Source organism: Kribbella sp. NPDC048928 (genome assembly GCF_043197975.1).
Lineage (GTDB): Bacteria > Actinomycetota > Actinomycetes > Propionibacteriales > Kribbellaceae > Kribbella.
The window spans coordinates 227,197-284,867 of the sequence record NZ_JBICUC010000008.1; the positions used below are offsets into that span (position 1 = coordinate 227,197).

The following is a 57,671-nucleotide window of genomic DNA, read 5'->3' on the forward strand; positions in this document are numbered from 1 at the left end:
CCGGCGATGTCCGGGTGGACGCCGACCTGCGTGATCCGTTCCTCGACGTCGTCCAGCGCGTTGAGCCCGGCCTGCAGTCCTCCTTCGTCGCGGACGACGCCGGCGCGGGCGGTCATCGTGTCGCGCAGCGCGCGCTGGAGGGCGCGGACGTTCTCCGGACCGTCGTTCGTCAGCAGGTGGTCGATCTCGGCGCGGGCCTCGGCGACCGCGTCCGCGGACCGCAGCTGGGCCTGTCGGCCGATCGAGTACTTTGCCGCCTCCTCGGCCACGATCCGCCCGAACACGAGCAGCTCGATCAGCGAGTTGCCCCCGAGCCGGTTCGCGCCGTGCAATCCGCTCGCGGCCTCGCCGATCGCCCAGAGCCCGTCGACGCCGGTGCCGTGGTCCTCGGGGCGTACCCACACGCCACCCATCGAGTAGTGCGCGGTCGGCGCGATCTCGATCGGCTGCTTGGTGATGTCGAGCATCTGCAGCTCGAGCAGCGTCTGGTACACCCGCGGCAGCCGTCGCATGATCGTTTCGCGGGGGAGATGCGACACGTCCAGCCAGACGCCGCCGTTCTGCGTCCCCCGGCCTTCCTTGATCTCGGTGTACTCCGCGAGCGCGACCCGGTCCCGGGTGGACAGCTCCATCCGCTCAGGGTCGTACCGGGTCATGAAGCGCTCGCCCAGGGCGTTCCGCAGCTGCCCGCCCTCACCACGCGCGGCCTCGGAGACGAGCGTCCCGGCCGCGTTCCCGGGCTCGAGAAGACCCGACGGGTGGAACTGCACAAGCTCCGGGTCGCGCAGCTTCCCGCCCGCGAGCACGGCCAGCCGGAACGCGTCGCCGGTGTTCTCGTCGCGGCGCGACGACGTACGGCGCCAGATCCGGGTGTGTCCGCCGGCCGCGAGGATGACGGCGTCGGCGTGGATGACGTACCGCCGGCCCGTGGTCAGGTCGAACCCGTACGCACCGAAGACGGTGTTGTCCTTCACCAGGATCCGCGTCACGTAGACGGTGTCCAGGATCGGTACGCCGAGCTGGACGGCCCGGTTGATCAACGTACGCTGGATCTCCAGGCCGGTGTAGTCGCCCGCGAACGCCGTCCGGCGGTACGTGTGCGCGCCGAAGAACCGCTGCGAGATCCGGCCGTCGGCCTCCCGCGCGAACGGCATGCCCCAGCGCTCCAGGTCCTCGATCCCGCGGGCCGCGCCCTGCGCGACGATCTGCACGGTGACCGGGTTCGCGAGCAGGTAGCTCTCCTGCAGGGTGTCGGCCGCATGCTGTTGCCAGCTGTCCTGCGGGTCCATCGTGGCCAGCGCCGCGTTGATGCCGCCGGCGGCCAGCGAGGTGTGCGCGTCCGACCGCGGACGTTTGCCGAGGGCAAGGACCTCGACGCCCTGCTCGGCCAGCTCGATCGCGGCGCGCAACCCGGCGCCTCCGGTCCCGATCACCAGGACGGACGTCGCGATCTGCTGTTCGGCGATGCTCATCTGCTCTCCTTCGCGGACGGTGACCTGCTACTCACTACGACAGCTCAGATCCCCGATCTGTGACTGTCTGTCCGGTCACAACCCGGCCGGCTGTCCGGTCTCATCAAGTAGTCCCCTGAGCTGAGGAGAACCCCATGAGTGAGAATCCGGTCGTCGTCCTGGTCCACGGCGCGTTCGCCGAGTCGGCCAGCTGGAACGGCGTCGTCGAGCGGCTGCAGGCGCAGTCGGTGCAGACGGTCGCCGTGGCGAACCCGTTGCGTAGCCTCGAAGGTGACGCGCAGTACGTCCGCGACGTGATCGCGGGTCTCGGCCGGCCGGTGGTGCTGGTCGGCCATTCATACGGCGGCATGGTGATCACGGAGGCCGCCGCGGACAACGACGCGGTCAAGGCGCTCGTCTACGTCTGTGCGTTCGCACCCGACCACGGTGAGACGGCGTTCCAGTTGTCCTCGCAGTTCCCGGGCAGCACGCTCGGTGACGCGCTGAACGCGTACCCGGTGGCCACCGGCGGGAACGAGCTGGCGATCCGCAACGACGTGTTCCAGCAGCAGTTCTGCGCCGACGTACCCGACGATCTGGCCGCGCTGATGGCGGCCACGCAGCGTCCGGTCACCGAGGCCGCACTGACCACCGGCCTGCCGACCGCGACGCCGGCCTGGAAGTCGATCCCGTCCTGGTTCGTGTTCAGCGATCTGGACCTGAACATCCCGGTCGCCCTGCACCGGTTCCTCGCCGAGCGAGCGGGCGCGAAGAACACCCGCGAGATCGCCGGCGCCTCGCACGCGCTCAGCGTCTCGCAGCCGGAGGCCGTGACCACGACGATCCTGGACGCTCTGGGCAGCTGACCACGGGACCGACCACGGGGTTTCCGGGGCGCGGGCTCCGTGGCCGCCGCCCGACGCTGGAGGTGTTCCCAGCGTCAGGAGGCCGAACGGTGAGTACGGCGGGATTGGACGAGTTCCTGCAGGCGCGCCCGCGATTGCTCCGGATCGCGGGCCGGATCGCCGGCAATCCGCACGAGGCCGAGGAACTGGTACAGGACGTGTGGCTGCGCTGGCAGCGAACCGACCGGACAGCGGTCGCGGACCCGCAGGCGTTCCTGGTGACGACGGTGTCGCGGCTCGCGATCAACCTCGTGCAGTCCGCGCGCCGGCGGCACGAGACCGCCGCCGGTTCGTGGCTCGCCGACGATCGGATCGCGACCAGCCCCGATCCCTGTACGGCGGCCGAGAGGCAGGAGGCGTACGCGGACGCCGTGCGGCTGCTGCACGAGCGGCTCTCACCGGCCGAGCGGGCGACGTTCGTACTACGGGAAGGCTTCGACTACCCGTACCGGCAGATCGCGCAGACGCTCAGGATCGCGACGCCGAACGCACGGCAGCTGGTGAAGCGGGCCCGTGACCGGCTCGCCCAGGCGGTCTGAAACCGACTTGCGGTACCCGAGGGTCCTATACCAGGAGTGCTGATCACCCGTAGCCTCTGACGAGGGGGTGACCGATGACCAGCACGGTGCCGGAGCTGCGGGGACGGCGGGCGGAATGCGCGCGCCTGGACCAAGTGGTGGCCGGGGTGCGCTCCGGCGACGGACAAGTGCTGATCGTCCGTGGCGAGGCCGGCATCGGGAAGTCGGCGCTGCTGGAGTACCTGGCCGGTCGGGCCGAGGGCTGCCGGGTCGCGCGGGCGTCCGGTGTCGAGTCCGAGATGGAGCTGCCGTTCGCGGGCCTGCACCAACTGTGTCTGCCGTTGCTCGGCCGCAGCGATCGGTTGCCGGCTCCGCAACGCGCGGCGCTGGAGGTCGCATTCGGGCTGAGCGCCGGCGGCCCACCGGACCGGTTCCTGATCGGCGCGGCGACGCTGAGCCTGCTGTCCGCAGCGTCCGATCGCGAGCCGCTGCTGTGTGTCATCGACGACGCACAGTGGCTGGATCATGCGTCGGTGCAGACGCTGACGTTCGTCGGCCGCCGGTTGTTCGCGGACCGGATCGGCCTGGTGTTCGCGGTCCGTGAACCGGTGACCGGACCCGAGTGGCGCGGGTTCCCGGAGCTGCCGATCGTTGGGCTCGCCGACGAGTACGCGGGTGCGCTGCTCGACTCGGTCGTGCCCGGACGCGTCGACGGGCATGTCCGCGACCGGATCGTCTCCGAGACCCGCGGCAACCCGCTCGCGCTACTTGAGCTGCCGCGCGGTCTGACGGCCGCGCAGTTGGCCGGCGGGTTCGAGCGGCCGGACGCGCGGCCGCTGGCGAGTCAGATCGAGCAGAACTTCGCACGCCGCGTCCAGGCGCTGCCGCCGGACACGCAGCGCCTGTTGCTGACCGCGGCGGCCGAGCCGGTCGGTGACGTTCCGCTGCTCGTCCGCGCCCTGACACAACTGGATGTGCCGATGAGTACGGCGGCGCCGGCGGAGGCCGCCGGGTTGATCGATATCGCAGCCCACGTCCGGTTCCGGCATCCGCTGGTGCGGTCGGCGACGTACCGGGCGGCGGATCCGGCCGAGCGGCGCGCGGTGCACCAGGCGATCGCCGAGGCGATCGACCCCAGGCTCGATCCCGACCGCCGTGCCTGGCACCGGGCGCAGGGCGCCGACGGGCCTGACGAGGACGTCGCCGCCGAGCTGGTCAGTTCGGCCGACCGCGCGCAACGCCGAGGTGGCGCGGCGGCCTCGTCCGCGTTCCTGCAGCGTGCCACCGAGCTGACACCGGATCCGGCCACCCGGTCGATCCGCGCACTCTCCGCCGCCCGGGCGAGCCTCGCGGCCGGTGCGTTCGAGACCGCGCTGCGGCTCCTGAACACTGCCGAGGAAGGGCCCCTCAACGGTCTGCACCAGGCGCGGGTGAACCTGCTGCGCGCGCAACTCACCTTCGCCTCCGGACACAGCCTCGAGGCGTCGCGGCTCCTGATCGAGGCGGCCCGGCGCCTCGAGCCGCTCGACCTCGCGCTGGCCCGCGACACCTACCTGGACGCCCTCGCTGCCGCCCAGTTCGCCGGTCGCTTCGGCGGAGACGCCGGCGTCGCGTACGTGGCTCGTACCGCGAAGGCCGTGCCGCGACTCGAGGAACCACGCAAGCGCGACCTGCTGTACGACGCGCTGACAGCACTGTTCGCCGACGGCTACGAGACCGCCGTGACTCCGACCCGGATCGCCGTCGAGGCCTTCGCGACCGGCCCCGACGAGGACATGCCCTGGATCTGGCTGGCGGCAGGACTGGCGGTGCATTTCTGGGACGACGAGAACTGGGACCGCCTGAGCGCACGGCACGAGCGGATCGCCCGCGAGGCCGGGAACCTCAACGAACTCCTGCTGGTGCTGCACCACCGCGTCGTGATGAACACCCTGGCCGGCGAGTTCGCGACGGCGGCGGCGATGCTCGCGGAGATCAGGACGATCAGCGACGCGACGGGTGTCGGCCTCGGCCCGTACGGCGACATCCTGCTGGCGGCGTTCCGCGGCCGGGAGGAAGAAGCGCTGCCGTTGATCACCGGCAGCCTGGAGGAGTCCACTGCCCGCGGGGAGGGCGGCGCGGTGTCGAACGCGCATCTGACCAGGGCGGTCCTGCTGAACGGCCTCGCGCAGTACCCGGCCGCCCTCGACGCCGCGCTGAGCGCGACGGCGTACCCGGACGAGCGTGGGGTGTCGAATCTTGCGCTGGCCGAGGTGATCGAGGCTGCTGCTCGTACGGGCCGACCAGAGGCCGCGGCGGAGGCGCACGAACGGCTCCGGGACTCGACCGAGCCGGGCGGTACGGACTGGGGCCTCGGGGTGCTGGCCCGCGCGACCGGGTTGCGGGCGAAGGGCCGCGCGGCGGAGGCGGCGTACCAGGAGGCGGTCGAGCGGTTGAGCCGGACGCGGATGCGGATGGACCTGGCCCGGACTCATCTGGTGTACGGCGAATGGCTGCGCCGCGAGGGCCGTCGCCAGGATGCGCGCGGGCAGTTGCGGACGGCTTACAAGCTGTTCACCGCAGCCGGTGCCGGGGCTTTCGCGGAGCGGGCGGCTCGGGAGCTGGCGGCGACCGGGGAGGTGCTCGACGAGCGCCGTACCGACAGTTCCAACAGGGACTCGTTGACGGCGCAGGAAGCGCATATCGCGGAGCTCGCCGGTACGGGGCTGACCAACGCCGAGATCGGTGCGCAGATGTTCCTCAGCCAGCACACTGTGGAGTGGCATCTGCGGAAGGTCTTCGCCAAGCTGGGCATCACGTCACGCAGACAACTGCGGCCCTGACCGGCACCTGTCACATCCGGGCGGGCTGAAGTGTCTTAGCTGACGAGAGACGACGGATGGAGAGCACTGTGCGCAGGATCCTGGTGGTGGGCGGCGGGTACGCCGGGTTCTACACGGCCTGGCGGCTGGAGAAGAAGTTGCGCCGCGGCGAGGCCGAGGTGGTCGTGGTGGACCCGCGGCCGTACATGACGTACCAGCCCTTCCTGCCGGAGGTGGTGGCCGGATCGGTGGAGGCCCGGCACGCGGCGGTGTCGCTGCGCCGGAACCTGCGGCACACGAAGCTCGTGGCCGGCATGGTGACCGGCATCTCGCACGCGGACCGGACGGTGACGATCCACCCGTCGCAGGGCGCCGACTACACGATGACGTACGACGTGATCGCCGTGACCGCGGGCGCCGTGACGCGGACGTTCGACGTCCCGGGGGTAGCCGAGCGCGCGATCGGGATGAAGCACGTCGAGGAAGCGGTGGCGATCCGGGACCGGATGTTCACTGCGTTCGACGAGGCGGCCGGGCTGGAGCCGGGACAGCGCCGGCGGAAGCTGCTGACGGTCACGTTCGTGGGCGGTGGGTTCTCCGGTGTCGAGGGATTCGCGGAGCTGCTGTCGCTGGCCCGGGCGTTGCTGAAGAAGTACCCGGAGCTGTCCGAGAGCGATCTCGCGTTCCACCTCGTCGAGGCGACCGGGCGGATCCTGCCCGAGGTGAGCGACAAGCCGGGCGAGTGGGTGGTGAAGATGCTCGAGAAGCGGGGCGCGGTCGTGCACCTGAACACCACGATGAAGTCCGCCGACGACGGGCACGTGGTGCTGTCCGACGGCAGCACGTTCGACTCGGAGCTGATCGTGTGGACGGCCGGCAACGCCGCCACCCGGCTGCTGCGCAACCACACCGACCTGCCGCACAACGAGCGGGGGCTGGTGCAGGTGCGGGCCGATCTGCGGATCGGCACCGACGCGGAGATCGTCCGGGACGCGTGGGCGGCCGGTGACGACGCGGCCGTCCCGGACCTCGCGGGCGCCGCGACGTACACGGTCCCGAACGCGCAGAACGCCGTCCGGCAAGGAAAGCTGCTGGCCAAGAACCTGCTGCGGTCGTTGCGCGGGCGGGAGCCGAAGAACTACGTCCACCACAGCCTCGGCGCGATCGCGACGCTCGGCCTCGGGACCGGCATCTTCCAGTACCGGGGGCTCGTGATCAAGGGGCTGCTCGCGTGGCTGATGCACCGCGGCTACCACGTGCTCGCAGTGCCGACCTGGGACCGGAAGATGCGCGTGCTGGCGATCTGGATCGCGTCGTTCTTCTACGGCCGCGACATCGTGTCGCTGGCCTCGGTCCAGACGCCACGGGAGGCGTTCCAGACCGCGGCCAAGACCTCGAAGCCGGCCGCAGCGGTCAGCGCGACGCGTCCGGGATGAGCAGGTCGGTCAGCTCGAACGCCTCGCCGGCGGAGGGCAGCGTCGGCCGCCAGTCCGGTTCGAGGCTGAGCTGGCCGGCCGGATCTGCGCGCAACAACCCGATCAGCACCTCGGTCACGATCCGCCCGCCGACCGGTCCGAGCCGAGTGCCGTCGGACTCCTTGAGGATGTAGAACCACAACGGCGTACCGCCGGGCCAGTTTCCCTCGGTCAGCGGCGGTACGCCGAGCAGTTCGGCGACCTGCTCGCCGCTCGGCAGCCCGGTCGTGTCACCACGCAGCAGGTCGCGGACCGCCAGGCTCTTGTACGCGGACTCGTCGACCGCGCCGGTGACCTGTTCAGGCAGCCCGATCAGGCTCGCGGGCAGGCTCCCGTCCAGCCGCTTCGCCCGTTGCGCGCGAGGCCGCCCCGGTACGTCGAACATCTGGGCGAGGTCGAGCCGCCGCTGCACCGGCCCGAACCCGACCAGATCCGGGAACAACGGGTACTCGGGACCACCTTCTTGGAGCCGGTACGTGTGCCGGATCTGACCGTGCCCGTAGCGGTACGCCGCATCCGCGAACTCCAGCGGGATGAAAGCCTCCAGCGTGGCCGGCGCGAACCACTTCCCGCCGTCCTTGAGCACCTCGTCCACCAACGCCTGGCCCACCAGCCGCGGCAGGAAGTCGTGCACGACGACCCACTGGTAGTGCCAGGTCAGGGTGATCCGCGCCCGGTCGAACACCTCCTCCTCGGGGATGCCGCCGGCCCGCAGCCAGTCCACGATCCGGTTGTGCGCCCGCAGCAGCGCCACATGCAGCGTCAGCGAGAACAGGTGCACGTCGTTGCGCGGGTCGCCGATCAGCGCGACGCCTTGCGGGTTGCGGGGGACGTCGTACCCGTTCCCGGCGAGCAGGAACTTCGCCGGGTCGTTCAGGTCGAACAGGTACGGCGAGCCGATCGGCCCGTCGGCGTACAGCATCTCGAGGTTGAGGCGCGGCGAGCGGGCGTTCCGCAGGTCGTCGGTCTGCACGCCACCGGTGATCGGCGAGCGGTCCGCCGTGGTGTCGTGCGCGAGCAGTTGCCCGAAGAACGGCCAGCCGGCCGCGTCGTCGCCGTCGTCCCCGCCCTCGCCGGGATCCAGCACCGCGGCAGCGTCACAGATGCCGCCGTCCGCGCCGGCCCGCATCAGTACGTGCGGGTCGGCCCCGAGCGGCTCGAGGCCGCGGAACATCCGCCCGTACCGCGCTCCGCCCGTCGGCCGGTCAACACTCCGCACCAGACTCAAGCAGTGGTCCCGCGTCGCAGGATGCGTACTCATTCCCGTCCTCCCAAAGACTCGATCCACAGAGAAGACAGGGCAGCGGCGCGGGATGTGACCGGCAGCCGCCTCAGTTGATGCGGGTCAGGCGGCCGTCCTGCTGAACCCGGATCGTCGTTTTGTGGGCGCCGACGGTCAGGTCGATGTAGAACATCGAGCCGACCGTACGCGAGTTGAACGTGACCTTGTCGGTGCTGTTGGCGGGGACGATCGCGGACAGGATGGTCGCGTCGTTGCCGGACCGGTTGAACTTGACCACCGGCGCCGCCTCGCGATGGAAGATGTCCGGGAAGTACCAGCCCTGGACCGGATCCTCCTGACCCTCCACCACGTTGAGGCCGTCCGTCGGCACGGGGTGCTGGAACGGGAACTGCAGCAGGTACGTCTTGGTGCTGTCGCCCGGCTTCGTGGCGACGGCCGTCGTGGGGGACTGGACCGCGACCTTCTGCCCCGGAGCCAGATGCCACAGCGTCTCGTACCGCTGGCTGCTCGTCGACTGGCCGCGGTCGAGCGTGATGATCAGGTCGGGATCCTTCAGTACCAGGACCTCGCGCTTGCGGGTCACACCAGGCGCGGGGGAGTCGGCGAACGAGTACGACTCCCAGGTCGGGGCGATCGCGGCGCTGACCAACTGGGTCGCCACCGGTGTGGTGTTCTGCGCGGACGGGATCGTCATCACGTTGTGCGCGGCCTGGCTCTTCGTCCACGCCTGCCACTTGTCGAGCTGGTATCCGGAGTGCCCGGGGTCGATCAGGATGTCGCGACCGTGCGACGAGTACGTGATCGACATGTGGTCGTCGTGCCCGTGCAGCGTCCGCGCCGGCCCGTACCGGATGCTGTACGAGGACTCCTGCCCGAACGGCCGCGTCTCACCCCACCCGGTCCGCCCGAACACGTACCCGGCGTCGTACACCGCGGCCCGTTTGCGCGGCTTCGTACCGTGCTTGCCGAAGGATGCGACGTAGTCGAGCGACGTCCCGGCCGCACCGGTCGGCTTCTGCGCAACGGCGTCACCGACCTGCTGCAGCTCGCCCGTTGACTTGGTGGCGAGCGCGAGCCATTCCGAGAGGGCGGCGCGGCGCTGGGCGATCACCGGGCCGGGATCGGAGCCGCAGCGCTGCAATGCGGTCGTGGCCCGACCCCAGAGCAGGTAGTTGAACATCCCGTACCCGACCGACTGCTCGTTCGTCGAGCCTTGCGGATCGATCGCGGTGGTGATCGCCTCGGTCAGCCGTTCGACCGCCAGCGACTTGAGCTCCGGCCGCTTGAGCGTGCAGCCGACGCCGAACAGCGCGATGCTCTCGTCGGTGCCGTGGTTCGACTTGCCGCTCCAGTTCACGATCATGAACTGCGCGTGGTCGAGGAGCGCCTTGTCGAGCCAGGCGTACTGCTGGGGCAGCTTGGTGACCTTCAGGCCGGTGAGCACCGCCTGCCGGGCGCACAACAGCACGTTGGTGCGGTGCATCGTCGCCTCCCACGCGCCGATGTCGCCCTTCCACGAGTACGGGTTGTCCTGCACCCAGTCGTGGATGATCGCCATCACGTGCGTGAGTGCCTTGCGGTCGCCCCGCCCACCGGCCTCGATCCCTCCGCCGAGCCAGCGCAGCGAGTGCAGCCACATGTACCAGCTGGGCTTCTTGTACGGGTTCGCGCGCCAGTTGATGTTGCCCTGGCCGTCGCCGACCTTGTACGGCGGATCGTTGCCCCACGCGAACGTGTCGGTCATGACCTGCGCCACCGGCAGCGCGATGCCGCTGTAGCCCGGGCATTCGTACGTCCCGGTGTTCGCGACCGGGGTCGATGGCGGGGGAGTCGCCGGGGTGTCGACGCCGGGGAGTGGCTCCTCGGGCGACTCGGGAAGACTGGCGTTCGGGCTGGGAGTCGGGCCGGCCTTCGGCTGCGGGCCGCTCGGGGCCGGAGATTCGCCGGCCACGGCGGTCGCTCCGCCGTCCCGGGCACCAGGGATCAGGACGAACACCGCTCCGGCGAAGGCGACGGCGCAGACAAGCAGGCAGGCAAGCGTCAGCGCGACGGTTCTCCCGACCCGTCGGTCGCGCTGCGCTGCCACCTGCCCCCACCCGCTCTCTCGCTAAAAGAACGCTCCGAACCCCCCGATCGGTTGCGTCCGTGTCAAGAATCGCACGCCGCTGAGGGCACGAGGACCCGCGGGCGGCGGCCGAGGGCGGTGACGCCCAGCCCGACCAGGCTCGCGCCCGCGGCGACAATCGCGCAGGTCACGAAGCCGCTCGCGAGATCGTGGGCCGTGCCGAGCAGCGGACCGAACGTCGCGACACCGATCGCCCCGCCGATCTGCCGGGACGTGTTGAACGCGGCCGACGCGGCGCCGTGCAGCCCAGGCTCGACAGCGGCGATCGACTGCGCGGTCATCGTCGGGACCAGCAGCCCGGAGCTGAACCCGATCGGGACCAGGGCGAGCACCATCGGCCAGACCGCGGACGACGTACTCGCCCAGGCCAGCGCGAGCATCGAAACGGTCACCACCGCCTGCCCGATCGCGAGCACGGCCGGACGCCCGAGCCGCCTGGCGAGCGGTGCCGAGGCGACGTTCGCGATCGAGATCAGGCCGGTCAGCGGCAGGAACAGCAGCCCCGTGACCAGTGCGCTCAGATGGCGGCCCTGCTGGAGCAACAGACTCATCGTGAACAGCACACCGTAGAAGGCGAAATTGAGCAGCGACCCCTGGAGCGCAGCGGCCGCGAATCCACGATCGGCGTACAGCTTCGGTGGCAGGAGCGGCGAGCGGACGGACCGCTCCACCGCGACGAATCCGATCAGTCCGGCGACGGCCACCACGGCCGCCGCGAGGATCGCGGGATCGAGCCAGCCGCGGGCCGGCGCCTCGATCAGGGCGTACACCAGTCCGCCGATGAACGCCGTGGCGGTCCCCATCCCGGCCAGGTCGAGCCGTCGCGACCCGCGGACGACGGCCGGCATCGCTCGCCAGGCCCAGAGCGCCGCCGGGATCCCGATCACCACGTTGACCGCGAACACGGCCCGCCAGTTCGCGAGCGCGACCAGCCCGCCGCCGAGCAGCGGCCCGGCCGCCATCCCGGCACCACCGGCCGCGGCCCACCAGCTGACCAGCCGGTGCCGGGTGTGCTCGTCGGTCGCGGAGGCCGTCGCGAGGACGAGTGCGCTCGGCAGCAGCAGCGCCGACCCGGCGCCCTGGACGAGGCGGGCGACGTTCAGCATCAGCATCGAGCCGGCCACGGCGCAGACGGCGGACGACAGCGTGAACACCAGCAGGCCGGTGAGGAACGCGCGCTTCGCGCCGAGCGTGTCGGCGATCGCGCCGGCGCCGAGCATCAGCGCGGCGAAGGACAGGGTGTACGCGTTCAGCGACCACTCGAGGTCGGCGCGGGACGCGTTCAGATGGGTGGCCAGCTGGGCGACGGTGACGTTCACGATCGTGCTGTCGACGAAGACCATGAACGAGGCGATCAGCGCGAGCGCGACGATCGCCCGGCGGGGTTCGGGCATGGCACTCACCCTACGTCATTGTTTGATATGCGTCGAACAGTATTCCGGCGAGCGATCCGTTGACCTTCACAGAACCGCTGGCTACGGTGTCGGGAAATCGATTTCTCCCGTGGTCTCAGATGACCCCGCCGCCCTTGAAGGAGAACCGAATGACCGCCCATGATCTTCCCGCCGGTTGTGCCACCAGGTCGTGCGCCGGTGACTGTCCCCGGGCCCAGCTGAGCCGCCGCACGTTCATCGCTCTCGGTGCCGGCGCGGTCGGCGCGCTCGGGCTGCCTGCCCGGGCGCTCGCTGCTCCACCGAAGCCTGATCGCGCGGTGCTGTTCGGTCGGGGTACGCCGACGTCGTACACCGGTGCCGCGCTGCAGCGGATCGGGATGCCGGTCGGCGGCGGGACGACGGGACAGGTGTACCTGGCCGGCGACGGGCGGCTGTGGGCGTGGGACATCTTCAACCCGACGTCGTTCCCGCTCGGCGGTGCCGACTTCTCCGGCCACCACTACGCGTTCCCGTTGGCGGCGGACGAACCGGGCGCGGCGCAGTTCGGCCAGGGGTTCGCGCTGCGGACCACGGCCCGCGGCCGGACGACGACCCGGACCGTCGACGCGGACGGCTTCGAGGACGTCCGGTTCACCGGTTCGTACCCGATCGGGCGGGTCTCGTACGCGGACGCCGGAAGCCCGGTGAGTGTGCAGTTGGAGGCGTTCTCGCCGTTCGTTCCGCTCGCCACGCTGGACTCGACGCTGCCTACCACGATCATGTCGTACACGCTGCGGAACACGTCCTCGTCGCCGGTCCGGACGACCCTGCTCGGATACGCCGAGAACCCGGTCTGCATCGGGAGCCGCAACCGGCAGCCCACGAAACTGCAGGCGCGTGGCTTCCAGGGCGGTGTGCAGTTCGGGGCCGTCGACGATCTGGACGCCGAGCAGGGCGACATCGTCTTCGAGGACTGGGAGAAGGACACGTACGACGGCTGGACCGTGACGGGCGACGCCTTCGGTGCCGGCCCGGTGCGGCCGCTCGACGTACCGAACCTGATGAAGCGGTTCGGCGACCTGAACGTCTCGGGCACGCGCTTCGTCACGTCGTACGACTTCCGGGGCGGCACGGACGACGCAGCCACCGGCACGCTGACGAGCCGCGAGTTCACGATCGAACGCCGGTACGTGGCGGTCGGCCTGAGCGGGGGACGGCACCCGGGCGAGACGTGTGTGAACGTGGTCGTCGACGGGCAGGTCGTGGCAACCGCGACGGGTGACGAGAGCGAGCCGCTGGTCGCGCAACTGCTGGATGTCGGCGCATTCGCCGGCCGGACTGCGCACATTCAGATTGTTGACAACACGACAGTTGCCTGGGGCCACCTGAGCTGCGACGCGATCGTGTTCACGGACCGCGCCGACATCCTGTTCGAGAACTGGGACAAGACGACGTACGACGGGTGGACCGTCACGGGCGACGCGTTCGGCGCGGGGCCGGTGACCGCCGCGGAGACGCCGGACGGGTTCCGCCGGCCGTTCGGGGTGCGCACCGAGCTGAACGTCAGCGGCCGGTTCATCACGTCGTACAACTTCCGGGCCACGGGCGATCCGGACGGATTCACCGGTTCACTGACCAGCCGTGACTTCGTGGTCGAGCGGCGGTTCGTGACGGCCTGGGTCGGCGGAGGCAGCCACCAGGGCGAGACCTGCCTGAACGTCGTGGTCGACGGGCAGGTCGTGGCGTCGGCGGCCGGCACGGACATCGAGCCGCTGACCGCGGTCTCGCTGGATGTCGGAAAGTACGCCGGTAAGACTGCGCACATTCAGATTGTCGACAACAACACCGGCGGCTGGGGCCACGTCAACGTCGACCGGATCCTGTTCAGCGACCGTCCGATCCGCCGGCAACCGGTGGCGGAGCGACCGGACGGCGGCACGTTCGCACTGGCCGCCCTCACCCCGGGCGCTGTCGTACGGCCGTCGATCGCCGACTGGTCGTCGACCGACGCCCTGTTCGACTCGAAGTCCGGCCCGGGCGACTCCGACGGGCCACAGGCCGGAACAGTCGCCGTCACCGTGACCCTGCGCCCGGGGGAGTCGCGCACGATCCAGTTCGCGTACGGGTGGTTCTTCCCGAACCCCGAACGCGAGCTGTTCGCGGAGCTCGTCGGCGCGGCGACCTTCCGCCGGCACTACGCGACCCGGTTCGACTCGGCCCGCGACGTCGTCGAGTACCTCGGCCGTGAGGCGAAGCGGCTCGAACGCGACACCAAGCTGTGGGTGCAGACCTGGTACGACGACTCGTCCCTGCCGCACTGGTTCCTGGAGCGGACGCTGGCGACGGCGTCGACGATCGCGACCAGCACCTGCTACCGCTGGGACGACGGCCGCTTCTACGCCTGGGAGGGCGCGTACTGCTGCGCCGGCACCTGCGAGCACGTCTGGAACTACGCGCAGGCGATCGGCCGGCTCTTCCCGGAGCTCGAACGCGACACCCGCGAGCGCGTCGACCTCGGCATCGCGTTCCGGCCGACCGGCGAGATCGGCAACCGCGGCGAGGCCGGCGACGCGTCCAGCTCGTTCGCGGACGGACAGACCGGCACGATCCTGCGCATCTACCGCGAACACCAGATGAGCAAGGACGCCTCGTTCCTGCAACGGGTCTGGCCGCGCGTCCGGACCGCGGTCGAGTTCCTGGTCACGCACCGGGACGGCCCGGACGAGGACGGCATCTTCCGCGGCAGCCAGTGGAACACCCTCGACACCGAGTGGTTCGGAGAGGTGCCGTGGATCAGCGGCCTCTACGTCGCCGCACTGCGGGCGGCCGCCGCGATGGCCGGCGATGTCGGCGACACCGCGAGCGCGGCTCGGTATGCGGCGATCGCCGAGCGTGGGTCGGCGTACCTGTCCGGCAGCCTGTGGAACGACGAGTACGGCTACTACGTACAGAAGGTCGATCCGGCGCACCCGACCGCGGAGAACAGCAATCGCGCGTTGTTCGTCGACCAGATGTACGGGCAGACGTACGCCGCCCAGCTCGGCCTGCCCCGAGTGTTCCCGCAGGACCAGGCGCGGACTGCGCTCGCCAAACTTTACGAGTCGAACTTCCGCGCCGACCCGGGAACGTACCGGCCGCCGGGGATCGGGCCCGGCCGCGTGTACACGACCGACGGCGAGAGCGGCGTCCTGATGGCGACCTGGCCGCACGGCGGGTCGGACGAGACTCGCGGGCTGGTGTACTTCAACGAGGTGTGGACCGGCCAGGAGTATCAGTTCGCCGCGCATCTGTTCTCCGAAGGCATGACTGACGAGGGCCTCGCCGTCACCCGCGCGATGTACGACCGGTACTCGGCCGCGAAACGCAATCCCTACAACGAGATCGAGGCCAGCGACCACTACGCCCGCGCGATGATGGGGTACGGCGTCTACCTCGCAGCCTGCGGATACGAGTACCACGGCCCGCGAGGCCATCTGGGCTTCGCGCCCCGCATCCACCCGGAGGACTTCCGCTCCGCGTTCACGGCCGCGGAAGGCTGGGGCCTGTACACCCAGCGGCGTACGTCGAGGTCCCTGGCCGCCTCGATCGACGTTCGCTACGGCCAACTGTCCCTCACCACGTTGTCCTTCGAGACCGCAACCGCGCCGCGCAAGGTCGAGGTTCGCTCAGGCCACGACCGCATTCCTGCCACGCTGACCGTCGATGGCAACCGTGCGGTCGTGACCCTCACGAAGTCCCGCACTGTCACCCCTGGCGACCGGCTGCAGATAACCCTCAGCTGACCGGTCCGCCGGCGTCCGGCTCGGCGACGTGGCAAGCGGCCTCGTGATTCTCGCCGAGCCGGCGCAGCACCGGAGTGACCTCGTGGCACTTGTCGATCACCAACGGGCAGCGCCAGCGGAAGCGGCAGCCCGGCGTCGGGTCGATGACCTTCGGCGGCTCGCCGGTGTCGCCCTCGATACCTTCGGTCAGGGGAGCGCGCGGGTCCGGGACGGCGCCGAGCAGCAGGTCCGTGTACGGGTGCTTGGGGTTCTGCAGTACGGACTCGGTCGGGCCCTTCTCCACCACGTGACCGGCGTACATGATCATCAGCCGGTCGGCGACATACCGGGCGCTGGCGATGTCGTGGGTGATGTAGAGGAACGACACGCCCTGCGTCTCGCGCAGCTCGGCCATCAGGTTCAGCAGGCCGATCCGGATCGACACGTCGAGCATCGACACCGGCTCGTCGGCGAGGATCAGCTTCGGCTTGTGCGCGAGCGCCTGCGCGAATCCGATCCGTTGCCGCTGGCCACCACTCAGCTCGTACGGGAAGCGGTTCATGATGTCGCCGGCCGGGGTCAGCCCGACCGCCTCGACCACCCGCTCGGCCTCCTCGTACCGCTGCTGCTTGCTCAGCTCCGGCCGGTGCAGCTTCAGCGACCGCAGCACCCCGTGCGACACCCGGAAAGCCGGGTTCAGCGAGCTGAACGGATCCTGGAACACCATCGGCACGTCACTGCGGTACGCGAGCTGGTCCTTGCGGGAGCGGTACGTCGACATCGCCCGCCCCTGGTAGAAGATCTCGCCGCCGGTCGGCTTGTAGACGCCGGCCAGCAACCGCGCGATCGTGCTCTTCCCGCTGCCGCTCTCACCGGCCAGCGCGACGATCTCCTGGCGTCCGATCGAGAAGCTCACCTCGTCGACCGCGTGCAGCATCTGCCGCGAGAACCCGCGCCCGACCCGGAAGTGCCGCGTCAGGTTCTTTGCCTCGAGCAACGGAGCGGCCGCGGACTCCGGGCCCGCCGTCTCCTCGACGTCCACCGTGGTCACTTGGCCTCCCGGACGGGATCAGGGGCGTGCAACAGGCAACGGGCCTGGACCGCGCCGACTTGGTACAGCTCCGGCTCGATCTTCGGGCAGTCCTCGAACGCCTTCGGGCAGCGCGGCTGGAACCGGCAGCCCGGCGGCGGCGAGGCGAGGTTCGGCGGCGCGCCGGGGATCCCGGTCAACGGCACCTTCGGTCCGCGGATCGACGGGAACGCGTCCAGCAGCCCTGCACTGTAAGGGTGTTCGGGATGGTCGAAGACCGCGCGCGTGTCGCCGAACTCGACCACCTGCCCGGCGTACATCACGACCAGCTTGTCGGAGAAGTGACTGACCAGCGACATGTCGTGGGTGACGAAGATGACCGCGAACCCGAGCTTGCGCTGCAGCTCCTTGATCTGCACCATCAGCGACCGCTGCGCGACCACGTCGAGCGCGGACGTCGGCTCGTCCATGATGATCAGGTCCGGCGTGAACAGCAGCGCCATGGCGATCATCGCCCGCTGCCGCATCCCGCCGCTGAGCTGGTGCGGGTAGCTGTCCAGGTGGATCGGGTCGATCCCGACCAGCCGCAGCACCTCGGCGGGCCGGCCGTCCTCGACCACCTCGTCGTGCGCCATGATCGTGTCCCGGAACTGCGCGCCGATGCTCTTCACCGGGTTCAGCGCGTTCATCGCGCTCTGCATGACCACCGAGAAGTCCCGCCAGCGCATCGCGGCCAGCTTCTTCTCGCTCAGGGCGACCAGGTTCTGCTCGTTGAACGTCACGGTGCCGCCGGTGATCGCGGCCGGCGACGACAGCAGTTGCGCGATCGCGAACAGCAGCGTCGACTTGCCGCAGCCGGACTCACCGACCACGCCGACGAACTCGCCGGCGTGGACGTCGAGATCCACATGGTCGACCGCGACGACGGGTTGGGCCCCGGTGTCGTACTCGACGGTGAGATCCCGGACCTCAAGAAGTAGCTTTGGCACGTCGCCTCCGAACCGGCCGCAGCGCGGGGTTGCTGATCTCGTCGAACGCGTAGTTGAGCAGGGCGAAGGAGACGCCGAGCAGCGCCACCGCCAGGCCGGGGGAGAGTGCCCACGCCGGCAGGCCGTTGACCAGGGCGCCCTGGTTCTGCGCCCAGTAGAGCATCGTGCCCCAGCTCAGCGAGTTGGGGTCGCCGAGCCCGAGGAACTGCAGGCCCGCGGCGGTCAGTACCGAGTACAGCGCGGCGCCGAGGAAGTTCGCGACGATCAGCGAGATCATCGTCGGCAGTACCTCGACGACGATGATGTACGAGGATCGCTCACCGCGGACCCGCGCCGATTCCAGGAAGTCCCGGTTCCGCAGCGACAGCGCCTGCGCCCGCATCTGCCGGGCGCCGTACGACCAGCCGGTGAGGATCAGCACGATGATGATCACCGTCAGGTTGCCTTTACCGGCGTACGTCGCGAGCACGATGATCAGCGGGAACGTCGGCAGCACCAGGAAGATGTCGGTCAGCATCGACAGGCCGTCGTCGGCGAACCCGCCGAGGTACGCCGCGGAGACGCCGATGATCACCGAGAGGATCGTCGCGCCGAGGCCGGCGACGACCGCGATCACCAGCGACTCGCGGGTGCTGTAGATGAGCTGGGCGTACACGTCCTGCCCGAGCCCCGTGGTACCCAGCCAGTGATCCCCGGACGGATGCTGCAGTGGCAGCTCGCCGATTGCCTGCGGGTCGTGGTGCGCCCCTGGGACGAAGAGCCCGGGGAACGCGGCGAGCAGGATGAAGAGGAGGAGCAGGCCTGCCCCGACCATGGCCTTGCGGTTGCGCAGGATGGCCCGGAACAGCCCGCCCCGTGGGCGTCGCGTCGCACCGGCCACAGGGGCCGATGCACCGGCTACGACAGCGCTCATGAAGTCATCCCTTCGTCCGGGCGCGCGGGTCGAGCAGGAACACCGCGAAGTCACAGAGCAGGACACAGATCAGCACCGCAAGCGTCACCAGCAGGAAGAGTGCCTGCAGCAACGGATAGTCGGTACTCACCGTGGCGTTGTAGAACATGTAGCCCAGGCCCGGGTAGTTGAAGACGTACTCGACCAGGATCGTCCCGGAGATCACGAAGCCGAGCGACATCGCGAAGCCGGAAAGGTTCGGCAGGAACGCGTTTCGGCCGGCGTACCCGAACATGATCTTGCGGCCCGGGATGCCCTTCGCGCGGGCCATCCGGACGTAGTCCTCGGCGAGCGTGGTGACCATGTTGTTCCGCATGGTGAGGATCCAGCCGCCGACCGCCGTGATCAGGATCGTGGCGGCCGGCAGGATGCCGTGCTTCAGCACGCTCAGGATGAACTCACCGGTGAACGCCGGCGTCAGGCTCTGGTCGTAGTTGAAGTCGTTCGGCAGGATCGGATTGCTGCCGATCGCGAACAGCGAGATCAGCAGCAGCGCCACCCAGAAGTACGGCAGCGCCGAGGTCACGATGAAGACCGGCGGCACGATGCTGTCGACCAGGCCGCCGCGCCGCCAGCCGGAGATCGTTCCGATCAGCGTGCCGAGGACGAACGCCATGACCGTCGCGAGGCCGACCAGCCCGAGCGTCCACGGCAGCGCGTCGCCGATCAGCGTCGTCACCGGGACGCCGAGGCTGCTGCCGATCGACACGCCCCAGTGCCCGGTGACCATCGACTTCAGGTAACCGCCGTACTGCAGGACGATGTTCTTGTCCGGATCGAAGCCGAACTCGGCGAGCACCGTCCGCAGTTGCTCGGCCGTCACGACCGCGCCGCCCTTGCTCAACCGTTGCCGCAGTGCGTCCTCGGGGCTGCCCGGCATCATCCGCGGGATGAAGAAGTTCAGCGTCATCGCCGCCCACAGCGTGAGCACGAAGAACCCGAGGCGTCTTATCAGGTATCGCACTCCTACCAGCTCCTCGTGCTCACGCTCGGCGGATCCTTACTTCTCGGCGGACTACTTCTGGGCGGACTTCGAGTACAGGTTGGCGAGCACCTGACCGACGTCCGGGATGTTGTACGGCGCGGGCTGCGCGTACGGGTTGTCCTGGGTCGGCCAGCCGTCCAGGTCCTTGGTGTTGTACTGGTACCAGTCCACCGACTCGGTGGTCGGGATCACCGGCACGTCCTTGATCATGTACGACGAGATCTGCTTGATCAGCTTGACCTGGGTGTCCGGGTCCGCGCTCGCGTACTGGTCGAACAGCTTGTCCACCTCGGGCTTCATGTAGCGCGAGTAGTTGCTGCTGGCCTGCTTGCCGATCGGTGCCGAGTTCTTCGAGTACAGCAGCTGCCGCAGCTCGTAGTACGGCGTCGGGCCGCCGGACTGGCTCGCGTACGCGAGGTCGTAGTCGCCGGTGTACAGCTTCTGGTTGTACGACTGCTGCTGCAGGTCCTGGATCTCCAACTCGATGCCGACCTTGGCGAGCTGCTGCTTCACGACCGCCAGCGACGCGTCCCAGTCGGTGTAGCCGGTGACCGTGATGATGCTCAGCTTCAGCTTGTTCGAGTCGGAGTACCCGGCGCTCTGCAGGAGCTGCTTGGCCTTGTCCAGGTTCGGCTTGTCGTACCCGGCCGCGGTCAGCGCGTCCTTGTCGAAGTACTTGTCGAACGTCGGCGTGACAACACCGGTCTGGTTCGCGGCCGGCTGGTAGCCGCTCTCACCGATCTTCGAGATCTGCTCCCGGTCGAGCGCGTACGCGATCGCCTGCCGGACCGCCAGCTTGCTCGTCACCGGGCGGGACGGGTCGGTGTTCGGCACGATCGCGACGTTCGCGGTCGGCGGGAACCAGTAGTTGTTCTCCGGCGACTTCGCCTTGTAGAAGTTGTCGATGTTCGGGATGTACTGACCGCCCCACTGTGCCTTGCCGCTGGCCAGGTCCAGGTTGGCGGGGTTGTTGTCCAGGTACGCCGGGTACTGCACCTTCTGCACGTACGGCTTGCCCGGCTGCCAGTACGCCTTGTTCGCGACGTACGAGATGTTGTTGCTGGTGCAGGACTCGACCGTGAACGGCCCGGTGCCGACCGGCTTCGCGTTCGCCCAGGTGGCGGGCTTCGTCGCGGCCTCGCCGGTGGACCAGATGTGCTTCGGCACGATGCCGACCTGGCCGGCGAAGTTGAAGAAGTACGGCTCGGCGGCGGCCTTGAACTTCAGCGTGACCTTGTTGCCGGCCGCGGTGACGCTGGTCAGCCCGGCGCCGGTCCACAGCGAGTACAGGTCGAGGGCCGGCTGCTCCTTCATCCGGTTGAAGGTGTAAGCGACGTCGTCGGCGGTGAACGGCTGGCCGTCGCTCCACTTCACGCCGTCGCGGATCGTGAAGACGATCGAGTCCTTCTTCGGCGACCAGGTGAAGGCGGTGGCCAGCATCGGCGTGGTGGCGCCGGCCTTCAGCACGTTGACGAACGTCAGCGGCTCGTAGACGAACCCGAGCGCCACCTGGTTCACTGCCGGGTTGAACGGGTTGAACTGGCACGGCCAGGTCTGCCCGCCGACGTTGGCGATCGTGACGGTGCCGCCCTGCTTGTGCTCTCCGGTACCGCCTCCGCCGCCGGCGCTCGCCGAGGACGACGGGTTCGCCGAGTTCGCGCTTCCGATCGGCTTGTCACCGCCGCCACATCCGGCGGCCGCCAGTACGCCGACCGCCACCGCGGCGCCGGCGATGCGTTTGATGCCCCTCATCGTCTCTGCCTTTCGCTACTGGAAATCCTGCTCATGCGAACGCTTCCGCGCCGAGGACGGCGCCTGCCGCCTCGACACCGAGGGCGAGCGCTCCGATCAGCGGTGCCTCCGTTGGGAACCGGGCCACCGACAGCTCCGGCGGAAACGGGACGGCCAGGTCGAGGGCGCGACGCAGGCCGGGTTCGAGCTGGTCCCAGGAGCGGACCAGGCCGCCGCCGACGACGATCCGGTCCGGATCGAGGGCAACGGCCAGGTTGGCGAGATGCATCGCCAGCTCCCGGACGAACTCGTCGGTGAGGACGGCGGCGTCCGGCTGGGTCCGCGCCATCGTGAAGACGTCGGCGGCCGTGACCGGCTGCCCGAGCCGGGCGGACCCGGTGGTCTCGAGCGCCTGACCGCTGACGACGTGCTCCAGGATCGTGCGCTCGCCGGTCCCGACGTACACGTCGGCCGGCTCGCGCAGGTTGTAGCCGATCTCGCCGGACGCACCGTGCGCCCCGGTGATCACGGTGCCGCCGGCAACGATCGCGATCGCGAGACCGGTGCCGAGATTGAGGTACAGCCCCGGGTCGGAGCCGGCCAGCGCACCCCAGCGCAGCTCGGCCTCCGCGGCGGCCTTGACGTCGGTCGCCAGCCGCACCGGTACGCCCGGGAATCCTTCGCGGATCAAGCGCCCGAAGGGCAGCTCGCCCCAGCCCGGGAAGGTCGGTGCCAGCTCGACACGGTCGTCGTACGGAATGCCGAGGGTGGCTGCGCCGACACCGGCGAGCTCGTGGTCCGGCGCGACCTCGGCGAGCAGTGCGTGGGCCGCCGCCAGCCCGCGGGTCATCGCCTCGCGGGCGCCGCCGGTCTCCGCGCGGCTGTCGATCGTCGTCGCGCCGAGGCGACGGCCCGACAGGTCGCCGACGGCGACAGCGATCTTCGTACCGCCGAAGTCCAGACCGAGGACGGCCGGTGCCGAAACCACGGGGTGGCACCTCCTCGCGCCGACGAATAGAATCGATTGGAAACTAACTTAACAATCACCGGGACCACAAGGGATCAGTGGAACTTGTTGACCGAGTTGACCGAGTTGTTAGCAACAGCGAATGAGGGGGTCGAGCGTGACGGTCACCACCGGAGGGGCACGCCCGCAGCTGATCCGGGAGATCAACGAGCAGGTACTGCTCGATCACATCAGGCGATCGGGCCCGATCTCCCGTACTGAGCTCGCCGGGCTCACCAGTCTGTCGAAGCCGACGGTGTCCGCGGCGCTCGGATCGCTGGAGCGGACCGGTCTGGTGCACGTGACCGGCCAGCGCACCGGCGTACCAGGGCCGGCGGCAAGCTTGTACGAAGTACGGCCGGAGGCGGGGTTCGTGCTCGGGCTGGACGTCGGGCGTGAGTACCTGCGCGGTGCGATCGCCGACCTTGCCGGAACGGTGCGCAGCAAGCTGAGTGTCCGGACGAAGGCGGGGGATGCGATGGCCCGGATCCAGGAGCTCGTGGATCTGACCGTCACGCTCGCCGACGAGGTCGGGATCGAGGTCGGGCAGCTGACCCAGACGGTGCTGGGCAGCCCTGGCGTGTACGACCCGCGACTCGACGCGCTGACCCTGACCGGCCGGCTGTCCGGATGGGACTCGCCCGCCACGCTGGCCGCGCTGCGCGACCGCTTCGGTCCGACGCTGATGATCGAGAACGACATCGACGCGGCCGCGATCGCCGAGCGGGTGCACGGGCACGGGCGGAACGTTGACAGCTTCGCGTTCGTCAGCGTCGGCACCGGTATCGGGATGGGCCTCGTGCTGGACGGCAAGCTGCGGCACGGTTCGCACGGCGTCGCGGGCGAGATCGGGTACCTGCCGTTCACCGAAGGCAGCGGCAGTGATCAGCGGGACGCCCGCAAACGTGGGGGATTCGACGCCTCGGCATCGGCGGCAGCGGTCGTCCGGGCCGCCCGGCGGGCCGGGATGCGTGGCGTGCCGACGGCCGAGAAGGTGTTCGCGGCCGCGGCCCGTGGCGATGCGGTCGCGGCGGCTGTCGTCGCCGAGGAGGCACTGCTCGTCGCGAAGGCGGTCTGCACGGTGATCACGGTCGTCGATCCCGACCTGGTCGTGCTCGGTGGCGGTATCGGTCAGGCGCCCGGCTTCCTCGAGGCGGTGAGCAAGCAGTTGCGGCACCTCGCGCCGGTGATGCCGGAGGTGAAGGCGAGCGTGCTCGGCACCGAGACCGTGGTGGCCGGCTGTATCGCGGCCGGCCTCGATCGGGCCTGGAAGACCCTGGTCGGAAACTCGGCGTAAGAACCGGACGTAAATCGTCCGCAACCCGCACTAGGGTTCGAGCCATGACAATCGCGATGTATCCGAGTTTCGTGCTGGACTGCCCGGACACGGCGGTCCTGGCCAGGTTCTACGGCGAGCTGCTGGGCTGGAAGGTCAAGACCGACGACGGGTGGGCCGAGATCCGTCCCGAGGACGGCAGCAACTGCATGTGCTTCCAGCAGGTCGAGAACTACAAGGCCCCGACCTGGCCGACCCAGGACGTACCGCAGCAGCTGCACCTCGACGTGATGGTCCGGAACCTCGACGAGGCCGAGCCCGAGGTGCTGGCGATCGGCGCCACCAAGCCCGACCACCAGCCCGGTACGTCGTTCCGGGTCTTCCTGGACCCGGCCGGCCACCCCTTCTGCCTCTGCGTGGACTGACAAATAGAGTGAGGGTGTGACGAGTTGGCGTGAGGAGCGGCGGGAGGCGGCGGTTGAGCAGGCCGCTGCGCTGGGGCGGAAGAAGGCGGCCGAGACCGCGCGGGCGCGGGAGTTGCTGACCGGCTTCATCGCGACGCTGAAGGAACGTGGCGTCGAGCCCGAGCCGTTGCGTGCCCAGGTCGTCGGGTCGAACGCCAGTTACCGTACCGATCTCACCGGGTGGTACCTGCGCCGCAACCGGTCCCTCGCCGTCGACGTCGACGGGAACTTCTACATCCTCGGGGTACCGGCCAGCCTGAAGTCCCGGGTCGCCGGGGTGCGGGTGGTTCCGTCCGACCCGCCGCTCGTGGTCGGTCAGGGGGCCCGCGACGGCGAGTCCATGCCGCTCGCCGAGCTGCTACGCCTTCGGCTCGAGTCCTAGCACGCTCGCGATCAGCGCCGTACCGGGAGCCGTTCGGCCGCCCGGCCCCGGCGACGGCGCGACGTCGGCCATCTGCAGCGTCTCACCGCACTCCGAGCAGCAGACGGTCGGCGTGGTCAGCTTGCCGCAGGTGGTGTGCGTGAACCGGATCGGCTGGCCGGCCGGGGGAGTCGCCCAGCGGTCTCCCCACGCCGTCAGGGCCATCAGGATCGGTACGAGCTCCCGCCCTGCCTCGGTCAGCTCGTAGCTGTGCCGCACCGGGTTCTGCTGGTACGGCGTCCGTTCTACGAGGCCGCCGTCGACCAGGGTCGAAAGGCGGTCGGTGAGCAGGTTGCGGGAGATCCCGAGATCGGTGACGAACTGGTCGAATCGGTTCAGCCCGAGGTAGAGGTCACGCAGAACCAGGGGCGTCCACCAGTCGCCGATCAGCTCCAGGGACTGGGCGAGCGAGCAGTGCATCGAGGCGAAGCTGGTGTTCCGCATGGTCGCAGTCTAGTCAGTTGCGTCATTGAACTCACTGGTTCTAGGGTGTGAATCATGGGCCTTTACCACTGGATCGTGGCGCGGCAGGTGCGGAATGCGTTCGCGCAGATCAGCGCGGGGAACTGGGAGGCGATGGTGGCCGGCATGGCGCCGTCGTTCAGCTACCGCTTCTACGGTGACCACGCGCTCGGCGGTGAACGGCGCACGCACGAGGCGCTGCGGCGCTGGTGGGAGCGGTGCTTCCGGCTGCTGCCGAACACCCGGTTCGAGGTTCAGGACGTGATCGTCGGCGGCTGGCCCTGGAACACGCAGGTCGCCACGGCGGTGACGGTCCACGTCGGCGTCGTGGACGGATCGACGTACGAGAATGTCGTCCACCAGTTCCTCCGCATCCGCTGGGGAAAGATCACCGACGTACGAACCCTCGAAGACACCGCGGTCCTGGAACGCACCCTCGACCGCCTCGCCGCAGCCGGCTACGAAGAGGCCCACGCGGAGCCGATCACCGGCTGATTTGCGGACCGGTCCGGAAACTCGGATGCATTCTGTCGGTGCGGGCGGTTACGGTCGGTCGGGTGCTGACTCTGTTGCGGTACGGCGTGCGGGTTGCACCTGGGAGCACCCTTCTGACGATGGGTCTGGCCGTCCTCGGCTCGTTGCTGGGGATGGCGGTCACGTTGCTGACCGGGCAGGTCGTCGGGGCGGTTCCCGGGGTGGTCAACGGCGGCCCGGACGCGATGCCGATCGGCGAGTTCAGCTGGCTGCTCGGCGGTCTGCTGGCGATCTTCCTGATCGACAGCCTGAAGCCGGCCGCGCAGCAGGTCGCCTCGCTGGTGATGGACGCGGGTCTGGTGCGTGCGGTCGGCACCGGCATCACGGAGCCGCTGCTCCGGCCGCAGCGGATCGAGCACCTCGAGGACACCGAGGTCCTGGACGTACAGGAGCGCGCGAAGGGCAAGGGCGGGTTCCACCTCGCGCAAGGGCTGAGCAACCTGCCGTGGCTGCTCGCCAGCCGGGTCACGCTGGTCGGCTCGGCGGTGATCGTCGGCTCGATGTTCGCGTGGTGGGTGGCCGCGATGCTCGTCGCGGTCACGCTGTTACTGGAGTGGTACGGCGGCCGCCTCGTCGAGCGTGAGGTCGACGTCTGGTGGGGCAACACCGAGGAACAGCGCCGCGCGCACTACGCCTTCAACCTCGGCATGCGCGACGCCCCGAAGGAGCTGCGGGTCTTCGGCTTGCACAACTGGCTCGTCGATCGGTACGTCCGGGAGTGGACCGACGGCTACCGTGCGGTGTGGGCGCGCCGCAAGACCAACGCGAAGTGGTCACTGCTGATCGGCGGCATCCACCTGATCGCCAACGGCGTCGCGATCCTCGCGGTCGGCCGCGCGGCGTACAACGGCACACTGCCGCTCACACAGGTCGCGACCACGCTGCCCGCGATCCTCGCGATCGGTCAGTCCAGCAACGGCTTCGGCGTGGTGCAGGTCCGCCGGGGGCTCTCGGCGTACCGCGCGATGCGGGACCTGCCGGGCACGATCGCCGAGCGGCACCCGGAGCCGGTCGTGACCACACGGCACCGGGTCGAGACGATGCCGGCCCGCGAGATCCGGTTCGAGAAGGTCGGCTTCCACTACCCGGGTTCGGACACTCCCGTACTGCGCGACCTCGACCTGACGATCAACGCCCGCGAGGCCCTTGCACTGGTCGGCGTCAACGGCGCCGGCAAGTCGACACTGGTGAAGCTGCTCGGCGGTGCCTACCGGCCGACCAGCGGCCGGATCCTCGTCGACGGCATCGATCTCGCGGAGCTCGACCTGGCCGCGTGGCAGCGGCGGGTGGCGGCGATCGTGCAGGACTTCGTGCGGTTCCCGCTGTCGGTGACCGACAACGTCGTGTTCGGCGCCGTCGAGCGAGCGGGGGACGAGCTGACGCTCGCCCGGGTCGCGCGCGAGTCCGGGATCGACAATGTGGTCCGCGGCCTGCCAAAGGGCTGGGACACGATCCTGGACAAGACGTTCGACGGTGGTATCGACCTGTCCGGCGGCGAGTGGCAGCGGGTCGCGCTGGCCCGGGCGCTGTTCGCGGTGCATGCGGGCGCGGGCGTCCTGGTGCTCGACGAGCCGGCCGCTGCCCTTGACGTACGAGCCGAGGCGGAGCTCGTGGAGCGGTACCTCGAGCTGACGTCGGGCGTGGCGTCGCTGATCATCTCGCACCGGTTCTCCGTGGTGCGGAACGCGGACCGGATCTGCGTGCTCTCCGACGGCCAGATCGTCGAGGACGGGACGCATGAACAGCTGCTCGCGATCAACGGCGAGTACGCCGGGATGTTCCGGCTGCAGGCCGAGCGGTACGTGACCGGTTCGGAGGCCGTCGATGCCTAAGGCGATCCGGATCCTGAAGCTCTGGATCACCACGTCGTTCCGGGCGGCGCCGTGGCTGATGACGATCTCGACCGTGCTCGTCGCGGCGCGGGCGATCACCGCGCCGACGCAGACGTACGGGGTGAGCCGGCTCGTGGACGGAATCGCGTCCGACCAGTCCCGGACGATCACCATCGGGGTCGCGATCATCGTCGGCGGCCTGGCCGTCTCGTTCCTCGCCGACGGTCTCGGCACGCCGTTGCAGGACACCGCCCAGGAGCGGATGGCCGGGCGGGTGCACGCGGACCTGGTGGACGTGACGACCGGCATCCCGGGGCTGTCGCATCACGAGCGTCCGGACGTCGCCGACCGGCTCGAGCTCGTCCGCGAACGGGCGTGGCGGATGGGTGTCGGCGCCGAGGTCCTGCTCTGGGCGTTCGCCACCGTCACGAACACCGTGACCGTGCTGACGCTGCTCGGCTCGGTGCATCCGGTGCTGCTCGCCCTCCCGTTGCTCGGTGGCGCCCGGATCTGGTCGGCGTACCTGAGCAGCACCCGCCAGCAGAAGGCCTGGGAGGACTCGATGCCGGCGGAGCGGCTCGTCGACCGCCTGATCGAGATCGCGAAGGATCCGCGGACCGGCCTGGAGGTGCGGGTGTTCGGGCTCGGGAAGGTCTTGCTGGACAGGATCTTCGCGTTGCAGACCACGCGCTTCGAGCGCCGGGTCGCCGCCGCGCGGTGGGGTGGCAAGGTCGACGGCGCGGTGCGGCTGGTGTTCGGTCTCGCGTACGCCGGCGCGATCGTCTGGGTCGTCGCGCGAGCGCGGAACGGGCAGTCGTCCGCGGGCGACGTCGTACTGGTCCTGCTGCTCGCTCCGCAGGTGGACCAGATGACCGGCGGGATCGCGCAGAACGTGTACTGGGTCGGTGAGGTGGTGCGGAGCTTCAGCCGCTACGACTGGCTGCGCGAGTACGCGAAACAGAACTCGTGGCGCGACAGCCGGACGCCCGCGCCGGAGCGGATCACCGAGGGCATCGAGCTGAAGGACGTCGGGTTCTCCTATCCCGGCTCGGATTCGGCGGTGCTGAGTGGCATCAACCTGAGCGTTCCGGCCGGGGCGGCCGTCGCGCTGGTGGGGGAGAACGGCGCCGGCAAGACCACGCTGGTCAAGCTGCTCGCCCGGATGTACGACCCGACCACCGGGCGGATCCTTGTCGACGGCAACGACCTGGCGACGATCCAGCCGGACGCCTGGCGGTCGCGGCTGTCCGCGGGCTTCCAGGACTTCGTGAAGTTCGAGTTCACTGCGCGCGAGGTGGTCGGGATCGGTGACCTGGAGCGCGCCGGTGACGACGACGCGGTCCGGGCGGCGATCAGGCGGGGCGACGCCGAGTCGGTGGTTGCCGGGTTGCCGAAGGGCCTGGATTCCCAGCTGGGCAAGAAGTTCACCGACGGCGTCGAGCTGTCCGGCGGCCAGTGGCAGCGGCTCGCGCTAGCCCGCGCGTTCATGCGCGAACGCCCGCTCCTGCTGTTGCTCGACGAACCGACGGCGGCGCTCGACCCGGAGGCCGAGCACCGCCTCTACGAGCAGTACGCCGAGGCCGCGAAGGTCGCCGCGACCGAGACCGGCGGCATCACCGTCCTGGTGTCACACCGGTTCTCGACCGTCCGGATGGCTGACCTGATCGTCGTCATGCACCGCGGCCGCGTCGAAGAGTTCGGCACCCACGAGGACCTCCTCGCCGCCGGCGGCCGCTACGCCGAACTCTTCGAACTGCAGGCCCGCGCCTACCGCTGAACCCGTGGGTGCTCGGCCAGCTCCTCCTCGGGCACCAGCGTGAACATCTCCTGCCCCGGCGCACACAGCATCGTCACGGTGAACTTCACCGGTACGTCGGCACGGTTGTTGCCGTCCTGGAAGTGGATCAGGTCACCGCCGGGCTCCCAGAACGCCTCGCCCGCCTTGATCACGCGCGGCGCCTCGCCCTCCAGCTCGAACAGCATCTCGCCCTCGACGACGTACCCGAACGCCGGACCCGAGTGCCGGTGCGGTGGCGCTCCGGGGTCGCCGGCCGGGTACTCGATCACCACGGTCATCGCGTGGAAGCCCTCGGGGACGAAGGGCGGATCGATCTCCTGCAGCATCGTCAGCGCGGTCTGCCACGCGGTCGATCGCTGGGTGGTGTCGCTCATCGGGACTCACCTTTCGTAGGTTCGCTCTCTGCAGGACAGACAGTGCAGCCCGGTGGCGTGTGACAGTCACAAACGCCGCGGATGGTCTGTCTCACCAGGTATGAACCTGCGGATCGACACCATCGACAGCCTTCACCAGCATCTGCAATGGGCGATCGAACTCGAGCACTCGACGCTCCCGCCGTACCTGTGTGCGCTCTACTCGCTCGACCCGGCGCGCAATCCTGACGCGGTCGAGTTGGTGGGCAGCGTGTTCGTCGAGGAGATGATTCATCTCTCGCTGGCGTGCAACCTGCTCAACGCGGTCGGCGGCGAGCCGCGGCTGGATGCCCCGGAGCTCCTGCCTGGGTACCCGCGTCCGCTGCCGCACGGCTCGATGGAGCTGTCGCTGCTCCCGTTCGGGCCGGACGCGCTGGAGATGTTCCTGCGTCTGGAGAAGCCGGAGGCGCCCGGATCGCCGGGGGAGAGTGACCACTACGAGACCATCGGCCAGTTCTACGACGCGATCGAGGAGGGCTTCCGCTTCCTGTGCGAGACGCTCGGCGAGGACAAGGTGTTCTCCGGCGACCCGGCCCGCCAGGTCGAGGTCGGCGCGTTCCATCACACCGGCGGCACCGTGCAGCCGGTGACCGGCCTGGCCTCTGCGCTCGCGGCGCTCGAGGAGATCGTCGAGCAGGGTGAGGGCTCGGCGCGCGGCGAGGTCTGGGACGGCGACCACGACATCTTCCACCCGGACCGCGACGAGGTCGCGCACTACTACCGGTTCGAGGAGCTGAAGCTCGGCCGCCGCTACCGCCGCGGCGACACTCCGCAGTCCGGCCCGACCGGCGAGCCCGTGACCGTTGACCTCACTGGCGTCTCGCCGATGCAGCCGAACCCGCACCGCTCGGCCAACGAGCAGATCCGCGCCGCACAGGAGGAGTTCGACAACACGTACTGCACGCTGCTCTACCTGCTCGAGCAGGCCTTCACCGGCCAGCCGGCCCTGATCCGCGACGCAACCCGCGCCATGTTCGGCCTGAAGGCCGAGGCCCTGAAGCTGATGCAACTCAGCGAGGACGGCGAAACCACCGCCGGCCCGACCTTCCAGTACGTCGCTCCGGGCGATCGCAGCTGAGAGAGCGCTGAGAGCCAAGCTGCAATCGGTTGCTGCTCGTTCGCAAATAGTTAACCTTCGGTCTTCACGTGGCCGTACATCTCTTTCTAATGTATTCACCATGGACACAACGCCCACTGTCCGTGCCCGCGGCATCACGAAGTACTTCGGTGAGGTCGTCGCGCTCGACGGCGTCGACCTCGACGTCGCACCTGGTCAGATCCACGGCCTGGTGGGACCGAACGGTGCAGGCAAGACCACGTTGCTCGGTCTGCTGCTCGGACTCGCCGTCGCCGACCGCGGCACGCTGGAGATTCTCGGTACGCCGGTCGGCCGCGCCCTCGCCGTTCCCGAAGGGGTGGCCGGCTTCGTCGACGGCCCCGGCCTGTACCCGTCGATGACCGCCCGGCAGAACCTCGCGGCCCTGCTCGCGCTGCGGGGCACCGACGGCGCGCGGACGATGAAGGTCGAGGACGCGATCGACCAGGTCGGGCTCAGCGACGTGGCCGACGACCGGGTCCGCGGCTTCTCGCTCGGCATGCGCCAGCGCCTCGGCCTCGCCGCAGCCCTGCTCACCAAGCCCCGGCTGCTGATCCTCGACGAGCCGTCCAACGGCCTCGACCCGGGCGGCAAGAAGCATGTGTACGGCGTACTGCGGCAACTCGCCGCGGACGGCGCCGCCGTGATGCTGTCGAGCCACCGGATGGACGACATCGAGACGCTCTGCTCCGAGGTGACGATCCTGTCCACCGGGCGGGTCTCGTTCAGCGGCCCGATCAGCAAGCTCGCGACCGAGAACAGCGAGCTCGAGTACCGCGTCCTGACATCGAACCCGGTGCTCGCGCGGCGCCTCGCCCGGGAGACGCCGGGCGTCCGGCTCCGCGAGGACGAGGCCACCCAGGACGACGTCGAACTACTGATCATCTCGGCGCCGGTGCCGGCGCTGGACTCCTACGTCAAGCGTCTGGTCGGCGACGACGTCGCGGTCCGCGAACTCGCGCCGGTCGTGTCGCCGCTCGAAGCAGCCTTCCTCGCCCTCACCGAGCAGCAGGAGACCAACTGATGACGGCCACTCTGGCTGCCCCGAAAAGTCCGGAAACCCCGGTCACCCGCCGGGTCCCGATCTACCGGGGCTACCGGTTCGAGCTCGTCAAGCTGCTGTCGCAGTGGCGGGTCCGCGTCCTGATCATCGCCTGCTGGCTCGCGCCGGCGGTCTTCGTCGCCGTGGTCAGCCAGCAGGCGTCGCTCCCGGTGGACACGCTGTTCGGCCGGATGATGCACGCGACCGGCTGGGCCGGCCCGCTCGTCCTGCTCGGGTTCTCCGGCTCCTGGGCGCTGCCGTTGCTGACGTCGCTGATCGCCGGTGACGTGTTCGCGGCCGAGGACCGGCTCGGCACCTGGCGGCACCTGTTCGTCGCGGTGCGTTCGCCGCGCCGGATCTTTGTCTCCAAGGCGCTGTCCAGCCTGACGGTGATCGTCGCGCTGGTGATCGGCCTGGTTGTCTCGAGCATGGTGAGCGGCCTACTCGTGGTCGGCAACCGCGAGTTGATCGGCCTCGACGGGCACCTGCTTTCGCCGGGCAGTGCGGCCGGTGCCGTACTGCTGGCCTGGTTGTGCGCGCTCGCGCCGACGCTGGCGCTCGCCGCGATCGGCCTGCTCGGATCGGTCGCGATGGGCCGTTCCCCGATGGGTCTGCTGCTTCCCGCGGTGGTCGCGCTCGCGATGCAGATCGTGCAGCAACTCCCGATCCCGGTCGCGTTGCGACTCGCCCTGCCCGGCTACGCCTTCATCAGCTGGAACGGCCTGTTCACCACTCCCGCCCAAATCGGGCCGTTGCTGATCGGCGTCATCGTCAGCCTGGTGTGGGCGGCTGTCGCGACCGGCCTGGCCTACTTCCTGTTCGTACGGCGTGACTTCACCAACCCGACGCACGACGGCTCCGGCCGGCTCGCGCTGACGGCCGGGCTGCTGCCGCTCGTCGTACTGCTCGGTGTCAGCACCGCGGCGATCGCACCGCTGAGCGGCTTCGGCTCCGGGATCGACCAGGACAAGGTGCAGCGCGCGGTCGCCGTCGAGTTCGCACATCTTTACCGCCTGCAGACCAAGCAGCTCAACCGGGCCGATGTCACCGAGGAGCAACTGCAGAGCGCCGCCGAGTGCACCAAGGGCGGTGACCAGGTCGCCGCGCGCGGCCCCGGCAACGACTGGAGGTGCGTCGTGAGCTGGCACATCCCGGGGGTGGAGGCGGCCGGCTCCGCGATCTACCAGATCGACATCAACCCACTCGGTCGGTACGTGGCCGACGGAGACGGACCGAAAGAAGTGAATGGCTTCTTCCTGGTCCGCACCCCGTCCGGGGACGAACCGAACCCACTCTGGCAGTTCGACGGCAACATCGAACTGCTACCCGCCAACTGAACGTCAACCCCGAAGGGACAGCCCTATGCAGGTTGTACGCCGCAGACGGCACGAGGAGCGCCCATCTCTCCTCCGCCGCAGGGTACCTATGGTCACCGCAGGGACGACCGCGCTCGCCGTGGCCCTCGCCGGCACCGCGGTCGCCTCGACGACCGGGTTCGGCCATGACCAGGTCGGTCAGATCACCGACAAGGGCCAGGTCGTCTCCTCCGACCAGTACATCAAGCCGATCGGCGACCGCCTCGTCCTCCAGAAGGGCAAGATCATGTCGTCCGTGGTCAGCCCGGACGGCAGCCATCTGGCCGCCTCCGTTGCCGACGGCGGCATGGCGATGGCGATCGTGGACCTGAAGAACTGGAAGGTCCAGCAGTACATCGGCAACAATGCCGCCGCCGACCTGAAGATCCCCGGCAACGACGTCGGCCAGGAGGGTCCGACGTACTCGCCCGACGGCTCGCAGGTCTGGCTCGGCCAGATCGACGGCTACCGCAGATTCACCGTGAACCCGGACGGCTCGCTCGCGAACCCCACGTTCGTGCCGATCCCGGCTGACGGCGCCAAGCACTCGCTGGCCGCTGAGGCGGTCTTCTCGGCGGACGGTGCGACCGTGTACTCCGCTGTGAACGGCCAGAACCGCGTGGTCGCGATCGACACCGCCACCGGTGCGATCAAGCAGAGCTGGGCAACCGGCAACGCGCCGCGTGACCTGGTCATGGTCGACGGCAAGCTGTACGTGAGCAACGAGGGCGGCCGCCCTGCCAAGCCCGGTGACACGACGGTGAACTCGTACGGCACCGACGTGGTGGCCAACCAGAACGCGGTCACCACCACAGGTACCGTCAGCGTGATCGACCTGGGGAACCCGTCGGCCGCGCCGGCCAGCATCGACGTCGGGCTGCATCCGACCGCGCTGTACGCCAAGAACGGCGACGTCTTCGTCACCAACACCGCCACCAACTCGGTGTCGGTGATCGACGCCAAGCGCGGGAAGGTCGTCCAGACCATCGCCACGCAGCCCTGGCCGGAGGCCTCGATCGGTTACGAGCCGGATGGCGTCACACTCACCGACGACGGTCATTTGCTGGTGTCGCTCGGACGGGCCAACGCGGTCGCCGTGTACAAGTACAAGAACGCGCTGGAGCCGGTCAGCTACGTTGGACTGCTTCCGACCGACTACTTCCCGGCCGAACTCGCCCAGGTAGGCAAGCAGATCCTGGTGTCGAACACCCGCGGCGTCGACGCCCGGCGGGAGACCACGGCCGCGGGCCACAGCACGCACGACACCACGTCGAGCCTGACCCGGTTCACGCTGCCGGACGACCACGCCACCATGAAGTACACCAAGACGGTCTTCGACCAGAACGGCTGGACGAAGGGCTCCGCTCAGCTCGCCGCGGACAACGGGCACCGCAACCCGGTGCCGGTCCCGGCGAAGATCGGCGACCCGTCGACGATCAAGCACGTCTTCCTGATCGTCAAGGAGAACCGGACCTACGACCAGGTGTACGGCGACATTCCCGAGGGCAACGGCGATCCGGCGCTGACGCAGTACGGCGAGAACGTGACGCCGAACCAGCACGCGCTGGCCAAGCAGTTCGGGCTGTACGACAACACCTACGACATCGGCACCAACTCGGCCGAGGGTCACAACTGGATGATGCAGGCCGACAACCCGGAGTACTCCGAGTCTCAGGCTGGTGAGTACAAGCGCACGTACGACACCGAGAACGACGCGCTCGGCCACCAGAAGAGCGGCTTCATCTGGACCGGAGTGCAGGCGGCCGGCAAGACGGTCAAGGACTACGGCGAGTTCCAGTCGATCGAGGAGAAGCCGGCCGGCGCCACCTGGCAGAACCTGTACTGCGACACCAAGGACATGCAGTCCAGCGGTGCCGCGACGAAGTACCCGATCAAGGTCGGCTCGGCGATCCCGTCGCTGAACGACGTGTCGGTGCCGGGCTTCCCGCTCTTCGACCTGAATGTGCCGGACATCTACAAGGCCGAGATCTGGAAGCAGGACTTCGAGAAGAACGGCCCGGCGAACCTGAACATGTTCTGGCTGTCCAACGACCACACCGGTGGTCCGAACAGTGGCCCTGCCGGAGTTGCGGACAACGACCTGGCCGTCGGCCGGATCGTCGACCAGATCACCCACAGCAAGTACTGGAAGGACTCGGCGATCTTCATCGCCGAGGACGACTCGCAGGCCGGCCTCGACCACATCGACGGTCACCGGGCACCGATCCAGATCATCAGCCCGTACGCCCAGCACGGTGCTGTGGACAGCCACTACTACACCCAGATCACGCTGATCCGGACGATCGAGCAGATCCTCGGGATGAAGCCGATGAACCAGAAGGACACCGCGGCCACACCGATGTTCGGCGCCTTCACGCAGAAGCCGGACTTCACCCCGTTCACGGCGCTGCCGAACCGCACCTCCCTGACCGCGGGGCTGAAGGAACTGCCGCCCTGTGGCGCCGACGTCCCGGCAACGCAGAACCCGGCCGCGGCTCCGGTGCCGGCAACGACCGTGCCGGCGGACCAGCAGGCGGTTGCGGCTACGTGGGACACGTGGACGTCGCAGCAGCTGTTCAACGCGACGACCGCGAAGCCCGACACGGCGAGCCCGGTCCTGATGAACCACTTCGACTGGTACGAGGCGCACAACTGGTCCCTGCCCTACCCGGGTGAGGACAAGATCTTCGCGCCGAACGACGTGCCGGGTGGAGTGATCCCCTCCAACGAGAACGACGGCTGACCCGCGCAGGTAGTCATTAAGTTCAGAACCAGCCGATAGAAACAGGAGCATGCCAGAACGAGCGCGGGCGTCGGCCCGGATCGAGCAACCTGCTCATCCGGCCGACGTCCGCGTCGTCGGTTACGGGCCCGACGACGTACCGGTGGTGCCGGACAAGTACGCAGACCTGCCGGTGCATCAGGAGAAGTCCGGGCACGTGGACCACTGGAACCCGGACCTGATGGACCCGGAGCCGTCGTCGGTGTACGTCGTCGACGACCGCTATCTGTACGTCACCGACCCCCACGGCCGGGTGACACACGCCGAGGGCTGGCTGGGGTGGCTGCCCAAGGAACGCAACGACGAGCGTCGCAACCTGGACGCGCAGCTCGAGGCGGGCGAGCCGGACCGGCAGGCCACCGACGACGGCGGCCACCTGTTCGCAACGAAGTTCGACGGGCCGGGGGAGTCGCTCAACCTGACGGCCCAGTCGCGGACGCAGAACCGCGCGGTGAAAGGCGTCAGCGACAACTGGCGCCGGATGGAGGAGAGCTGGCAGGCCCTGCGCACCGCGGGCGTCCAGGTGCATGCCGCGATCGACCTCAAGCATCCGGATGGGACGAGCCGCCGTCCGTCGAGCCGGACGGTGACCGACCACCACGAAGGCGTGCGCTCGCCGCGGCGTATCTTCAGAGAGACCAAGCCCGCGGCCAGAGGAGCCGGATGAGTGAGATCGGCGTGATCGACACGATCGCCCGCGCACTGGTCGCGGACCTCCCAGCCGGCTGGAGCGAGGTCTCCGCGGTCTACCGGGCCACAACCTCGTACGCCGAACTCGACGCGACCGTCGACGGCTCCCAGGTGGATCCGCTCCCCGAACACCTCGAGGACCACTTCGAGCAGCTCCGCCGCGAGATGTACCAGCCGGCCAAGGGCACCTGGCTGACCGCTCAGCTGACCATCACCTCCACCGGCCACTTCACCACCGACTTCGACTACGACACCTTGCCGGACTGGTCGATCTCCGTGGACGAAGCCATCTACGCGGAAGACCTCGCCGCCTTCCCCCGGGACCCGGAGAACACGCCGGCCTGGATGCGCGGTTAATTCGGTGGCAGCCGCCATCGGGCGCTGGTAACGTCGCCGATCTGTCTTTTCGGGATCGAATCGAACCGGATGGATCTGCTCCGGGGCGGGACCCAGCTCACGATTCGAGGCTCCTTTCACCATGGTCGAACCCGAGTTAGCGACCGAACGCGCCTACTTGTCAGCCGCCCGTACCGCACTGCGCTCGATGTACGCCGAGGTCGTGGACCGCGACGTCCAGGTGATCGGCGGCGAGGACAACGACGAACGCTTCACCAACGAGGCCAACCAGCGGGCCAAGCAGATGCGCACCAGCGCGCTGCTCGACCTGCCCGACGTACCGCTGTTCTTCGGCCGGCTCGACTACGAGCACGGCACCATCGAGGGCATCGACCAGATCTACATCGGCCGCCGGCACGTCCACGACGGCACCGGCGTACCGCTGGTGATCGACTGGCGCGCGCCGGTCTCGGTGCCGTTCTACCGCGCGACCCAGTCGGATCGCCAGCGGGTGCGGATGCGCCGCCGGTACGGGTTCTCCGATCACGCCGACCTGACCGGCTTCGAGGACGAGCCGTTGACCGGCGTGGTAGAAACCGACCAGGCCGACGCGTTCCTGCGCGCAGAGATCGAGCGCCCACGGACCGGGCCGATGCGCGACATCGTGGCGACGATCCAGCCCGAGCAGGACGACCTGGTCCGGGCACCGCTGCACCCGAGCGTCTGCGTGCAGGGCGCGCCCGGTACCGGTAAGACAGCGGTCGGCCTGCACCGCGTCGCGTACCTGCTCTACACCGAGCGCGAGCGCCTCGGCCGTGGCGGCGTCGTGATCGTCGGGCCGAACAAGTCGTTCCTGTCCTACATCCGCAAGGTCCTGCCCGCGCTGGGTGAGGTCGACGTCCGGCAGATCACGATCGACGAACTGCTCACCCGGCCGACCGCGGCGATCGACGACACGGAGGCGGAGCGGTTGAAGGGCGATGCCCGGATGGCCGAGGTGCTGCGCCGCGCGCTCTGGTCGTACGTCGGTACGCCGACCGCGGGAGTCCTTTACAGCAAGGGATCCCGGCGCTACCGGGTGCACGACTACGAGGTCGTCGACATCGTGTCGGACCTGCGGGAGTCGACCCGGTACGCGCCTGGCCGGAACGCCCTCGCGCAGCGGATCGCGCACGTCGTCCTGGTCCGGATGGAGGAGCGCGCCGAGTCCCCGGACGACCGTGTGCAGAACGCGGTCGCCCGCTCCAAGCCGGTGAAGGAGGTGCTGGACTCGGTCTGGCCGCGGGTCGCTCCCGAGCAGATTCTGCACCGGCTCTTGTCGGACGCGGACTTCCTGGCCGCGGCGGCCCCGGAGCTGACCGACGAGGAACGGACGGCGCTGCGCTGGCAGCAGCCCGCTCGCTCGTGGAAGTCAGCGAAGTGGTCGTTCGCGGACACGGTCCTGCTGGACGAGCTCGAGGACCTGATCGAACGCCGGACCGGATCGCTCGGTCACCTGGTGCTCGACGAGGCCCAGGACCTGTCGGCGATGCAGCTGCGCGCGCTCGGCCGCCGCTGCCGGTCCGGCTCCGCGACCGTGCTCGGGGACCTTGCCCAGGCGACGACTGCCTGGGCCGCAGGACCGTGGGACCGGGTTCTCGGCCATCTCGGCAAGAGCGACGGAATCGTGGCCGAGCTCGACCGTGGGTTCCGCGTGCCGGAGCAGATCATCAACTTCGCGGCGAGGCTGCTGCCCGCGATCGCGCCGACGCTGGCCACGCCGAGTGGGGTGCGGACGGTCGCCGACGCGTTGAGCATCGCGTCCGCGGACGCCGCGACGTACGCGGACCAGGTCGTCGCCGAGTGCCGTGCGGCGCTGGACGGCGAGGGTTCGGTGGCGCTGATCGCCGCCGACGACCAGATCGCCGGGTTGCGGGACGCGCTCACCGCGGCCGGGCTCGAGGCCGCACTGCTCGGGGAGACCGAGGACGAGATCGACACCGTCCGGCTGGTCTGTGTGCCCGCGACGCTCGCCAAGGGTCTCGAGTTCGACGCGGTCGTGGTGGCCGAGCCTGCGCACATCGTCGCGGCCGAGCCCCGGGGTCTGCACCGCCTGTACGTCGTGCTCACCCGCGCGGTCAGCCGCCTCCAGATCGTCCACGCCGAACCGCTGCCGGCCTCCCTGGGATGATCCGCATCCGACGTTAAGGTCCTTGGGGTGAGCTCTCCGGCCGTCGTCCTGCTGATCGTGATCCTGCTCGTCGTGGGCGGGATCACCTGGGCCGTCGTGGCGCTGATCCGCCGGCAGGCGTACATCAGCTCGATCCGGAAACACGGCTGGTCCTTCGTGAACAGCCCCACCTGGGAGTCGGTGGCGCGGTTGGGCAACCCGCCGTTCGGGCTCGGCTTCGATCGCGGTCCCGACGACCAGATCACCGGTGTCACCGCCGGCGGGCGGCCGTTCCAGGTGATCGAGTACAAGTCGTCGTACTGGTCGGGCTGGGTGGGCATGACGACGTTGTCGCGCCGCCTCCCCGAGCTGTGGATCACCGGCGGCGACACGACCCCGCGGTACGGCGTGCTCGCGCAGCTCGTGGCCGCTCCGGCGCAGCTCGGTCCGGGCTGGCAGGTCGGGGCGCTGGACGCGGCGTACGCACAGGAGGCCCTGACGCCGGGATTGTGCGGGCAGCTGACTGCCCTCGCGGCGCGGCAGCCGGGCGTCAACCTCAGCATCGACGGCGATCAACTGGTCGTCCTCGATCCGCCGCGCAAGGACCTCGACCGGCTCCGTCCGTGGCTGGAGCAGCTCGGCGCGATCGCGGCGGCGATCGACGCAACGCCGCTGGACCGGTGGATGCAGCCGGAGCCGCCGCAGCGGCTGACCTTCTACCACCACCCGGAGTGGTACTGGATCGGCGTCGACGACAGCCTGCTGCAGTTCACACCGGTGAACCGCGGCGGGTCACACCATCGCACCGACGAAGTGGTCCGCGGCCGGGACGGCGACGGACCGCCGTTCGTCGCGTTCAACCACCACTGGCAGACCACGCACACCGAGACCTCCACCGACGCCAACGGCCACACGCACACGCGAACCGTCACCGACCACCATGTCGAACCGATCCTCGGCTTCCAGCTGCCGATCCCGATGCCGCCGCTGACCGTCGGCCGTCGGGGTGGCGGCATCGACTTCGAGAGCGAGGCGTTCAACAAACAGTTCGGGATCTTCGCGCAGGACCGCAAGTACGCCTACGACGTGATCCATCCGCGCCAGATGGAGTACCTGATGGCGGCGCAGGGCCTGCCGTTCCAGATCTCGGGAAACTGGGTCTGGTTCTCGCCGGGGGAGCACAGCCAGCCGACGATCGCGCACTGCTCCGCGTACCTGCGCGGGTTCCTCGGCCGGGTGCCGCGGTTCGTCTGGCGCAACCTCGGACTGCCGGACACCCCGTACCCAGCCCTCGAGACGATGCCTGGTTAGAGGGAATGCGGTTCCCGTTTGCATGGTTGAGTGTGACCGTGTCAATTCAACGAACCGTCGTCATCTTCGGCGCCAGCGGGGACCTGAGCTCACGGCTGCTGCTCCCCGGACTCGGCAGCCTGCTCGCCGGACCGCGCGCCTCCAGTGTGCGGATCATCGGCACCGGCCGGTCGCCGCTCGCTGCCGACGAGTGGACGGACCGCGTGAGCTCTGCTTTCGGAGCCGGACTGAGTGCCGCCGCGGCCGAGACGCTCGCCACCACGCAGTACGTCGCCGGTGACCCGACGGACGCCACGCATCTTCGTTCCCTGCTGGAGCTGGCCGGTCCGGCCCCGGTCCTGTACTTCTCGCTGCCGCCGGCCGTCGCGACCGCGATCGTCGAGACGCTGCAGCAGGTCGACCTGCCGGAGGGCACCGAGCTCGCGTTCGAGAAGCCGTTCGGCACCGACGCTGCGTCCGCAGCCGCGCTGAACAAGCTTGTCGGCGACCTCGTCCCCGAGGAGAACGTGCACCGCGTCGACCACTTCCTCGGACGGACCGCCGTCCTGAACCTGATCGGCCTGCGGTTCGCCAACCGGCTGTTCGAGCCGGTGTGGAACGCCGAGCACATCGAGAGCATCGAGATCGTGTACGACGAGACCCTCGGACTCGAAGGCCGCGCCCAGTACTACGACAATGCGGGCGCGCTCGTCGACATGATCCAGAGCCACCTGCTGCTCGTCCTCGCCCTGCTCGCGATGGACGCACCGGCCACGATGGACGCGGTCGAGGTGCGCAGCGAGATGGCCCGCGCGCTCCGCAGCACGCACCTGCGCGGCTCGGCGGCCGAGGCGAGCCGGCGGGCCCGGTACGTCGCCGGCCCGGGCGTTCCGTCGTACGCAGAGGAAGCCGGCGTGGACCCGGCCCGCGAGACCGAGACGCTGGCCGAGGTGACCGTCGAGGTCGACACGAACCGCTGGTCGGGCGTGCCGATCACGCTGCGCTCCGGGAAGGCGCTCGGCGCTGCCCGCAAGGAGATCGTGATCAGGTTCAAGCCGCTGCGGCACCTGCCGAACGGTCTGCACGGTGGCCGCGACGGCGAGACGCTGCGGATCGGTCTGAACCCGGGCGAGCTGTCGCTGTCCGTTCCGGCGCTCGGCGTCGACGGCCCGTACACGATGGGCCAGGTCTTCCTCGACGCCACGCTGCCGTCGTCCCCGGTGCTCCCGTACGGCGAGGTGCTGAACGGCATCCTCCGCGGCGACCCGCTGCTGTCGGTCCGCGGTGACGTTGCCGAGCGTTGCTGGGAGATCGTCGAACCGGTCCTGGCCGCGTGGCGCTCCGGCGAGATCCCCTTGGAGGTCTACGCGGCGGGGTCCGACGGCCCGGCGCACTGGGAGCTTGCTGGCGAGTCCGCCGCCTGACACCAGGCATTTACCCTGGGGCGACCGCGCATCACCGGCTGGAGAGTGAAAGCCGTCAAAGGAATCACTCTCCAGCTTGAGGTGCAACGAAGGGGCCGGGCTGTCCGCAGGCACCTGGCGCCGTCACGCCACCTGGCCAACTGTCCCGGCTCGGGGCCCTCGGTGCAGCGCAACATCGGCCGGTTCGGCGGCGACCCGCACAACGTCACCATCGCCGGTGAGTCCGCGGGCGGGCTGTCGGTGCTCGCACATGTCACGTCGCGCAGCTCGAAGGGGCTGTTCCAGCGAGCGATCGTGGAGAGCGGCGCGTTCGCGCTGCAGCAGGAGTCGCTCGCCAAGGCCGAGGTCTTCGGCAAGGAGTTCGCGGCCAAGGTCGGCTGCGCGGACCAGTCCGCGGAGTGCCTGCGGAAGGTTCCGGTGCAGACGCTCGTCGACAACATCTCGACCGCGACCGCCCTGATCCCGGGCGTCGTCGACGGAGCGGTCCTGAAGGAGCCGATCGATACGGCGCTGGCCGCCGGCCGGGTCGTCAGCCGCGGGTACAACGTCGCGTACACGAGTCCGGTGACCGCGCAGAACTACGAGAGCAACATCGCCACCGCGCTCCGGATCTCGCCCGAGCACGCTGCCAACCTCGCCGCCGAGTACCCGCTGGCTGCCTACCCCACGCCCCGTACCCGGCAACCCCTCGACGCGGACAGCACCGTGGCCGGCCTCCGGGCAGCGACTTTCGCCCAGAATCTTGACAAGGTTAAGTAATGGTTCCAATATCCTATCCGATTCGGTTTTCTCTGGGTTTCGCTGAGAAGAGGTCACCGCCATGACCAGATCCGTTCGGAGCAGGGTGTTACGAGTCGCCGTTGCGGGACTCGTGGTCGCCGGGCTGCTGCCGGCAGGTTTGAGTACGTCCTTAGCAGCACCATCAACACCAGCAGCAGCCACGACGCTTGTGAGTCCGGCCTTGACCGGGCCGGCGGGGGACAAGGCTGCCCATCCGTACATGGGGTGGAGCAGCTACAGCATGCAGGTCTACAACCCGAACGGTGGCAGCTGGATCACGGCCGATCAACTGATCGCCCAGTCCGACGCGATGCACGCGAAGCTGCAGAAGTTCGGCTACAACTACATCAACATCGACGCCGGCTGGAACGACGGCATCGACGCGTACGGGCGGCCGACGCCGAGCAAGAAGCTCTACCCGAACGGGCTGCAGGCGGTCATCGACCACATCCACGCGAACGGCCAGAAGGTCGGCCTGTACACGATCCCCGGCATCGGCCAGTCCACGATCGACGCCAAGCTGCCGATCTACGGCGCCCCCGGCTGTACGACCGCGGACCTGCCGGTGCAGCCGCTGCAGAAGGCCGACTACTGGGGTCTCGGGTACCGCATCGACTTCTCGAAGCCGTGCGCGCAGAAGTACATCGACTCGATCGCGGATCTGTTCGGCTCCTGGGGCCTGGACTTCCTGAAGTTCGACAGCGTGACCCCGGGCTCCGGGATCAGCGACCTGTCCGTGGACGCGCGGGACGACGTGAAGGCATGGTCGCAGGCGCTCGCCCGGCACAAGATCTGGCTCGAGCTGTCCTGGGCGCTCGACATCAACTACGCCGACACCTGGAAGCAGTACGCGAACGGCTGGCGGATCGAGTGGGACGTCGAGTGCTACTGCACCGGTACGGCGCTGACCGCCTGGCCGAACATCAACCGGCTGTTCCCGAAGCTCGCCGATTGGTGGCGGCACGCGGGACCGGGCGGCTGGAACGACCTCGACTCGCTCGACGTCGGCAACGGCCAGATGGACGGTCTCACCAAGGACGAACGCCGGACCGCGGCGACCCTGTGGGCGGTCTCCGCGGCGCCGATGTACATCGGTAACGACATGACCAAGCTGGACTCGTACGGGCTCGAAATGCTCACCAACCCCGAGGTGATCGGGGTCGACCAGGCCGGCCGGCCCGCGCACCCGGTCTCCACGAAGACGAACCGCCAGGTGTGGTTCGCGCTGAACCCGGACAACTCCTACACCGTTGCCCTGTTCAACCTCGGGCAGACCGACGCCGACATGACGGTGAACTTTGTCGACCTCGGGCTGGACGGATCCGCGAAGGTGCGTGACCTGTGGGCGCGCAAGGATGTCGGCTCGTACGCGTCCAGCTTCACCGCGAAGGACGTGCCGATCCACGGCGTCCGGCTGCTCAAGGTCACGCCGCAGAAGAAGGCCGCGATCAGCGTCAACGACGACGACCTGCGGGTCACGTACGACGGTGTGTGGGAGCGCAACAACAACTACGAAGTGCCGGCGGTGTCGCAGGCGCTGACGGTCGGCGTGACGGACTCGGCCGCGAAGTCGGCGAAGTCAGCTGTGACCACGGCGGATCTTCCGATCCGTACGGTCGAGGTGAACAACAACAACTCCGGGATCGTCTACACCGGCAACTGGAACTACAGCTCCGGCCGTGGGCTCGGGGACTACCAGGACGACGTGCAGTGGACCGAGGGGAACGGCGACTCGTTCTCGTACCAGTTCGTCGGGACCGGGGTCGACTACGTGACCGAGACCGATCCGGGGCAGGGTGACGTCGACATCTACATCGACGGCGCCCTCAAGAAGACGGTGAGTACGTACCTGGATCCGGCGCAGGGGCACAACAAACCCCAGCAGGTTGTCTACAGCATCTCGGACCTGCCGAACGGTACGCACACGATCCGCGGCGTGAAGAAGTCCGGCCAGTTCATGCTGCTGGACAAGCTGAACGTCAGGCAGGAGAGTCTGCTGAACCCGGACAGCGCGGCGTTCGACAAGAACGCGCCGTCCGACGTCGACGTGACGCTCGGACGGGACCCGGGTGAGCTGGACGGCATCGCGAACGCCGGCCAGGACGGTGCCGAGCTGGTGAAGGGCACCGACTACACGGTGAACGGGAACGTCGTCACGATCAGCAAGGCGTACCTCGCGAAGCTGCCGGTCGGGAACGCGTCGCTCGACGTACGGTTCCGTGGCGACTACCGCGACGACATCCACGCCACCAAGGCCGACGGCGCCGCGGTCGGCTTCACCTTCACAGGTACAGGTGTCGAGTGGAGTACTGCGCTCGCACCTGACCAGGGCGACGCCGACGTCTACATCGACGGCAAGCTGGTACAGCGGGTGAACCTGCACAACGACGTTCGCGTGACGAACCGGACCGTGTTCAGCGCGACCGGACTGAAGAACGCGCCGCATGCCGTCCGGATCGTGAAGGTGAACGGCGACGTGCTGCGCAACGACACGCTCCGCTACACGATCGCGAAGTAGGCTCACGACGTACCTGACAGCGGGTGGTGGTTCACGGGACCGCCGCCCGCTGTTGTGTTGCCGGGCTCACAGGAATCGACTGACTGATCAGTCAGTCATCTTGTTAGGCTTGCCTGTGGGGGATCGAGTGTGCATCCCCGTCAATCGAGCGAGGTGCCCGCCCTATGTCCCGTCTGTCCTCCATGTCACTCAGCGATCTGAACCTGCCTGGCCGCCGCGGCCGCCGCAAGGAGGACTCCCGGCTGGCCGAACACGTCGACCGGCTGGGTGAGGAACACCCGCCGATCGAGCTCGGCACCGTCGACTACACGATGCAGAAGCCGGGCCTGCTCGCCGAGCGGTTCGGATCGGTGCTGGCGTACATGACCCGGGTCGAGCTCGAGGTCGAGCGCAACGTGCTGGAGCTGAACATCCTGCTGCCCGACCCGCCTGAGGTCGACAAGCACTTCTACGCCGATGTCTGGATGCCGCAGGAGACCAGGCACGGGCAGATCCTCGACAAGCTGCAGGACCTGCTCGGGGTCGAGCCGCACGAGGCGAACCTCGACGAGGTGTCGTTCAGTCTCAAGCTGCTCGGCGCGCTCGGCAAGGTGCCGGGTGTCCAGGACATCAGCCGGATGCTCTACTACCTGACCGGTCTGGCCACCGAGCGCTCGGCAGTCCTTGCGTACAACAAGTTTCACGCCGGGTTGGTGGAGATCGGCGAGCGCGCCATCGCCGCCACGGTGGTCGCGCCGATCCGCCGCCAGGAGCCCGGTCACTTCGCGTACTACCAGATGGCCGCGCAGCAGCTGTGGGAGCAGCTGTCGGGCTGGCAGAAATGGCTGACGCGCGGATTGCGGAAGCGGACGTTCGAGGTGGTCGGTGCGTACAACAAGCTTCAGATCACGCAGTTCGGGGACGTGATGGAGAGGCTGAAGATGGCCGACGGCGGCGAGGCGGAGCTGCGCAAGTACGCCCAGCAGATCGGGCGCGCCGAACACGAGCTGCTCTGGGCGCATCGCCATGGGCTGAAGGTGCCCGACTACGTCTTCAAGTCGCTCAAGCGAGCCGCCGTGCTCGCTGCCGAACGGAAAGGTGAGGTCTGGCCCGCCGCCCCACAACCCGCGGCTTCATGACGGCTCCCGCGCATCACCACAGCCCCCGGCGTACCAAACGTCAGGTGATCGTCGAGACAGCCGAGCGGCTGTTCGCGGAGCACGGGTACGACGGGACGTCGACGGCGCGGATCGCGGCCGAGGCAGGCGTACCGTCCGGGCTGGTGTTCTACCACTTCGCGACCAAGCTGGACCTGCTGCTCGCGGTGGTGCAGGAACGCCCGGCGCCCAGCGAGGTGCTGCAGTCCGCCGCTCGGGCCCGGACCGTACGCCGGCGGTTGCGGGCCATCGTCGCGGCGATCGCCGAGGAGCTGGAGAACGATCGCGCCGCCCGGATCATCGTGTTCCGGGAGGCGCAGGGCCGACCCGAGATCGCGTCGCGGGCGGCCGAGCTCTTCGCGGAGGCGACGGAGACCGTGGCCGGGCTGCTTGCCGGTGCCGACGACGTGGTCGCGGAGCCGGCCCGGGTGCAGGCGGCCGCGGAGCTGGTGGTGAGCCGGGTGTTCCTGGACACGGTCCAGCTCGGGCAGGTAGAGACCGCCGCGAAGCGGCACGCGGCGATGATCGAGCTGATCGCGGAGTCCCTGACCAGGCCGCTGCCGGGCGTGCGCGCCCCTGTACATCACAGCTGAGCACGCACGCCCGGAGGCGGGGTCAGGCCCAGGGATCGAACGGGATGCCGGATGGTTTCGACGCGTTGAGCAGGTTGCGGAACCGGTCGTCGGTGTCGGTGATCTTGATCGTCGCGGAGCCGAAGTCCGCGGTCATCAGGGTGTCGCGCAACGACGTACTGGGATAGCCGTTCCAGCCGACCAGCGGCGGGTAACGCCAGTCGTGGTAGTGGTTCTCCGGCGGCTCGTCGTTGCTGTTGGCGAGCCGGAAGAAGTGCGTGCTCGCGCCGTCCTTGTGGTAGACGACCTTCGGGTGCGAGCCGTCGAAGCGGACCTGCGAGCGGGCGTACGTCACCTGGCTCGCGTGCTGCGTCGTGGTCACGTACTCGACCTGGTTGGACGACTGGTTCACCCAGGAGATCACGTGCTCCCAGTCGTGGCGGTGGCCGCCGAGACTGCTGCCCGGGAGCGCCTGGTCCTTCTCGAAGTAGCTGGCGTAGACGATCGCGCACCAGCCGTTGTTGCACTTCTCGCGGGAGTAGGTCTGGGAGTTGTCGAGGTCCGACTGGTCGCGGCAGTTGCCGTTCACGTCACCGGTCGGGTTCAGGCCCGGATTCAGCGTGCCGTCCGGTCCGATCGCCGGCGTGGCGTAGCAGCCGTCGGTGTCGTAGTCGTATGCCGGTGAGAACGACTGCTCGTACCCGTCGGCGTTCTGGGGCAGGTGCGGCGGTGGAGCGGCGTACGCCAGCGCGGCCGACGTGACCGCCAGCGCAGCGGTTCCCAGTACGACACCGAGAAGGCGGCGGAACCGGCGCGGGCGAGGGGGCGGGGTTGGGGCGGAGTCCTGCATGGTGCTCCTTAATTAAGGGCGGAAAGGAACGACACGACCATGCCAGACCACCCCCACCCCCGCCTATACGTCACGTGCCTACAGATTTACTTTCCGTGAACAGATCAGAGCTTGAGCCTGACCGTCGCCATGGACCCGTCCTGGTAGGTGACCTGCACGGGCACGCCCGACTTGCTGGCGTTGAGCAACTCGTCGCCCGGGAACCAAAGAGCGAACTGACCGGCATTCACGCTCGCGGCAACCCTGCCGTGCGACGTACTGACGTAGCTGACCGCGGTGACATCGCGGCCGGCCAACCCGGTGGCGACCGAGAGGTCGTGGTCGCCGATCGAGCCGGTGCCGAGCGTGATCGGTGTGAGCGCGCGCGCGGCTGGGAGCGCGGCGGCCGGCGTGGTGCCGATCGCACCGAACTGGTCGCGGAACAGGTGCTTCGATCGATCGGTGATGCACACTGCGGCGAACCCTCGCTGGTCGGCGAGTACGACGAGGGTCCACGCGCCGCGGCGCTCCGCGATCGCCGTGGACGCTGTCGCCAGTTGGTTGTTGTAGTCCGGATGGCCGGACTTCGAGTTGTCCCGGCAGGCGTTCGACGCGTCGGTGCGCGCCGAACCGATGAGCCCGCTCGGGGTTCCGGTCCAGGTAGCGAAGGCCCGGTCGCCGCCGAGCGCCGAAGGCAGCAGGACTGCGGCCGCGGTCGCAGCAGCGACAAGACCGGTGCCGATGGCGACGCGGGGGCCCCAACGTTTCGGGCGGCGTATTGGCTGTTGTGGGCCGGGCGACGTGAGGATCTGGTGGAGGGTGGCCCGGGCGCGCTGCCCGTGCGGGTCGGCGCCGGTGGATGGGTCGAGGGTCTTGAGTGCGGCCAGTTCGCCGGGTGCGCTCATGACGGATGCCTTTCGGGAGTCGGTGCAGGGAGATGACCGAGCAACGAACGCAGCGCACGGCGGGCGCGGCTCAGCCGCAGCCGGAAAGCGACGGGGGAGATACCGAGGACCGCGGCCGCCTGTGGAGCGTTGAGATCGTCGAGAACCGCGAGTGCGAGGGCTTCCTGATGTACGTCGGTCAGGAGGCTCCAGGCGCGGCTCAGATCGATCTGCTGGGCCACGAGTTCGGCGTCGTCGTGCAATGCGGACCTCGGTGCCTCGGCCAGCCGCACGGCGACTGCATGCTGTCGGCGCGCGCCGCGCCGGGTGTTGAGGATGACGTTGCGCGCGATGCCGAACAGCCAGGCTCGCGCGTCCGCGAGTTGCTCCGGAGCGTCGTCCGTGCGCCGCCACGCGACCAGAAACGCCTCGGCGACGATGTCCTCGGCCTGCGCCGCCGGCACCCGCCGCTGCGCGAACCGGGCCAGATCGTCGTAGGTCGCCTCGAACAGTCCGACGAACCGCTCCTGGCGCCCCGGTGGAGGTGAATGATTGCTCATGGCCCGTACCTGTCCGCTTCCACCCTCGGTGTGTCTCAAGTTTAGTGGCCGGATGGCATGGCGCTGCTGAATCCGGGTACTCGTCGGGGCCTGGAGGTGGGATCGATGACTGAGAACGAACCGCTGGGGCTGGTGCGGCTTGATGACACGGATCTGACCGTCGCGAAGACCGAGGATGACGTTCGCGGGCTGACCGTGGTCGGGTCCGACGGCGAGGAGATCGGGAAGGTTCACGCGCTGTTCGTGGACGCTGACGAGCGCCGGGTTCGGTTGCTGGATGTCGAGTCCGGTGGACTGCTGGGGCTCGGCGCGGAACACCGGCTGATCCCGGTCGATGCCGTCGTGCAGGTTTCCGACGAGCAGGTGACGATCGGACGGAGCCGTGCCGAGATCGCCAAGGCACCCGGTTACGACCCCGACCTGGAAGAGCTGAAGCCCGCCGACGACCTCAACGATCTCTACGGGTACTACGGCATGACACCGTTCTGGACGCCCGGCTACCGCTACCCGGGTTTTCCGTTCCGCTGACGGTCGGCGACGTGGACCCGCGGACGGCGCAGAATGGGCGGGTGCGGTTTCGGGTTCTGGGGTCTGTTCGAGCAACGACCGGCGACGCGGACGTCGCGGTTCCCGGCGAGCGCCTGCGTACGCTGCTCGCCGCGCTGCTGCTGCGTCCCGGCCAGGTCGTTGCCTCGGACACCCTTCTGTACGACGTCTGGGGCGAGGATCTACCGTCCAACCCGCGGTCCGCACTCCAGGCCGCGGTCTCGAGACTGCGGTCGGCCCTGCAGCTCGAGTTGCACCATGAACAGGGCGGCTACCGCATCGATCTCGAGGGGCACGATCTCGATCTGGTCCGGTTTCGCGACAACGTCGCCGCGGCGGTCGATGCCGATCTGGACCGCCGGATCGAGTTGCTGACGGAGGTCTTGCGCGACCACGAAGGCGACGTCCTGCGCGACGCCTCGACGGGGACGTTGGCGCAACGGTTCGGACCCGGGCTCCGCGACGAATGGCTCGAGGCCCGCGAACGGCGGGCCGAGGCGCGGTTGCTGCTCGGCGAGCTGGACGAGGCGCTGACGGAGCTGACCGCCGTGACCACGCTCAGTCCGCTCCGCGAGCAGGCCTGGTTCCTGCTGCTGAAGGGGCTGCATCACGCCGGGCGGTCGGCTGAGGCGTTGGCGACATACGAGAAGGTCCGGCTGATGCTCGCGGAGGAGCTCGGGGCGGCGCCGTCGACAGCGTTGCAGGATCTGCACCAGGTGATCCTGGCGGGGGAGCGGGCCGCGGGGTGGACGGCGCGGACGCGACTGCCGCTGCCGGTGACCGGCTTCATCGGGCGGGACGACGAGATCGCGAAGGCGCTGGAGCTCCTGGGGTACGACGGGCTGCCGGTGCTAGTGCTGTCCGGCCTGGCGGGTGTCGGGAAGACGGCCTTGGCGGTGCGGATCGGGCATGCGGTCAACGACCTGTTCCCTGACGGTCGCTGGCTGGTCCGGTTGCACGGCCGGCCGGTCGACGACGTACTGGCCGAACTGCTCGGGTTCTGCGGGATCACCTCGGACGTCGTCCCGGTCGATCCGTCGGCGCGGGGCGAACTCTTCCGCGAAGCACTCGCCGGACGGCGGGTGCTGCTGATCCTGGACGACGCGACCTCGGCCGCCGAGGTGGAGGCGTTGCTGCCGAACGCGGCCGGGTGCGCGGTGATCGTCACGAGCCGCCGGTCGCTCGGAGAGCTTGCCGTCACGGCGGGTGCGAGTGGCACGCTGTTGCAGCCGTTGTCGCTCGAGCAGTCGACCGGATTCCTCCACCAGTCGGTGCCTGCGGCCGGCAGCGCGGTGGTCGACGACCTCGCCGGGTTGTGTGCGGGGCTGCCGCTGGCGCTGCGGATCGCTGCAGCAAGTGCGCGGGCGCTGCCGGCGGAGCGACTGACGACGTACGTCAGCCGTCTCCGCAACGACCGCCTCGCCGGGCTGTCCCGAGCTGTCGGCGGCCAGGGCATCCGGGCGTCGTTCGACCTCTCGTACGACGCGTTGCCGGACCGGCTGCGGCGGTTGTTCGGACTGCTCGGCCTCCATCCCGGTAACGACTTCGGCCCCGGGATGGCGGGCGCGCTGCTCGGCGCCGATCTGGCCACTGCGGCCACCGGCCTGGACGAGCTCGCCGAGGCCGGTCTCCTGATCCGTACAGACCTGGACCGCTACGCGTTCCATGACCTGGTCCGCGAGTACGCGACCGGCTTGCCGGTCGACGACTCCGGGCCCGCGATCCGCCGGATGCTCGACTGGTACCTGTCCTCGGGCGTGAACGCCCGGCAGATCCTGTACGCCGGCGGCGCCGAGCAGTACGTCGACGCGCTCGACCCCGTACCCACGGCCGCTCAACTGTCCTCGGAGCTCGACGCGTACGACTGGTTCGGCACCGAGTGGGACAACCTGGTGGCCGCGGTGTGGTGGGCCGGGGCTCACGGGCACGCCGATCGGAGCTGGCAGTTGGCCGCGGTCACCTGGCCGTACGTCAGCCACCGCCGCCGGTGGCAGGACCATCGCGACCTGTACTCGTACGCGCTGCAGAAGGCTCGCGAACAAGGACGGCAGGACGGCGAGGTCTGGGTGCTCGGCCGATTGGGCAATGCCCAGCTGTACGCAGGGGATCGCGCCGCTGCCGGTACGACGTTCCAGGAGATGCGACGGCTCAGCCGAACCATCGAGGACCGCCGGGCCGAGGCCGCGGCGGTGCGTGGCTCGGCGCTGGTGCTGCACTGGACGGCGGCCGACAACGCGGCGCTCGAGCTGTATCGCGAGGCGCTGGAGATCGAGGTCGAGCCGATCGGCCGGGCGGACACGCTGAACAACGTTGCGGACTGCCTGTACCACCTGGGTGAGCTGGATGCTGCCCGGACGACCGCGCTGGACGCGGTTGAGATCTATAGGGCCGCGGGCAACCGGCTGGGCGGTGCGATTGTCAGCGGGACGCTCGCCGAGATCTGCTTGGAGCAGGGCGATCTGGACGGCGCCAGGCAGTACATCGCCGCCGCTTTGGCGGTCGTCCGCGAGTTGGGTGCCGTCGTCCTGGAGGCCGAGGCGACGTCGATCCTGGCGCTGATCCATCAGGCCGAGAACGACGACGAGCTGGCCCGGCGGACCGCGCGGCGAGCGGCCGACCTGCTGCGCGACGCCGGTGCCAACCTATTGGTCCGGCGGATCTCCCACCTGGTCGATCAGTTGCCGTCGGCACCTGGCTGAGCGCTCTCGCGGACGCTCAGGACGACGAAGGCGGCGATCGCCAGCGCGGTCAGGCAGGCCGGGACGAAGAAGACGTGCGGGAGGCCGATCGCGGCGACGCCGATGCCTCCGATGGTGCCGCCGATCGCGGAGCCGAGCGGGATCGCGCTGAGGAAGATGCCGGACGCGGTGCCGACGCCTTCGGGGTAGAGACGCTGGGCGATCGAGACGCCGAGCGCGCCGACGCAGGCCCAGAGCCCGGCGGTCAGCGCCTGGCCGAGGAAGAGCCCCGCGACCGACGTGCTCAGGGCGTACGCGATGTTGCCGGCCAGTCCGAGGACGGCGCCGACGGTCATCGCGCGCATCGCGCCGTACCGGTCGGCGAGCCGGGCGACGACCGGGAGCAGCAGGAGCTCGAGCAGCGGCTGGATGCCGATCACGACGCCGCGGAGCGTGTCGGACACGTGCAGTTGCTCGGCCATGTAGATCGGGAGATAGCCGAACTTGATGGTGTCGCCGGTCATCGCCAGTACGCACACCGCGGTGAAGATCAGCAGCGGCAGCATGTGGTCGATTCGCCGCCGTTCGGGTGCCGCGTCTCTCAGCGGGCCTTCGTACCGCTCGACCCGCTGCCGGCCGAGCGGGAGCACCTGGCCGAACACACAGACCGCCGTTGCCACCAGCAACGGACGCAGGCCGAAGACGCCGCCGAACCAGCTGCCGAAGACCGGCCCCAGGATCCAGCCGGTGGTGAACGCCATCCGGATCGTCGCGATCACCCGGTTCTCGGCCCGGGTCGGATGCCGGCTCAGCTCGTCCCGGCAGGCCGCGAACAGCTGGGCCATCGAGCCACCGGCCACGCTCAGCGCCAGCGCGCTGATCACGAACGGCATCCAGACCGCGGTCGACGACGCCATCGCCAGCCAGCCGGCCGCACCGATCAGTGCACAGACCCGGAACCACAACAGCCGGTCGTGACTACGGTCCGACCAGCGCCCGACGAGGTACCCAGCCAGCGGTGCGGCCAGGTTCGTCACGTAGTACAGCCCGGCCACCGGCAGCGGAGTATGCAGCTCGCGGACCAGGAACAGCGTCAGCTGCGGCGTCGCCGAGGACACCCCGACCCCAGCGATCAGCAACGACAGGAACGCCGACCGGTAGAACCGCGACCCGAGCACAATCCCCAACGCGGACTCAGAGCGGTCGAGCATCATCACGCGCCCAGTCCATCACGTTCAGGTCCAGATTGCCTGGCTGATGGTGGCGCCGAGGAAGACGCTGCCGAGGCCGGCGACGATGCTGGCGGTGACGTTGGCGGCGGCGAGGAAGCGGGCGCGGTCCTCGAAGAGGCGGATGGTCTCGTAGGAGAACGTCGAGTACGTCGTCAGCGCCCCGCAGAACCCGGTGCCGACGAACAGTTGCACGCCGTGCGGGAGGGCCGACGATGCGCCGGCCAGGAATCCGAGCACGAGCGATCCGAGTACGTTGACGCTGAACGTCCCCCACGGGAACAGTGAGTCGTGACGTGCCTGGACGGCACGGTCGGCGACGTACCGCAGCGGCGCACCGATCAGGCCGCCGGCGATCACCAGCAGAAGGCGAGTCATCGGGCCCTCCAGGTGATCAGCCCACGCGTGGCCGTCACGGTCACGCGGACCGCGAGCAGTGCGCCGACGATCGTCGTGACGAGGTACAGCAGCGCGGTCCCGGCGTGCCGCCCGGCGACCAGGTGCTGGATGTCGACGGCGTACGTCGAGAATGTCGTGAACCCGCCGAGCACTCCCGTGCCGAGGAACGGCCGCAGCAGGCGCTGCTGCGTCAGGACGTCGGTCACCAGCACCATCAGGATCCCGATCAGGCCACAACCGACCACGTTGATGACCAGCGTGCCGAGCGGGAAGCCGTCGGCTGGGGTCGGCCAGCCGACGCCGATGAGATAGCGGGCCGACGCGCCGATGGCACCGCCGGCCGCGATCACGCCGAGAATCTTCGGATCGTGCGCGCGCCGCTCGCGGCCGTCGATGCGCAGATCGACGTCGGAGTCGACCGGACCCCTGGGCAAGGGGTCGACAGGGTGTTGCTCCACAGACAGGCCTCCTACCTGTACTGACCTCCCGGCGTGGCGCCGAGAGGTTCCTCAGGTAGGGACTGTTGGCCGCCGGACGACGACAGTTCGATCCGGCGAGCCCCACCGCCGGTCAAGCTGCTCACAATGGTACCGGGGCTAGGGTGGAGCGATCACACGGGGGACAGGAAGGGTGGACGGTGGCCAGGACGAAGGTGCTCGCGGCGGGCCCGGCCTTGATCCGGGCGGCCACCGCGGTGACCGAGGAATACCAGCGGATCGGCTCGGACCTCGGCCTGACGATGCAGCAGGCACGGTTGCTGTTCATCCTGCACCGGCGGCCGACGAACATGCTCGGCCTCGGGTCGGCGCTGCGGCTGACCAAGTCGACGATGACGGGCGTGATCGCCCGGATGGAAACGGCCGGCCTGGTGGTCCGGGTACCGGACGAGAGCGACCGGCGGAACTTCGTGGTCACCCCGACCGACCACGGTGTGCAGGTCGCGGAGGAGTTCGAGCGCCGGCTGCGGACCGAGGTACGCCGGATGCTGCAGGTGCTCGAACCGGCCGAGCGGGACACCCTCGGCGCCCTGCTGACCGCCGTGATCGCCGGCCACGAGGACTGACAGTACGAGTTTCGGACTGATTCGGCGACGGCTCTGGCGCTCCGTCGCGTGCTCGGCTACCGTCGTATTAGTACGAGATACGTACTGATCAACGGAGGGTCCCGTGATGGCTTCGATCGATCTGCAGCAGCAACCGGTGGCGCTGGGTCGTCGCCGCCTGCTCGTCCTGCTCGGCGCCGCGGTGATCGCCGCCGCTCTGAACTACCTGGTCTCCCGAGGCGCTGTCGCACTCGGTGCCGACCCCGGCTTCCGCCCGCTGACCGCGCCGGTCTTCATCCCGTTCACCCTGATCGGAATCGTGGTGGGCTATACCGGTTGGACAACGGTCGCCCGCCGCTCCGCCGATCCACGCTCCGTACTGCGCCGCCTGGTCCCCGCGGTGCTCGTCCTCTCGATGATCCCCGACCTTTTGCTCCTGGCAACCAAGGTCATCCCGGATACCAGCACTACAGCGGTCCTCGGGCTGATGCTCATGCACGTGGTCGTTGCCGCCGTCGCAGTACCGGCGTACCAATTGACCAAGCCCGTAGTGAAGACCTCCTAGCCCACGGGGAGTTCACCCCTGGAATTCGTTGACGGTTCAGCGGTTCGTGGGGAAAGGTGCGGGGCGGACCTGGTAGCTGATAGACACGGATCCAGTACGTGCAGCGGACAGGGAAGCGGCATTCGATGGTCATGGCCTGGCGGTTCGGCGCGGTTGGCGTGGACGCCGTCATGGACGTGATCCGGGACCCGCGGAAGTTCGCGGACTGGATGGTCACGGTGCCGCCGCAGGTGCGAGCCTCGCCCAACTGGCCGCAGAAGGGCAGCGCCGTCCAGCGGTACGAGGGCGAGGAGCCGCGGATGCGCCACGCCCAGAACCGGCACCTGACGGTTGCACTGGTCGAGCGCTGGCGGCCGGAGGACGAGCTGATCCTCCGATTGCGCAGTGGTCTGGGCGGCTGGGTCCGCGTGACCGTCAAGGTGCAGCCGCGGCCGGGTGGCGCGCTGATCGAGGTGCACTCGGAGCCACTGACCGCGACGGCGCGGCTGCGCTATACCGGTGCGTCCCGCGGCCGCGCCGAGGAACGCTGCGTCCAGGTGGCCGAACGCCTCATCGAGCTCGCCGCCGCAGCAGAACCCGACGAGGACTAGGGGGTGTCTGATGCCGGCACGAGCACGATCCGCCCGAAGACCTCGCCGGCGTCCAGCTTCTGGTGTGCCAGTACGGCCTCGTCCAGCGGCAGCTGTTCGTGGACGACGAGCGGTACCCGTCCCGCTGCCGCGGCGGCGAACTGTGCCGTCCTGACCGCGCGGCGATCGGCTGCCGGGATCGTGTCCGCGCTGAAGGTTGCGAACGACAAGGACTTCCGGAAGTTGGCCATCAGCGTCGCACCGAGCTCGGCCGGCGGCGGACCTGCGACGGCACCGACCGCGACCAGTCGTCCGTTCGGTCGCAGCTTGCCGAGGAACGCCGGCAGGTCCGCGCCCGCGACGACATCGATGATCACGTCGTACGCCGGGGGAGCGCTGTCGTCGCCCGTACCGGATCGGTCCAGTACGTGCGTCGCGCCGAGCTCACGCAACCGCTCACCACGTGCCGCGGACGAGGTTGTCACCGCGACCGCCGACGCACCTCCCGTGGCGGCGAGATGAACCGCGAGGATGCCGATACTCCCGGCCGCACCGCGCACCAGTACGGACTCGCCGGGCCGGAAGTGCGCATGTTCGAGCCCGAACTGCGCAACGACACCGGAGCTCCCGAGCGTCACTGATCCGGCGGGCGACAACCCCGAAGGCAGCGGGACGACGTCCTCGACAGCGGCGGTCGCCTGCTCGGCGTACCCACCGCCGAGACCCGTGAATGCCCATACCTGTTGACCGATCCAGGAGTTGTCGGTGTCGGGGCCGACGGCAACCACCCGCCCGGCGACCTCCGAGCCCGGTACGAGCCCTTCGCGGAATCCCCACGCAGACAGGGATCCGCTACGGATCAGCGCATCTACGCCTCCGACGCCGATCGCCTCGACCGCGATCAGAACCTCACCGGCGTCCGGCTCCGGTACCGGTTGGTCGATGACGCTCAGCCCGTCGGGTCCGCCGAACGTCTTGATGGCCACTGCCTTCACTGTTGTCTCCTCTCGATTGCTCCTAGACTAAGTGGACACAGGCGTCCACTTAGCTGGAGTGAGAGGACCGGAGGAGCATTTGTCTCAGATACTGCGCGCCGACGCAGCGGACAACCGGGAGCGCATCCTGGCCGCGGCCCGGACGTTGTTCGCGAGCGAGGGGCTGACCGTCCCGATGCGCGACATAGCCCGGGCGGCCGGGGTGGGGCCGGCGACGCTCTACCGGCGGTTCCCGACCAAGCAGGCGCTGGCGACTGCGGCGTTCGCCGAGCAAGTGCGGGCCTGTCAGGAGATCGTGGAAGCGGGGCTGGCCGTGAAGGATCCGTGGCAGGGGTTCTGCCTGGTGATCGAACGGATCTGCGAGTTGCATGTCCACAACCGTGGTTTCACCGATGCGTTCCTGGCGACGTACCCGGACGCGGTCGACAGTTCCGAGAGCCGCGATCTCACGTTGAAGTCGGTCGCGGCCCTGGCTCGGCGGGCCAAGGCGCGGGGGAGTCTCCGCCGGGATTTCGAGCTGGGCGACCTGGTCATCATGCTGACCGCTCATCGCGGTCTGCATGCGTCGACGCCGGCTGCGCGGGCGGCCGCGTCCCGTCGCTTCGCGGCCCTGACAATGCAGGCGTTCCAAGCCTGAGGCGGCCGTGGAGAGTGTCCACG

General features: G+C 69.1%; 49 protein-coding genes (1 of these 49 running past the window's edge). 30 read left to right on the plus strand and 19 right to left on the minus strand.

Translation table 11 applies throughout. The features are described 5' to 3' along the window. Window positions 1-1,472: the 5' portion of an L-aspartate oxidase gene (locus ACGFI6_RS31840; RefSeq protein ID WP_393125123.1), read on the minus strand. The gene continues 259 nt to the left of window position 1, outside the view; 1,472 of the gene's 1,731 nt are visible here — the first part of the coding sequence; the start codon lies at window positions 1,470-1,472; its stop codon lies beyond the left edge, outside the window. A 134-nt stretch (window positions 1,473-1,606) separates the two neighbouring features. Between ACGFI6_RS31840 and ACGFI6_RS31845 the strand changes: the two genes are divergently transcribed. The 4 genes from ACGFI6_RS31845 to ACGFI6_RS31860 all read left to right on the plus strand — a co-directional run bounded on the left by ACGFI6_RS31845 (window position 1,607) and on the right by ACGFI6_RS31860 (window position 7,111). After that, the gene (locus tag ACGFI6_RS31845; RefSeq protein WP_393125125.1) at window positions 1,607-2,317 is read left to right on the plus strand and encodes an alpha/beta fold hydrolase; all 711 of its coding nucleotides are present in this window, start codon (window positions 1,607-1,609) and stop codon (window positions 2,315-2,317) included. A gap of 89 nt (window positions 2,318-2,406) precedes the next feature. Next, on the plus strand, window positions 2,407-2,895 hold the full coding sequence (locus ACGFI6_RS31850; RefSeq protein ID WP_393125126.1) for a sigma-70 family RNA polymerase sigma factor: 489 nt from the start codon (window positions 2,407-2,409) through the stop codon (window positions 2,893-2,895). Between the two features lie 74 nt (window positions 2,896-2,969). Then, window positions 2,970-5,696: an ATP-binding protein gene (locus ACGFI6_RS31855; protein ID WP_393125128.1), complete on the plus strand. Its 2,727-nt coding sequence runs from the start codon at window positions 2,970-2,972 to the stop codon at window positions 5,694-5,696. A gap of 68 nt (window positions 5,697-5,764) precedes the next feature. Continuing rightward, entirely contained in the window at window positions 5,765-7,111 is a 1,347-nt protein-coding gene (locus tag ACGFI6_RS31860) for an NAD(P)/FAD-dependent oxidoreductase (protein WP_393125130.1), read from the plus strand. Here the strand turns inward: ACGFI6_RS31860 and ACGFI6_RS31865 are convergent. From ACGFI6_RS31865 to ACGFI6_RS31875, 3 genes are all read right to left on the minus strand, one after another. After that, on the minus strand, window positions 7,089-8,411 hold the full coding sequence (locus ACGFI6_RS31865; RefSeq protein ID WP_393125132.1) for a peroxidase family protein: 1,323 nt from the start codon (window positions 8,409-8,411) through the stop codon (window positions 7,089-7,091). The two genes, ACGFI6_RS31860 and ACGFI6_RS31865, sit on opposite strands and share 23 nt — an antisense overlap. A gap of 70 nt (window positions 8,412-8,481) precedes the next feature. Beyond that, window positions 8,482-10,479, minus strand: coding sequence for a heparinase II/III family protein (locus tag ACGFI6_RS31870; RefSeq protein WP_393125134.1), 1,998 nt, complete (start codon window positions 10,477-10,479; stop codon window positions 8,482-8,484). Window positions 10,480-10,541: 62 nt separating this feature from the next. After that, the gene (locus ACGFI6_RS31875; RefSeq protein WP_393125136.1) at window positions 10,542-11,912 is read right to left on the minus strand and encodes an MFS transporter; all 1,371 of its coding nucleotides are present in this window, start codon (window positions 11,910-11,912) and stop codon (window positions 10,542-10,544) included. A 149-nt stretch (window positions 11,913-12,061) separates the two neighbouring features. Here ACGFI6_RS31875 and ACGFI6_RS31880 point away from each other — a divergent pair, with 149 nt between their 5' ends. Beyond that, on the plus strand, window positions 12,062-15,673 hold the full coding sequence (locus tag ACGFI6_RS31880; RefSeq protein ID WP_393125139.1) for a GH116 family glycosyl hydrolase: 3,612 nt from the start codon (window positions 12,062-12,064) through the stop codon (window positions 15,671-15,673). Here ACGFI6_RS31880 and ACGFI6_RS31885 read toward each other — a convergent pair. Genes ACGFI6_RS31885 through ACGFI6_RS31910 form a run of 6 tightly spaced genes read right to left on the minus strand, consistent with a single transcriptional unit; the run spans window position 15,666 to window position 22,327 of the window. Beyond that, a complete protein-coding gene (locus tag ACGFI6_RS31885; RefSeq protein ID WP_393125141.1) occupies window positions 15,666-16,703 on the minus strand; it encodes an ABC transporter ATP-binding protein in 1,038 nt (345 codons plus the stop codon). The genes ACGFI6_RS31880 and ACGFI6_RS31885 overlap by 8 nt on opposite strands. Beyond that, entirely contained in the window at window positions 16,700-17,671 is a 972-nt protein-coding gene (locus ACGFI6_RS31890) for an ABC transporter ATP-binding protein (RefSeq protein ID WP_393125143.1), read from the minus strand. The genes ACGFI6_RS31885 and ACGFI6_RS31890 overlap by 4 nt, the downstream gene beginning before the upstream one ends. Beyond that, window positions 17,652-18,584, minus strand: a complete 933-nt coding sequence (locus tag ACGFI6_RS31895) for an ABC transporter permease (protein WP_393125145.1) — start codon at window positions 18,582-18,584, stop codon at window positions 17,652-17,654. Before ACGFI6_RS31895 ends, ACGFI6_RS31890 begins: the two co-directional genes overlap by 20 nt. A 4-nt stretch (window positions 18,585-18,588) precedes the next feature. Then, on the minus strand, window positions 18,589-19,587 hold the full coding sequence (locus tag ACGFI6_RS31900; protein ID WP_393125147.1) for an ABC transporter permease: 999 nt from the start codon (window positions 19,585-19,587) through the stop codon (window positions 18,589-18,591). A gap of 51 nt (window positions 19,588-19,638) precedes the next feature. Further along, complete coding sequence (locus ACGFI6_RS31905) at window positions 19,639-21,360, minus strand: ABC transporter substrate-binding protein (protein WP_393125149.1); 1,722 nt, start codon at window positions 21,358-21,360, stop codon at window positions 19,639-19,641. 31 nt (window positions 21,361-21,391) lie between these two features. Next, window positions 21,392-22,327, minus strand: coding sequence for an ROK family protein (locus ACGFI6_RS31910; RefSeq protein ID WP_393125151.1), 936 nt, complete (start codon window positions 22,325-22,327; stop codon window positions 21,392-21,394). 121 nt (window positions 22,328-22,448) lie between these two features. On the opposite strand from ACGFI6_RS31910, the gene ACGFI6_RS31915 reads away from it, so the two are divergent. From ACGFI6_RS31915 to ACGFI6_RS31925, 3 genes are read left to right on the plus strand one after another with little or no spacing between them, the layout of a single operon-like run. Then, complete coding sequence (locus ACGFI6_RS31915; protein WP_393125153.1) at window positions 22,449-23,642, plus strand: ROK family protein; 1,194 nt, start codon at window positions 22,449-22,451, stop codon at window positions 23,640-23,642. Window positions 23,643-23,686: 44 nt separating this feature from the next. Beyond that, window positions 23,687-24,046, plus strand: a complete 360-nt coding sequence (locus tag ACGFI6_RS31920; RefSeq protein ID WP_393125155.1) for a VOC family protein — start codon at window positions 23,687-23,689, stop codon at window positions 24,044-24,046. A 16-nt stretch (window positions 24,047-24,062) separates the two neighbouring features. Continuing rightward, entirely contained in the window at window positions 24,063-24,467 is a 405-nt protein-coding gene (locus ACGFI6_RS31925; protein ID WP_393125157.1) for a hypothetical protein, read from the plus strand. Here the strand turns inward: ACGFI6_RS31925 and ACGFI6_RS31930 are convergent. Then, a complete protein-coding gene (locus ACGFI6_RS31930) occupies window positions 24,444-24,950 on the minus strand; it encodes a winged helix-turn-helix transcriptional regulator (protein ID WP_393125159.1) in 507 nt (168 codons plus the stop codon). The two genes, ACGFI6_RS31925 and ACGFI6_RS31930, sit on opposite strands and share 24 nt — an antisense overlap. Before the next feature lie 54 nt (window positions 24,951-25,004). Between ACGFI6_RS31930 and ACGFI6_RS31935 the strand changes: the two genes are divergently transcribed. The 3 genes from ACGFI6_RS31935 (at window position 25,005) to ACGFI6_RS31945 (ending at window position 29,111) form a co-directional block, all read left to right on the plus strand. Beyond that, a complete protein-coding gene (locus ACGFI6_RS31935; protein ID WP_393125161.1) occupies window positions 25,005-25,463 on the plus strand; it encodes a nuclear transport factor 2 family protein in 459 nt (152 codons plus the stop codon). A 62-nt stretch (window positions 25,464-25,525) separates the two neighbouring features. Continuing rightward, window positions 25,526-27,334 (plus strand): ABC transporter ATP-binding protein, encoded by a 1,809-nt coding sequence (locus ACGFI6_RS31940; protein ID WP_393125163.1) that lies wholly within the window; start codon window positions 25,526-25,528, stop codon window positions 27,332-27,334. Next, on the plus strand, window positions 27,327-29,111 hold the full coding sequence (locus ACGFI6_RS31945) for an ABC transporter ATP-binding protein (protein ID WP_393125165.1): 1,785 nt from the start codon (window positions 27,327-27,329) through the stop codon (window positions 29,109-29,111). Before ACGFI6_RS31940 ends, ACGFI6_RS31945 begins: the two co-directional genes overlap by 8 nt. Here ACGFI6_RS31945 and ACGFI6_RS31950 read toward each other — a convergent pair. Continuing rightward, on the minus strand, window positions 29,102-29,506 hold the full coding sequence (locus tag ACGFI6_RS31950; RefSeq protein WP_393125167.1) for a cupin domain-containing protein: 405 nt from the start codon (window positions 29,504-29,506) through the stop codon (window positions 29,102-29,104). The two genes, ACGFI6_RS31945 and ACGFI6_RS31950, sit on opposite strands and share 10 nt — an antisense overlap. A 100-nt stretch (window positions 29,507-29,606) precedes the next feature. On the opposite strand from ACGFI6_RS31950, the gene ACGFI6_RS31955 reads away from it, so the two are divergent. The 13 genes from ACGFI6_RS31955 (at window position 29,607) to ACGFI6_RS32015 (ending at window position 46,736) form a co-directional block, all read left to right on the plus strand. After that, window positions 29,607-30,623, plus strand: a complete 1,017-nt coding sequence (locus ACGFI6_RS31955; protein ID WP_393125169.1) for a ferritin-like protein — start codon at window positions 29,607-29,609, stop codon at window positions 30,621-30,623. A 100-nt stretch (window positions 30,624-30,723) separates the two neighbouring features. After that, window positions 30,724-31,665, plus strand: a complete 942-nt coding sequence (locus ACGFI6_RS31960) for an ABC transporter ATP-binding protein (protein ID WP_393125171.1) — start codon at window positions 30,724-30,726, stop codon at window positions 31,663-31,665. Then, window positions 31,665-33,020 carry an ABC transporter permease gene (locus ACGFI6_RS31965; protein WP_393125173.1) on the plus strand — a complete coding sequence of 452 codons (1,356 nt, stop codon included), beginning with the start codon at window positions 31,665-31,667 and terminating at the stop codon, window positions 33,018-33,020. The genes ACGFI6_RS31960 and ACGFI6_RS31965 overlap by 1 nt, the downstream gene beginning before the upstream one ends. 88 nt (window positions 33,021-33,108) lie before the next feature. Further along, on the plus strand, window positions 33,109-35,781 hold the full coding sequence (locus ACGFI6_RS31970) for an alkaline phosphatase family protein (protein ID WP_393125175.1): 2,673 nt from the start codon (window positions 33,109-33,111) through the stop codon (window positions 35,779-35,781). A 49-nt stretch (window positions 35,782-35,830) separates the two neighbouring features. Continuing rightward, complete coding sequence (locus ACGFI6_RS31975) at window positions 35,831-36,487, plus strand: DNA/RNA non-specific endonuclease (RefSeq protein ID WP_393125177.1); 657 nt, start codon at window positions 35,831-35,833, stop codon at window positions 36,485-36,487. Beyond that, window positions 36,484-36,867 carry an immunity protein YezG family protein gene (locus ACGFI6_RS31980; protein ID WP_393125179.1) on the plus strand — a complete coding sequence of 128 codons (384 nt, stop codon included), beginning with the start codon at window positions 36,484-36,486 and terminating at the stop codon, window positions 36,865-36,867. The genes ACGFI6_RS31975 and ACGFI6_RS31980 overlap by 4 nt, the downstream gene beginning before the upstream one ends. 121 nt (window positions 36,868-36,988) lie before the next feature. Continuing rightward, window positions 36,989-39,016 (plus strand): HelD family protein, encoded by a 2,028-nt coding sequence (locus ACGFI6_RS31985; protein WP_393125181.1) that lies wholly within the window; start codon window positions 36,989-36,991, stop codon window positions 39,014-39,016. Between the two features lie 27 nt (window positions 39,017-39,043). Further along, window positions 39,044-40,306 (plus strand): hypothetical protein, encoded by a 1,263-nt coding sequence (locus ACGFI6_RS31990; RefSeq protein ID WP_393125183.1) that lies wholly within the window; start codon window positions 39,044-39,046, stop codon window positions 40,304-40,306. Window positions 40,307-40,344: 38 nt separating this feature from the next. Then, window positions 40,345-41,709 carry a glucose-6-phosphate dehydrogenase gene (locus ACGFI6_RS31995; protein WP_393125185.1) on the plus strand — a complete coding sequence of 455 codons (1,365 nt, stop codon included), beginning with the start codon at window positions 40,345-40,347 and terminating at the stop codon, window positions 41,707-41,709. A gap of 162 nt (window positions 41,710-41,871) precedes the next feature. Continuing rightward, window positions 41,872-42,468, plus strand: a complete 597-nt coding sequence (locus ACGFI6_RS32000) for a carboxylesterase family protein (protein ID WP_393125187.1) — start codon at window positions 41,872-41,874, stop codon at window positions 42,466-42,468. 190 nt (window positions 42,469-42,658) lie between these two features. Then, entirely contained in the window at window positions 42,659-45,007 is a 2,349-nt protein-coding gene (locus tag ACGFI6_RS32005) for a X2-like carbohydrate binding domain-containing protein (RefSeq protein ID WP_393125189.1), read from the plus strand. 182 nt (window positions 45,008-45,189) lie between these two features. Next, window positions 45,190-46,125 carry a GTP-binding protein LepA gene (locus ACGFI6_RS32010; RefSeq protein ID WP_393125191.1) on the plus strand — a complete coding sequence of 312 codons (936 nt, stop codon included), beginning with the start codon at window positions 45,190-45,192 and terminating at the stop codon, window positions 46,123-46,125. A 44-nt stretch (window positions 46,126-46,169) separates the two neighbouring features. Next, on the plus strand, window positions 46,170-46,736 hold the full coding sequence (locus ACGFI6_RS32015; protein WP_393125193.1) for a TetR/AcrR family transcriptional regulator: 567 nt from the start codon (window positions 46,170-46,172) through the stop codon (window positions 46,734-46,736). A gap of 22 nt (window positions 46,737-46,758) precedes the next feature. Here the strand turns inward: ACGFI6_RS32015 and ACGFI6_RS32020 are convergent, their stop codons facing one another. The 3 genes from ACGFI6_RS32020 to ACGFI6_RS32030 all read right to left on the minus strand — a co-directional run bounded on the left by ACGFI6_RS32020 (window position 46,759) and on the right by ACGFI6_RS32030 (window position 48,988). After that, window positions 46,759-47,565 carry an NPP1 family protein gene (locus ACGFI6_RS32020; RefSeq protein WP_393125195.1) on the minus strand — a complete coding sequence of 269 codons (807 nt, stop codon included), beginning with the start codon at window positions 47,563-47,565 and terminating at the stop codon, window positions 46,759-46,761. Window positions 47,566-47,669: 104 nt separating this feature from the next. Further along, on the minus strand, window positions 47,670-48,449 hold the full coding sequence (locus tag ACGFI6_RS32025) for a hypothetical protein (protein WP_393125197.1): 780 nt from the start codon (window positions 48,447-48,449) through the stop codon (window positions 47,670-47,672). After that, the gene (locus tag ACGFI6_RS32030) at window positions 48,446-48,988 is read right to left on the minus strand and encodes an RNA polymerase sigma factor (protein WP_393125199.1); all 543 of its coding nucleotides are present in this window, start codon (window positions 48,986-48,988) and stop codon (window positions 48,446-48,448) included. Before ACGFI6_RS32030 ends, ACGFI6_RS32025 begins: the two co-directional genes overlap by 4 nt. Window positions 48,989-49,093: 105 nt before the next feature. On the opposite strand from ACGFI6_RS32030, the gene ACGFI6_RS32035 reads away from it, so the two are divergent. Further along, window positions 49,094-49,516 (plus strand): PRC-barrel domain-containing protein, encoded by a 423-nt coding sequence (locus ACGFI6_RS32035; RefSeq protein ID WP_393125201.1) that lies wholly within the window; start codon window positions 49,094-49,096, stop codon window positions 49,514-49,516. Between the two features lie 41 nt (window positions 49,517-49,557). Further along, window positions 49,558-52,233, plus strand: a complete 2,676-nt coding sequence (locus tag ACGFI6_RS32040; RefSeq protein ID WP_393125203.1) for a BTAD domain-containing putative transcriptional regulator — start codon at window positions 49,558-49,560, stop codon at window positions 52,231-52,233. Here ACGFI6_RS32040 and ACGFI6_RS32045 read toward each other — a convergent pair. The 3 genes from ACGFI6_RS32045 to crcB (ACGFI6_RS32055) are packed head-to-tail and all read right to left on the minus strand — an operon-like array spanning window position 52,209 to window position 54,298. After that, entirely contained in the window at window positions 52,209-53,426 is a 1,218-nt protein-coding gene (locus ACGFI6_RS32045; protein WP_393125511.1) for an MFS transporter, read from the minus strand. The two genes, ACGFI6_RS32040 and ACGFI6_RS32045, sit on opposite strands and share 25 nt — an antisense overlap. Window positions 53,427-53,447: 21 nt before the next feature. Beyond that, a complete protein-coding gene (crcB, locus tag ACGFI6_RS32050) occupies window positions 53,448-53,819 on the minus strand; it encodes a fluoride efflux transporter CrcB (protein ID WP_393125205.1) in 372 nt (123 codons plus the stop codon). Continuing rightward, a complete protein-coding gene (gene crcB / locus ACGFI6_RS32055) occupies window positions 53,816-54,298 on the minus strand; it encodes a fluoride efflux transporter CrcB (protein WP_393125207.1) in 483 nt (160 codons plus the stop codon). The genes crcB (ACGFI6_RS32050) and crcB (ACGFI6_RS32055) overlap by 4 nt, the downstream gene beginning before the upstream one ends. Before the next feature lie 179 nt (window positions 54,299-54,477). On the opposite strand from crcB (ACGFI6_RS32055), the gene ACGFI6_RS32060 reads away from it, so the two are divergent. The 3 genes from ACGFI6_RS32060 (at window position 54,478) to ACGFI6_RS32070 (ending at window position 56,037) form a co-directional block, all read left to right on the plus strand. Beyond that, entirely contained in the window at window positions 54,478-54,903 is a 426-nt protein-coding gene (locus tag ACGFI6_RS32060) for a MarR family winged helix-turn-helix transcriptional regulator (protein WP_393125209.1), read from the plus strand. Window positions 54,904-55,009: 106 nt separating this feature from the next. Further along, complete coding sequence (locus ACGFI6_RS32065; protein WP_393125211.1) at window positions 55,010-55,447, plus strand: DUF6069 family protein; 438 nt, start codon at window positions 55,010-55,012, stop codon at window positions 55,445-55,447. Window positions 55,448-55,545: 98 nt separating this feature from the next. After that, window positions 55,546-56,037 (plus strand): hypothetical protein, encoded by a 492-nt coding sequence (locus tag ACGFI6_RS32070; RefSeq protein WP_393125213.1) that lies wholly within the window; start codon window positions 55,546-55,548, stop codon window positions 56,035-56,037. Here the strand turns inward: ACGFI6_RS32070 and ACGFI6_RS32075 are convergent. Further along, entirely contained in the window at window positions 56,034-57,011 is a 978-nt protein-coding gene (locus ACGFI6_RS32075) for a zinc-binding dehydrogenase (protein WP_393125215.1), read from the minus strand. The genes ACGFI6_RS32070 and ACGFI6_RS32075 overlap by 4 nt on opposite strands. A gap of 79 nt (window positions 57,012-57,090) precedes the next feature. Here ACGFI6_RS32075 and ACGFI6_RS32080 point away from each other — a divergent pair, with 79 nt between their 5' ends. Next, on the plus strand, window positions 57,091-57,648 hold the full coding sequence (locus tag ACGFI6_RS32080; protein ID WP_393125217.1) for a TetR/AcrR family transcriptional regulator: 558 nt from the start codon (window positions 57,091-57,093) through the stop codon (window positions 57,646-57,648). Window positions 57,649-57,671: the final 23 nt, after the last annotated feature.

What these genes read in the sequence shown, in the direction of transcription:
- ACGFI6_RS32020 (WP_393125195.1), bottom strand. Translation starts at nt 47,565, where the DNA reads ATGCAGGACTCCGCCCCAACCCCGCCCCCTCGCCCGCGCCGGTTCCGC.
- ACGFI6_RS31905 (WP_393125149.1), bottom strand. Translation starts at nt 21,360, where the DNA reads ATGAGGGGCATCAAACGCATCGCCGGCGCCGCGGTGGCGGTCGGCGTA.
- ACGFI6_RS31845 (WP_393125125.1), top strand. Translation starts at nt 1,607, where the DNA reads ATGAGTGAGAATCCGGTCGTCGTCCTGGTCCACGGCGCGTTCGCCGAG.
- ACGFI6_RS31950 (WP_393125167.1), bottom strand. Translation starts at nt 29,506, where the DNA reads ATGAGCGACACCACCCAGCGATCGACCGCGTGGCAGACCGCGCTGACG.
- ACGFI6_RS31855 (WP_393125128.1), top strand. Translation starts at nt 2,970, where the DNA reads ATGACCAGCACGGTGCCGGAGCTGCGGGGACGGCGGGCGGAATGCGCG.
- ACGFI6_RS31975 (WP_393125177.1), top strand. Translation starts at nt 35,831, where the DNA reads ATGCCAGAACGAGCGCGGGCGTCGGCCCGGATCGAGCAACCTGCTCAT.
- ACGFI6_RS31955 (WP_393125169.1), top strand. Translation starts at nt 29,607, where the DNA reads ATGAACCTGCGGATCGACACCATCGACAGCCTTCACCAGCATCTGCAA.
- ACGFI6_RS31960 (WP_393125171.1), top strand. Translation starts at nt 30,724, where the DNA reads ATGGACACAACGCCCACTGTCCGTGCCCGCGGCATCACGAAGTACTTC.
- ACGFI6_RS31920 (WP_393125155.1), top strand. Translation starts at nt 23,687, where the DNA reads ATGACAATCGCGATGTATCCGAGTTTCGTGCTGGACTGCCCGGACACG.
- ACGFI6_RS32010 (WP_393125191.1), top strand. Translation starts at nt 45,190, where the DNA reads ATGTCACTCAGCGATCTGAACCTGCCTGGCCGCCGCGGCCGCCGCAAG.
- ACGFI6_RS32045 (WP_393125511.1), bottom strand. Translation starts at nt 53,426, where the DNA reads ATGATGCTCGACCGCTCTGAGTCCGCGTTGGGGATTGTGCTCGGGTCG.
- ACGFI6_RS31865 (WP_393125132.1), bottom strand. Translation starts at nt 8,411, where the DNA reads ATGAGTACGCATCCTGCGACGCGGGACCACTGCTTGAGTCTGGTGCGG.
- ACGFI6_RS31945 (WP_393125165.1), top strand. Translation starts at nt 27,327, where the DNA reads ATGCCTAAGGCGATCCGGATCCTGAAGCTCTGGATCACCACGTCGTTC.
- ACGFI6_RS32065 (WP_393125211.1), top strand. Translation starts at nt 55,010, where the DNA reads ATGGCTTCGATCGATCTGCAGCAGCAACCGGTGGCGCTGGGTCGTCGC.
- ACGFI6_RS31965 (WP_393125173.1), top strand. Translation starts at nt 31,665, where the DNA reads ATGACGGCCACTCTGGCTGCCCCGAAAAGTCCGGAAACCCCGGTCACC.
- ACGFI6_RS32025 (WP_393125197.1), bottom strand. Translation starts at nt 48,449, where the DNA reads ATGAGCGCACCCGGCGAACTGGCCGCACTCAAGACCCTCGACCCATCC.
- ACGFI6_RS31935 (WP_393125161.1), top strand. Translation starts at nt 25,005, where the DNA reads ATGGGCCTTTACCACTGGATCGTGGCGCGGCAGGTGCGGAATGCGTTC.
- ACGFI6_RS31985 (WP_393125181.1), top strand. Translation starts at nt 36,989, where the DNA reads ATGGTCGAACCCGAGTTAGCGACCGAACGCGCCTACTTGTCAGCCGCC.
- ACGFI6_RS31895 (WP_393125145.1), bottom strand. Translation starts at nt 18,584, where the DNA reads ATGAGCGCTGTCGTAGCCGGTGCATCGGCCCCTGTGGCCGGTGCGACG.
- ACGFI6_RS31930 (WP_393125159.1), bottom strand. Translation starts at nt 24,950, where the DNA reads ATGCGGAACACCAGCTTCGCCTCGATGCACTGCTCGCTCGCCCAGTCC.
- ACGFI6_RS32035 (WP_393125201.1), top strand. Translation starts at nt 49,094, where the DNA reads ATGACTGAGAACGAACCGCTGGGGCTGGTGCGGCTTGATGACACGGAT.
- ACGFI6_RS31880 (WP_393125139.1), top strand. Translation starts at nt 12,062, where the DNA reads ATGACCGCCCATGATCTTCCCGCCGGTTGTGCCACCAGGTCGTGCGCC.
- ACGFI6_RS31970 (WP_393125175.1), top strand. Translation starts at nt 33,109, where the DNA reads ATGGTCACCGCAGGGACGACCGCGCTCGCCGTGGCCCTCGCCGGCACC.
- ACGFI6_RS31915 (WP_393125153.1), top strand. Translation starts at nt 22,449, where the DNA reads ATGAGGGGGTCGAGCGTGACGGTCACCACCGGAGGGGCACGCCCGCAG.
- ACGFI6_RS31875 (WP_393125136.1), bottom strand. Translation starts at nt 11,912, where the DNA reads ATGCCCGAACCCCGCCGGGCGATCGTCGCGCTCGCGCTGATCGCCTCG.
- ACGFI6_RS32030 (WP_393125199.1), bottom strand. Translation starts at nt 48,988, where the DNA reads ATGAGCAATCATTCACCTCCACCGGGGCGCCAGGAGCGGTTCGTCGGA.
- ACGFI6_RS31980 (WP_393125179.1), top strand. Translation starts at nt 36,484, where the DNA reads ATGAGTGAGATCGGCGTGATCGACACGATCGCCCGCGCACTGGTCGCG.
- crcB (WP_393125205.1), bottom strand. Translation starts at nt 53,819, where the DNA reads ATGACTCGCCTTCTGCTGGTGATCGCCGGCGGCCTGATCGGTGCGCCG.